Source organism: Pantoea sp. PA1 (genome assembly GCF_056856975.1).
In genome coordinates this window covers 1-57,671 of record NZ_JBXGEE010000007.1, presented here as the reverse complement: position 1 = coordinate 57,671, position 57,671 = coordinate 1, and the positions used below count along the sequence as shown (strand labels likewise).

At 57.1% G+C, this 57,671-nt stretch carries 48 protein-coding genes (1 of these 48 running past the window's edge); 19 read left to right on the top strand and 29 right to left on the bottom strand.

Translation table 11 applies throughout. The features are described 5' to 3' along the window. Both AC1V0D_RS19970 and AC1V0D_RS19965 read left to right on the top strand, forming a co-directional pair. Nucleotides 1-174: the final stretch of a winged helix-turn-helix domain-containing protein gene (locus AC1V0D_RS19970; RefSeq protein ID WP_482907938.1), read on the top strand. 702 nt of this gene lie to the left of the window's left edge; only the last 174 of its 876 coding nucleotides appear in the window; its start codon lies off the left edge, out of view; the stop codon is at nucleotides 172-174. Beyond that, entirely contained in the window at nucleotides 167-640 is a 474-nt protein-coding gene (locus AC1V0D_RS19965; protein ID WP_009093199.1) for a hypothetical protein, read from the top strand. Before AC1V0D_RS19970 ends, AC1V0D_RS19965 begins: the two co-directional genes overlap by 8 nt. Nucleotides 641-735: 95 nt before the next feature. Here AC1V0D_RS19965 and AC1V0D_RS19960 read toward each other — a convergent pair whose 3' ends face one another. Both AC1V0D_RS19960 and AC1V0D_RS19955 read right to left on the bottom strand, forming a co-directional pair. Then, complete coding sequence (locus AC1V0D_RS19960) at nucleotides 736-1,233, bottom strand: FidL-like protein (RefSeq protein ID WP_482907937.1); 498 nt, start codon at nucleotides 1,231-1,233, stop codon at nucleotides 736-738. After that, nucleotides 1,230-2,054 carry a transcriptional regulator gene (locus AC1V0D_RS19955; RefSeq protein ID WP_285064331.1) on the bottom strand — a complete coding sequence of 275 codons (825 nt, stop codon included), beginning with the start codon at nucleotides 2,052-2,054 and terminating at the stop codon, nucleotides 1,230-1,232. The genes AC1V0D_RS19960 and AC1V0D_RS19955 overlap by 4 nt, the downstream gene beginning before the upstream one ends. 316 nt (nucleotides 2,055-2,370) lie before the next feature. Between AC1V0D_RS19955 and AC1V0D_RS19950 the strand changes: the two genes are divergently transcribed. Beyond that, on the top strand, nucleotides 2,371-3,252 hold the full coding sequence (locus tag AC1V0D_RS19950) for an ROK family protein (RefSeq protein WP_482907936.1): 882 nt from the start codon (nucleotides 2,371-2,373) through the stop codon (nucleotides 3,250-3,252). 210 nt (nucleotides 3,253-3,462) lie between these two features. Here AC1V0D_RS19950 and AC1V0D_RS19945 read toward each other — a convergent pair whose 3' ends face one another. Then, the gene (locus AC1V0D_RS19945; protein WP_482907935.1) at nucleotides 3,463-4,251 is read right to left on the bottom strand and encodes a MipA/OmpV family protein; all 789 of its coding nucleotides are present in this window, start codon (nucleotides 4,249-4,251) and stop codon (nucleotides 3,463-3,465) included. 129 nt (nucleotides 4,252-4,380) lie between these two features. Between AC1V0D_RS19945 and AC1V0D_RS19940 the strand changes: the two genes are divergently transcribed. From AC1V0D_RS19940 to AC1V0D_RS19925, 4 genes are all read left to right on the top strand, one after another. Further along, the gene (locus tag AC1V0D_RS19940; protein WP_140923746.1) at nucleotides 4,381-5,076 is read left to right on the top strand and encodes a response regulator; all 696 of its coding nucleotides are present in this window, start codon (nucleotides 4,381-4,383) and stop codon (nucleotides 5,074-5,076) included. Then, entirely contained in the window at nucleotides 5,073-6,242 is a 1,170-nt protein-coding gene (locus tag AC1V0D_RS19935) for a sensor histidine kinase (RefSeq protein WP_482907934.1), read from the top strand. Before AC1V0D_RS19940 ends, AC1V0D_RS19935 begins: the two co-directional genes overlap by 4 nt. Before the next feature lie 93 nt (nucleotides 6,243-6,335). Beyond that, nucleotides 6,336-7,469, top strand: coding sequence for an efflux RND transporter periplasmic adaptor subunit (locus AC1V0D_RS19930; protein ID WP_482907933.1), 1,134 nt, complete (start codon nucleotides 6,336-6,338; stop codon nucleotides 7,467-7,469). Continuing rightward, nucleotides 7,466-10,510: an efflux RND transporter permease subunit gene (locus AC1V0D_RS19925; protein WP_482907932.1), complete on the top strand. Its 3,045-nt coding sequence runs from the start codon at nucleotides 7,466-7,468 to the stop codon at nucleotides 10,508-10,510. Before AC1V0D_RS19930 ends, AC1V0D_RS19925 begins: the two co-directional genes overlap by 4 nt. Before the next feature lie 38 nt (nucleotides 10,511-10,548). On the opposite strand, the gene AC1V0D_RS19920 is transcribed toward AC1V0D_RS19925, so the two are convergent. After that, the gene (locus AC1V0D_RS19920; RefSeq protein ID WP_033736884.1) at nucleotides 10,549-10,794 is read right to left on the bottom strand and encodes a hypothetical protein; all 246 of its coding nucleotides are present in this window, start codon (nucleotides 10,792-10,794) and stop codon (nucleotides 10,549-10,551) included. 71 nt (nucleotides 10,795-10,865) lie between these two features. Next, on the bottom strand, nucleotides 10,866-11,768 hold the full coding sequence (locus AC1V0D_RS19915) for a LysR family transcriptional regulator (RefSeq protein WP_267372748.1): 903 nt from the start codon (nucleotides 11,766-11,768) through the stop codon (nucleotides 10,866-10,868). A 104-nt stretch (nucleotides 11,769-11,872) separates the two neighbouring features. Between AC1V0D_RS19915 and budA the strand changes: the two genes are divergently transcribed. From budA to AC1V0D_RS19885, 6 genes are all read left to right on the top strand, one after another. Further along, complete coding sequence (budA, locus tag AC1V0D_RS19910; RefSeq protein WP_046103043.1) at nucleotides 11,873-12,655, top strand: acetolactate decarboxylase; 783 nt, start codon at nucleotides 11,873-11,875, stop codon at nucleotides 12,653-12,655. A gap of 14 nt (nucleotides 12,656-12,669) precedes the next feature. After that, nucleotides 12,670-14,349, top strand: coding sequence for an acetolactate synthase AlsS (gene alsS, locus AC1V0D_RS19905; protein WP_482907931.1), 1,680 nt, complete (start codon nucleotides 12,670-12,672; stop codon nucleotides 14,347-14,349). A gap of 23 nt (nucleotides 14,350-14,372) precedes the next feature. After that, nucleotides 14,373-15,146, top strand: a complete 774-nt coding sequence (locus AC1V0D_RS19900; RefSeq protein ID WP_009093214.1) for a (S)-acetoin forming diacetyl reductase — start codon at nucleotides 14,373-14,375, stop codon at nucleotides 15,144-15,146. A 203-nt stretch (nucleotides 15,147-15,349) separates the two neighbouring features. Continuing rightward, a complete protein-coding gene (locus AC1V0D_RS19895) occupies nucleotides 15,350-16,801 on the top strand; it encodes a flagellin N-terminal helical domain-containing protein (RefSeq protein ID WP_482907930.1) in 1,452 nt (483 codons plus the stop codon). Nucleotides 16,802-17,132: 331 nt separating this feature from the next. Beyond that, the gene (locus tag AC1V0D_RS19890; RefSeq protein ID WP_009093217.1) at nucleotides 17,133-18,446 is read left to right on the top strand and encodes a CitMHS family transporter; all 1,314 of its coding nucleotides are present in this window, start codon (nucleotides 17,133-17,135) and stop codon (nucleotides 18,444-18,446) included. Between the two features lie 165 nt (nucleotides 18,447-18,611). Then, the gene (locus tag AC1V0D_RS19885; RefSeq protein WP_009093218.1) at nucleotides 18,612-19,472 is read left to right on the top strand and encodes an MBL fold metallo-hydrolase; all 861 of its coding nucleotides are present in this window, start codon (nucleotides 18,612-18,614) and stop codon (nucleotides 19,470-19,472) included. Here AC1V0D_RS19885 and AC1V0D_RS19880 read toward each other — a convergent pair. The 3 genes from AC1V0D_RS19880 to AC1V0D_RS19870 form a co-directional block, all read right to left on the bottom strand. After that, nucleotides 19,469-22,006 carry an excinuclease ABC subunit UvrA gene (locus tag AC1V0D_RS19880; protein WP_482907929.1) on the bottom strand — a complete coding sequence of 846 codons (2,538 nt, stop codon included), beginning with the start codon at nucleotides 22,004-22,006 and terminating at the stop codon, nucleotides 19,469-19,471. The genes AC1V0D_RS19885 and AC1V0D_RS19880 overlap by 4 nt on opposite strands. A 252-nt stretch (nucleotides 22,007-22,258) precedes the next feature. After that, on the bottom strand, nucleotides 22,259-23,713 hold the full coding sequence (locus AC1V0D_RS19875; RefSeq protein ID WP_482907928.1) for a YsnF/AvaK domain-containing protein: 1,455 nt from the start codon (nucleotides 23,711-23,713) through the stop codon (nucleotides 22,259-22,261). 286 nt (nucleotides 23,714-23,999) lie between these two features. Continuing rightward, nucleotides 24,000-24,569, bottom strand: a complete 570-nt coding sequence (locus tag AC1V0D_RS19870; RefSeq protein WP_482907927.1) for a pyridoxamine 5'-phosphate oxidase family protein — start codon at nucleotides 24,567-24,569, stop codon at nucleotides 24,000-24,002. A gap of 245 nt (nucleotides 24,570-24,814) precedes the next feature. Here AC1V0D_RS19870 and AC1V0D_RS19865 point away from each other — a divergent pair, with 245 nt between their 5' ends. Then, nucleotides 24,815-25,351, top strand: coding sequence for a GNAT family N-acetyltransferase (locus AC1V0D_RS19865; protein WP_337022115.1), 537 nt, complete (start codon nucleotides 24,815-24,817; stop codon nucleotides 25,349-25,351). A 48-nt stretch (nucleotides 25,352-25,399) separates the two neighbouring features. Here the strand turns inward: AC1V0D_RS19865 and AC1V0D_RS19860 are convergent, their stop codons facing one another. From AC1V0D_RS19860 to AC1V0D_RS19850, 3 genes are all read right to left on the bottom strand, one after another. Further along, on the bottom strand, nucleotides 25,400-27,535 hold the full coding sequence (locus AC1V0D_RS19860; RefSeq protein ID WP_482907972.1) for a sensor domain-containing phosphodiesterase: 2,136 nt from the start codon (nucleotides 27,533-27,535) through the stop codon (nucleotides 25,400-25,402). A gap of 278 nt (nucleotides 27,536-27,813) precedes the next feature. Further along, nucleotides 27,814-28,053 carry a hypothetical protein gene (locus tag AC1V0D_RS19855; protein ID WP_009093224.1) on the bottom strand — a complete coding sequence of 80 codons (240 nt, stop codon included), beginning with the start codon at nucleotides 28,051-28,053 and terminating at the stop codon, nucleotides 27,814-27,816. A gap of 348 nt (nucleotides 28,054-28,401) precedes the next feature. Further along, nucleotides 28,402-29,835, bottom strand: coding sequence for a methyl-accepting chemotaxis protein (locus AC1V0D_RS19850; RefSeq protein WP_482907926.1), 1,434 nt, complete (start codon nucleotides 29,833-29,835; stop codon nucleotides 28,402-28,404). A 346-nt stretch (nucleotides 29,836-30,181) separates the two neighbouring features. On the opposite strand from AC1V0D_RS19850, the gene AC1V0D_RS19845 reads away from it, so the two are divergent. After that, nucleotides 30,182-31,963: a sensor domain-containing diguanylate cyclase gene (locus AC1V0D_RS19845; RefSeq protein WP_482907925.1), complete on the top strand. Its 1,782-nt coding sequence runs from the start codon at nucleotides 30,182-30,184 to the stop codon at nucleotides 31,961-31,963. A gap of 24 nt (nucleotides 31,964-31,987) precedes the next feature. Here AC1V0D_RS19845 and AC1V0D_RS19840 read toward each other — a convergent pair whose 3' ends face one another. From AC1V0D_RS19840 to AC1V0D_RS19810, 7 genes are all read right to left on the bottom strand, one after another. Next, entirely contained in the window at nucleotides 31,988-33,568 is a 1,581-nt protein-coding gene (locus AC1V0D_RS19840; RefSeq protein ID WP_482907924.1) for a sensor domain-containing diguanylate cyclase, read from the bottom strand. Nucleotides 33,569-33,702: 134 nt separating this feature from the next. Continuing rightward, nucleotides 33,703-35,583, bottom strand: coding sequence for a sigma 54-interacting transcriptional regulator (locus tag AC1V0D_RS19835; protein WP_336794753.1), 1,881 nt, complete (start codon nucleotides 35,581-35,583; stop codon nucleotides 33,703-33,705). A 136-nt stretch (nucleotides 35,584-35,719) separates the two neighbouring features. Continuing rightward, nucleotides 35,720-36,883, bottom strand: coding sequence for a metallo-dependent hydrolase (locus AC1V0D_RS19830; protein ID WP_167429304.1), 1,164 nt, complete (start codon nucleotides 36,881-36,883; stop codon nucleotides 35,720-35,722). A gap of 13 nt (nucleotides 36,884-36,896) precedes the next feature. Then, entirely contained in the window at nucleotides 36,897-38,294 is a 1,398-nt protein-coding gene (locus AC1V0D_RS19825) for a DASS family sodium-coupled anion symporter (protein WP_140923772.1), read from the bottom strand. A gap of 70 nt (nucleotides 38,295-38,364) precedes the next feature. Then, nucleotides 38,365-39,063 carry an RraA family protein gene (locus AC1V0D_RS19820; protein ID WP_482907923.1) on the bottom strand — a complete coding sequence of 233 codons (699 nt, stop codon included), beginning with the start codon at nucleotides 39,061-39,063 and terminating at the stop codon, nucleotides 38,365-38,367. Nucleotides 39,064-39,073: 10 nt separating this feature from the next. After that, nucleotides 39,074-40,027, bottom strand: coding sequence for a hydroxyacid dehydrogenase (locus tag AC1V0D_RS19815; RefSeq protein WP_058958530.1), 954 nt, complete (start codon nucleotides 40,025-40,027; stop codon nucleotides 39,074-39,076). A gap of 586 nt (nucleotides 40,028-40,613) precedes the next feature. Then, the gene (locus AC1V0D_RS19810) at nucleotides 40,614-40,823 is read right to left on the bottom strand and encodes a hypothetical protein (RefSeq protein WP_058958532.1); all 210 of its coding nucleotides are present in this window, start codon (nucleotides 40,821-40,823) and stop codon (nucleotides 40,614-40,616) included. Between the two features lie 415 nt (nucleotides 40,824-41,238). On the opposite strand from AC1V0D_RS19810, the gene AC1V0D_RS19805 reads away from it, so the two are divergent. Further along, nucleotides 41,239-42,150 (top strand): N-acetyltransferase, encoded by a 912-nt coding sequence (locus AC1V0D_RS19805; RefSeq protein ID WP_140923778.1) that lies wholly within the window; start codon nucleotides 41,239-41,241, stop codon nucleotides 42,148-42,150. 2 nt (nucleotides 42,151-42,152) lie between these two features. On the opposite strand, the gene AC1V0D_RS19800 is transcribed toward AC1V0D_RS19805, so the two are convergent. Continuing rightward, nucleotides 42,153-42,392, bottom strand: a complete 240-nt coding sequence (locus AC1V0D_RS19800; protein WP_058958373.1) for a hypothetical protein — start codon at nucleotides 42,390-42,392, stop codon at nucleotides 42,153-42,155. 229 nt (nucleotides 42,393-42,621) lie between these two features. Here AC1V0D_RS19800 and AC1V0D_RS19795 point away from each other — a divergent pair, with 229 nt between their 5' ends. The 3 genes from AC1V0D_RS19795 to AC1V0D_RS19785 all read left to right on the top strand — a co-directional run bounded on the left by AC1V0D_RS19795 (nucleotide 42,622) and on the right by AC1V0D_RS19785 (nucleotide 45,178). Next, nucleotides 42,622-43,155: an SRPBCC family protein gene (locus tag AC1V0D_RS19795; protein WP_058958374.1), complete on the top strand. Its 534-nt coding sequence runs from the start codon at nucleotides 42,622-42,624 to the stop codon at nucleotides 43,153-43,155. Beyond that, nucleotides 43,156-44,322 carry a zinc-dependent alcohol dehydrogenase gene (locus tag AC1V0D_RS19790; protein ID WP_482907922.1) on the top strand — a complete coding sequence of 389 codons (1,167 nt, stop codon included), beginning with the start codon at nucleotides 43,156-43,158 and terminating at the stop codon, nucleotides 44,320-44,322. Between the two features lie 310 nt (nucleotides 44,323-44,632). Next, nucleotides 44,633-45,178 (top strand): chorismate mutase, encoded by a 546-nt coding sequence (locus AC1V0D_RS19785; RefSeq protein ID WP_482907921.1) that lies wholly within the window; start codon nucleotides 44,633-44,635, stop codon nucleotides 45,176-45,178. A gap of 249 nt (nucleotides 45,179-45,427) precedes the next feature. Here AC1V0D_RS19785 and AC1V0D_RS19780 read toward each other — a convergent pair whose 3' ends face one another. From AC1V0D_RS19780 to AC1V0D_RS19735, 10 genes are all read right to left on the bottom strand, one after another. Next, entirely contained in the window at nucleotides 45,428-46,459 is a 1,032-nt protein-coding gene (locus AC1V0D_RS19780) for a hydroxyacid dehydrogenase (protein ID WP_267372769.1), read from the bottom strand. 23 nt (nucleotides 46,460-46,482) lie between these two features. Beyond that, nucleotides 46,483-47,901, bottom strand: a complete 1,419-nt coding sequence (locus AC1V0D_RS19775; RefSeq protein WP_482907920.1) for a DASS family sodium-coupled anion symporter — start codon at nucleotides 47,899-47,901, stop codon at nucleotides 46,483-46,485. A gap of 26 nt (nucleotides 47,902-47,927) precedes the next feature. Then, nucleotides 47,928-48,626: an RraA family protein gene (locus AC1V0D_RS19770; protein WP_009093243.1), complete on the bottom strand. Its 699-nt coding sequence runs from the start codon at nucleotides 48,624-48,626 to the stop codon at nucleotides 47,928-47,930. A gap of 37 nt (nucleotides 48,627-48,663) precedes the next feature. Further along, on the bottom strand, nucleotides 48,664-49,233 hold the full coding sequence (locus tag AC1V0D_RS19765) for an HD domain-containing protein (RefSeq protein WP_058958379.1): 570 nt from the start codon (nucleotides 49,231-49,233) through the stop codon (nucleotides 48,664-48,666). 324 nt (nucleotides 49,234-49,557) lie between these two features. Continuing rightward, complete coding sequence (locus AC1V0D_RS19760; RefSeq protein WP_482907919.1) at nucleotides 49,558-50,505, bottom strand: LysR family transcriptional regulator; 948 nt, start codon at nucleotides 50,503-50,505, stop codon at nucleotides 49,558-49,560. 475 nt (nucleotides 50,506-50,980) lie between these two features. Then, the gene (locus AC1V0D_RS19755; protein WP_009093246.1) at nucleotides 50,981-51,985 is read right to left on the bottom strand and encodes a substrate-binding domain-containing protein; all 1,005 of its coding nucleotides are present in this window, start codon (nucleotides 51,983-51,985) and stop codon (nucleotides 50,981-50,983) included. Between the two features lie 28 nt (nucleotides 51,986-52,013). After that, a complete protein-coding gene (locus AC1V0D_RS19750; RefSeq protein WP_482907918.1) occupies nucleotides 52,014-53,423 on the bottom strand; it encodes a sucrose-6-phosphate hydrolase in 1,410 nt (469 codons plus the stop codon). Then, complete coding sequence (locus AC1V0D_RS19745) at nucleotides 53,423-54,793, bottom strand: sucrose-specific PTS transporter subunit IIBC (protein WP_046103061.1); 1,371 nt, start codon at nucleotides 54,791-54,793, stop codon at nucleotides 53,423-53,425. The genes AC1V0D_RS19750 and AC1V0D_RS19745 overlap by 1 nt, the downstream gene beginning before the upstream one ends. Nucleotides 54,794-54,859: 66 nt before the next feature. Continuing rightward, entirely contained in the window at nucleotides 54,860-56,374 is a 1,515-nt protein-coding gene (locus AC1V0D_RS19740; protein ID WP_482907917.1) for a carbohydrate porin, read from the bottom strand. Between the two features lie 157 nt (nucleotides 56,375-56,531). Further along, entirely contained in the window at nucleotides 56,532-57,458 is a 927-nt protein-coding gene (locus AC1V0D_RS19735) for an aminoimidazole riboside kinase (RefSeq protein WP_482907916.1), read from the bottom strand. Between the last annotated feature and the right edge of the window lie 213 nt (nucleotides 57,459-57,671).

The window sequence follows — 57,671 nt, the reverse complement described above, 5'->3', positions numbered from 1 at the left end:
ACGCTTTCTCTGGTTGAAAAATTGAAAAGCAGCTGCAGCCATTATCCCTGGGTCTATGTGACGCATTATGCGCTCCTGCCCAGAACCTCCGTCATTCGCTGCAATAAACCGATGAGCCAGAAAAATCAGTGCATTTCAGAATATCATTTCAGAGGATTGAATCCGGGTGATTAAAAAAACGCTTATCGTACTAACGGGTATCGTAATTTTAATGGAGGCGTCTTTTCTGGCCTACCCCTATCTGCAGCGCCGTCCCACAGAAAGTTTTAACTGTGTTGCAAACTTAGTAGAACATTACAGTGACGACATTTATCATCTGTCACTCAACTATATGATTCGCGATAACTTTGCGTTAGCCCATATCACCGGCTATTCAGAAATGAATCCTGGAAAGGTGTTTAATCGTAAAGTCTCCTTCAGCCTGCAGCGCAATGGCGATATCTATTATATGTCCGCTGAAAAAAACATCAGGCTACCGGATGACAATCTCAGTGATGACGAGATCAGCCAGTATCTCTCGCGGTTTTTCATCGCCTCTGAGAAGGAAGTTTATATGCGAATCATCAGGCAGAAGAACAAAAACTTTCTTTTTATGGTCAATTTTATCCCGACCTATATCTGCAATTCGATATCAGGTTAACAGCCTCTTAGTCCGATGCAGGGAAGAGCGGATACACTCAAAGCCTAACGTCCGCTTTCAACGCTTAACAGGCCCCTGCAGAGGCCTGCCTTCATTCAGTAACGCTTGCAGGTAAACAGATAGGAGAGCGGCCCGCTAATCAGGTAGGCCTGCTGATCCACCTGGCGCACATCCAGCTGCAGGTAGGTCGGATCCAGCGTGATCTCCGCCAGCAGCAGATTGAATACCGCATCCGGGGTGGTATCGTTGGTTGAGGTGATAATCGATTTAATTTTATAGCGATAAGTATCGCTCTCTATTTTTCCCCCCTCGCTCAGTGCAATACGGCGATTGAGCGTGGTGACCTTATCTCCCAGCGTGACCTGCCCGTTGAGTAACAGATAACCCGAGTGCGCATCAATAAAACGCAAATCCTGCGACACCGCAAACTCGACTTTCTTCCCTTCCTGACGACTGAGATCGTAGCGGCTGAACGCCGAGCATCGGAACGGCAAATCAGTTTCCTGATGATGATAAAAATTGATGGCTGCAAAGGTAACCAGTAGCAATATGGCCAGCGTTGCCGTCAGCGTAAGAGTGGCGCTGCGTTTCAATTCATTCTCCAGTCGAGATAATAAACGTTGTCACAGGAAATGATGTGCCCACGCTCATCAAGATTACAGGCTGACAGCATCGTTCTGCCGTAGTTCGTGGTGGTGAACGCCGTGTTTTTATCGAAATAGATCCGTCGCCCGGCGCTGCAGGATTGATTATTCTCCCGGAGCATCTGCAGTATCTGTTGATCAATAGACTCGCGCTCTACCACATCCAGGCCTTTCAGCAGTACCGCTTCACAGCCGCCCGCCAGTGACACAGTGGTCAGCCCGCTATTCTTCTGCGCAGGATGGATGAAGAGGTAAAAGCTGAAGGCAACGATGAATATCGCCAGAAGAATCAGGGCCACACTCAGTTGTCGGGTCCTGCGCATCGGCTTTGCCACCGGAGCCAGAGAGGGTTCCGGCGCGGTGACGTTATCCGGCGGCACCTCGGTGTCCGTGCCCGCTACCGGCTCCGGCACGATGTCAGACACCGCCACCGGCTGAGCCGTTTGCCGCACAATCCTGATCTCCGGATTCAGTCGGATGCCAATCTTCGGCAGGGTCATTATCAGATTCTGGCAACCATAGGCCGCAAGCGCCCTGCGCAGAATACTCAGATACTGATTCAGATTACTGTTAGAGCCGCGCAGGCCATACCGGTCCCACACCTCTGTCAGTAAGGTGTCACGCGACAGGATTTCTCCACCAGAATTCAGCAGCTGCTCAAACAACCGGCCGGAAGAGATACTCAGGCTCAGCGACTCCTGAGTAGGTATATGGCTCAGCGTACAGTCATCTGAATTATACGTAATCTGGTCATCGATAATGTAAATCATTAAGAAATCACTGAATTTGCGCTCATTGCCGACAGTATAATTCAGCTGAATGGAAGAAGCACCAGGCAGGGTTAATCCGGTAAATTAATACCAAAAACATTCGCTTAACAGAAATATCGCCGCCGGAATGTTCACTATTCTCCGCACCGCTTACTTAATAGCAGCACCTCCCGTTATTAACGCTTCGCTCATGGCGCCCTGTTCCGGCAGCTTTATAAATCTGTACCTTTCCTGACAAAATTAGGGCTGCCCGGCCGCCTGCGGTTTTATTTCAACACTACAATTAATCGCACCAACATCATTTCAGAGAACGTTGATGAATATTGCAGCTTTTGATATTGGCGGTACCTCTTTAAAAATGGGCGTGGTGGACGATCGGGGAAACATTCTGACGCAGGAGAGCGCCGACATTTCCCACAACGCGCGGGACAAAATTCTGGAAGAAATAGTGGGCTGGCTGGAGAAGAATCCCGGCTGTGAAGGTATCGCCGTGAGTACGCCCGGCTATATCGACCCCGATAAAGGCTTTATTGAGATGGGCGGCACCATCCGTGACTTTGACGGGTTTCATCTGAGCCAGTGGCTGACGGAGAAAACCGCCCTGCCTGCCACGGTGGAAAACGACGCGCACTGTGCCCTGCTGGCGGAATACTGGCTGGGCAAAGCGAAAAAACTTAACGACTTCCTGATGCTGACGATCGGAACCGGGCTGGGCGGAGCCGCTTTCTGCAACGGTGCGCTGATTCGCGGTGGCCGGAACCGGGCCGGTGAATTTGGCTGTCTGCTGACCTCACGCCCCACCAGCAGCGACATTGAACGCCACACCATGAGCCAGAGCTGTACCATGACCGCGCTGCGGGAGAATTACAGTCAGCTCACCGATCGGCCTGTCGACGACGTCAGTGGCAAAGATGTGTTTGACGCCTGCGACCGCCAGGAAAAAATGGCGCAGCAGGTGGTGGAAAAATTCTACCAGGATCTCGCGGCCTGTTTATATAACCTCTTCAGCGTCTTTGATCCGCAGATGATATTTATCGGCGGCGGCATTACGGCGCGGGAACCTTTCCTTGAAGAACTCGCTGAGCAGCTGGCAAAGTATCAGATTGATATTCGCATTGATGCGGCCACCTACGGCAACGACTCCGGCATGCTGGGCGCAACGTGGAATTTCCTCCAGCGCCAGCCACAGAAAAATTAGCTGACCGGTCAGGGTCATGCGGCCTGCAGACAGCGTCAGGATAAGGGAGGCGCCCAACCCTCTCTGTCGCCTCTTTGTCGCGCCGGCCCGGCTCCGGCGCATCAAACAGGCTCAGTGCGACACCGGTCAGGGTAAAGACCAGCAGATATAACAGAATGAGCGCGACAAGCAGAGCACGGTGACTGCGCATCCCGCTTATTCCCATGTGGCTCAGAAGGAGTAGCTGAGGGCCAGCGTGACCCCGGCCCCATCGTGCCGTGCGACAATGGGGCTATCGGAGGCAGATTTATCGAGCCAGCTGTAGTCACCCGTGACGCTGGCTGCCCAGGCAGGGGTCAGCTGATGACTCCAGGTCAGGCTGGCGTCCGTTCCATAAAATCCCCCTGAAGCGTTATACCGTGCAAACCCGCTGCGCGCACTCTGCTGGCTGTTCACGCCGTACCAGGTGTTCATGTAGCGTCCATCACCGAACAGACCGGCCACCTGCAGCGCCACGGTATCGTCCGCGGTCTGCCAGGGGATCAGGGTGACCGACGTCCGGTACTGCACGCCCTGACTGTCACTCAATGGCAGCGTCGCTTTCCCCTCCAGCACCAGCCACGGCGTCACAGACCAGCCCAGCGCCAGCGCGGTATTGACCGTCGCGTCGATATTTCCCATTCCCCGCAGCCGGTCATCCCCGTCACGCCAGGAGGAGTTCCGGTCTGAGCGGCCCAGCCCGTAGCCCAGCGTATGCTCAAGGTAAAGTCCGTTATCCGCCTGCAGGTCATAGCCGATACCTTTTTGCGAATCGAGAAAAAACGCTCCGTCGCGCGCCTGAATCACCGGCATCACCTGCCAGTGATTCCTCTTTGCGCCGCTGTAGCGCGGTGCGTTAATGCCCGCAATGCCCAGCGTCATGCTGGGAGGCGGCGTGGGACTCTCTTCGGCCATCGCGGCGGCGGCACTGAAACCCAGCGACAAACAGACCATGTGAAGCGTTATTTTTCCGGTTATCATCACGTTTCCTCATTATCACATCCGGTGCGGAGCTGGGGAGTCAGTACCGCGTCACCGGAGGTGAGTATGCGAGGCGCGTATCAATGAACGGCCAGGGATTTATGAAGAAACAGTCAAGGTGGTCCGGAAATGCAGGAAAAACGTGTACTGATTATTGAAGATGACGCGGATGCAGCGGGCGTCCTTGAGGCTTACCTGAAACGTGAAAACTATGCGGTTACGATAGCCGGTGACGGACCGGGCGGGCTGGAGGCGGCCAGACGCTGGCAGCCCGATCTGATCCTGCTCGATATCATGCTGCCCGGCATGAACGGCACCGAGGTGCTGGCAGCGCTGCGGCGGCGTGACGATACCCCGGTGATCATGGTCACGGCGATGGGTGACGCGCCCGATCGCATCGGTGCGCTGCGCTATGGGGCCGATGACTATGTGGTAAAACCCTACCATCCCGGTGAAGTGGTGGCGCGCGTGCAGGCCGTTCTGCGCCGCAGCCAGCCGGCCGCGGCCGCGGCCGGGGTCCTGCGCTGGGCCGGTTTAACGGTCGATCCCGAGGCGCTCACCGCGGTCGTGGAGGGTGACAGCGCCGCCCCACACCGGCTCGATCTGACGCCCACCGAGTTTTCCCTGCTGGTCACGCTGATGCGCGCTCCGACGCGACCCTTTACCCGCCTGTTTCTGCTGGAGCACTGCCTGCCGGAAAGTGATGCGCTGGAGCGCGTAGTCGATACCCATGTCTACAACCTGCGCCGCAAACTGGAAGCCGCCGGCATCTCTGATGTGCTGCCGGCGGTGCGCAGCGTCGGCTACCGGTTCAGACAGCCATGAAGAACGCAACCCACACCTCACTGTGGCGCTGGATCTGCATCCGGGTCCTGTTGCTGGCGATAGGCAGCGTAGTGCTGATCGCCCTCTGTATGTGGCTGCGATTTGCGGTGCAGGCGGTCTGGGTCTACCACCGGATGCCCCCCGCGCTGGTGGAGGAGTTCACCCGGCTGCGCCAGCATCCCGCCAGCGATCCGGCGCGCTTCCATCAGATAGTCGATCAATACTGGGGCATCAATTTTTCCGATCCGTCGCTGGCCTCCTCTGACTGGCTGACCGTCATCCTTCTGGTCGTGGTCACCATTCCGCTTATGGTGCTGATCGCGCTGCGCTTTGCGCGTCCGCTCTCCGCACAGTTCAGCCAGCTGGCAACGGCGGCGCGTGCGGTGTCGCAGGGGGAGTTTGGCCGCCCGGCGGCGGTCGTTGACGCGGCCCCGCAGGAGCTGGTGCGCTTTACCGAAGACTTTAATCAGATGACGCAGCAGCTGGCGCGTTACGAGCGCGAGCTGCGCGCCTCTCACGTCGCGATGGCGCATGAACTGCGCTCTCCGCTGACGGCGGCGATGGGCCGTCTGCAGGGCATTCTGGATGGCGTTTTTCCGGCCGACTCTCAGCAGCTGGCGATGATCATGAAGCAGCTGACTCAACTGAGCCGGCTGACTGACGAACTGCATCTGCTGTCACTGGCGGATGCGGGGCAGCTTACGCTGAACCCGGAACGCTTTAACCCCGCCGAGCTGCTGCGCGAGCGCACCGGCTGGCTGCTGCCGCAGGCAGAGCAGGCAGGCCTGACCCTCCGCGTGAAAGCGCCTGACAACCTGCTGATCTGCGCCGATGCGTTCCGGCTGGGGCAGGTGGTGACCATCCTCTGCGAAAATGCGCTGCGCTACGCGGCGGACGGCGGTGTGCTGCTCATCTCCGCCAGCCGGGACGCCCGGGCCACGATACTGACCTTCCGCGATTACGGTCAGGGCGTGGATACTGACTTCCTGCCACAGCTGTTTGACCGCTTTACCCGCGCCGACTCCTCACGCGCCCGCCACTCCGGCGGCAGCGGGCTGGGATTATCCATTGCCAAAGCCATTGTCGACGCGCACGGCGGCACGATCACCGCCTCGTTACCCGCCGATGGCGGACTGCTGATTCGGATAACGCTACCGGATCGATAAATTGTTCTGACTTGACCATTTCTTGATGGTTCATGGAACGTTTCTGGACACGGGCCGGGTTCAATGAGCACAACTCATTACAGGAACCCGGCTATGACAGACTTCTTATCTGATGCTGCCCGCCAGATGTGGCGTCACCTCTTCAGTGTTCACCTCGTGGTGCCGTTCGTCTTTGTACTGTCCGGGGTGCTGATCATGACCGGCTGCCGCGATAACAGTGCGGCCCCGCCGCCAGCTCCGCCCCGTCCGGTAAAAACCGTAACCGCGCCGCCGCCCGGCGGCGGTGCCGCTCTGCGGCTGACCGGTGAAATCCGGGCGCATGACGAAGTCACCCTGGCCTTCCGGCTTGACGGGCGGGTCGTCAGCCGCACGGCTGAGCTGGGCGATCGGGTCAGCGCCGGGCAACCGCTGGCGGCGCTGGAAAACGATCAGACGCGTAACCAGCTGAGCAGCGCCCGGGCCGATCTCGACAGCGCCCGGGCGGCGGAGCGGGTCGCCGCGCTGAATCTGCATCGGATGCGGTTGCTGATGCCCGGCGGTGCTATCGCCCGCAGCCAGCTGGATAGTGCACAGGCGGACTGGCAGAGCGCGCAGTCCCGCCGTCTTAGCAGTGAAGCAGCACTAAAAAATGCCCAGGATAGCCTCAGCTGGACCCGGCTGACGGCCCCTGCTGCGGGCCGGATCACCGCCATCACGGTTCAGCCGGGTCAGGTGGTCAGCGCCGGACAAAGCGTGATGACGCTGGCCGCGGGAGATGCTCGCGATGCGGTGTTTGACCTGACCACGACCGAGCGGCTGCAGATCGCTGATCGCACACCGCTGAAGGTGACGCTGCTTGCCGACCCCGGCATCGAGGCCAGCGGCACGGTCCGTGACATCAGTCCGCAGGCTGACCCGCAGACCCGCACCTGGCGGCTGCGTGTCACGCTGAATCAGCCACCCGAGGCGATGGCCCCCGGTGCCACCGTTATGGTTAACCTGCCCGACTCGCAACCGCCGGTCATCGCCCTGCCCGCCAGCGCCCTGACGCGCTTAGCCGACCAGCCGGCGCTGCTGGTTGTGGATGCGGCTTCCCGTCTGCAGCTTCGCCCGGTGGTGCTGGCCCGCTTTGACGCTCAGCAGATCTTCGTCGCATCCGGTATTCAGCCGGGCGAGCGCATCGTTACCGCCGGCGTCGCCACCCTGCAGCCCGGGGAAAAAGTGTTGCCTGCGCAGGAGGAACCATGAAAAAACCGGCTGGCTTTAACCTCTCTGGCTGGGCGCTGGCGCATCAGCAGTTGGTGGTCTTTTTCATGCTGCTGGTGATGGCCGCGGGCGTGATGAGCTATGAACATCTGTCACGCAATGAAGATCCGGCGTTTACCATCAAAACCGCGGTGGTCTCTGCCCAATGGCCGGGCGCCGACGTTAATACCATGGTGCAGCTGGTGACAGACGTGCTGGAGCAGAAGGTGCAGGAACTCCCCTCTCTCGATACGGTGGAGAGTGAAACCCGCGCCGGGCAGACGGTCATTTATGTCAATCTGCGTGACGATACGCCGCCATCTCAGGTCGCGGGCATCTGGTATCAGCTGCGCAAAAAGATGCAGGATGTGAGCACCTCTCTGCCGCAGGGCGTGCAGGGTCCGGCGGTGAACGACGAGTTTGATGACACCTTCGGCACGATTTATGGCTTCACGGCGGAGGGCTTTACCGCCCGTGAGCTGCGCGACCGCGTCGATAACCTGCGGCGCTCTCTGGCGACCCTGCCCGACATCGGCAAAACCCGGCTGCTGGGGGTGCAGGAGCAACAGGTGGTTATCGCCTTTTCTCCGCAAAAGCTCAATGGCATGGGCGTCGATTTGCAGCAGGTCAGCGACGCCATCAACGCGCAGAACGAGGTCGTTCCGGCGGGCAGCCTGCGCACCGACCGCGAGAATATTGCGCTGCGGGTCAGCGGCACCCTGACCTCCGTCGACAGCCTGCAGGCGATGACGCTGCATATCGGCGATCGCTTTATCCCGCTGACCGATCTCGCAACGGTTAGCCTGCAACCCGCCGAACCGCCCGCCCCGACGTTCCGGGTCAATGGCGTGCCCGCTATCGGGCTGGCCGTCTCCATGGCCGCCAGCGGCAACCTGCTCGACTTTGGTCAGCAGCTGAATCAGCGCATGCAGACGCTGGCTGGTCAGTTACCGCACGGCATTACCATGACCCGCGTTGCCGATCAGTCTGCGGTGGTAAAAACGGCGGTCAGCGGTTTTGTGCGAATCCTGGGCGAAGCCGTGGTGATTGTGTTAGCCGTGTCGTTTATCTCGCTGGGGCTGCGCGCCGGACTGGTCGTGGCGGCGGCGATCCCGCTGGTGCTGGCGATGACGTTTACCGGTATGTTGCTGGCCGGTATCGGGCTGCAGCGCATCTCGCTGGGTGCGCTGATTATCGCACTGGGGCTGCTGGTGGATGACGCCATGATCACCGTCGAGGCGATGGTGGCCCGGCTGGAAGCGGGTGACAGTAAGTGGCAGGCCGCTACCTGGGCGTTTAAAACCACCGCCTTTCCGATGCTGACCGGCACGCTGGTAATGATCGCCGGGTTCATTCCGGTCGGGTTCGCCGCCTCCAGCGCCGGCGAGTACTGTTACTCGCTGTTTGTGGTGATCGCGCTGGCGCTGCTCTGCTCGTGGGTCGTCGCGGTGATCTTCTCTCCGCTTACCGGCTGCTGGCTGCTGTCGGCAAAACTGAATCATGCCGACCCGCGACCGGGCGTGCTGATGCGCGGCTATCACTGGCTGCTGGAGGGGATTCTGCGTCATCGGGGCGTGACGGTCAGCGCGGCGCTGGGGGTGCTGCTGGTCAGCCTGTACGCCACCACGTTTATGCAGGGTGAATTTTTCCCGGCCTCCGACCGCCCCGAACTGCTGGTCAGCCTCACGCTTCCCGCCAGTGCGACGCAGGCTGAAACCACGCGCCGGACCGCACAACTGGAAGAGGTGCTGCGCCATGACCGGGATGTTGCCAGCTTCAGCAGCTACGCAGGGTCGGGCGCAATACGTTTCTATCTGCCGATGGATGTGCTGCTGGAGAATGAAAACATCGCGCAACTGGTGGTGGTCGCCAGAAACCTGACGGTGCGCGACCGGCTGCAGCGCAGGCTGGAGAGCAGGCTCGCTGAGAACTTCAGTGATATCACCACACGGGTGTCGCCGCTGGAGCTGGGACCGCCGGTTGGCTGGCCACTGAAATATCGCCTTACCGGACCGGATTATGGTCATGTCCGGCTGGCGGCGTCCCGGCTGGCGGCGCTGATTGCCCGCTCACCGCTGACCCGCGAGGTCAATCTGACCGCCGGAGAACCGGAGCGCGTCATGACGCTGGCCGTCAATCAGACCGAAGCCCGCGCGGCCGGACTCTCCTCCGGGACGATAGCCCGTGCCCTGAATACCCTTATGTCCGGCAGCGTGGTGACGACACTGCGCGACCGCAACCGGCTGATTGATGTGGTGCTACGCGGCAATGACGCCGAGCGGCAGGATACGGCGACGCTGGCGGGTTTGATGATCACCAATGCCAGCGGTCAGAAAATCCCGCTGCGCCAGGTGGCGACCCTGAAGTGGGGCGTGGATGATCCGGTGATCTGGCGGCGTCAGCGGCTGCCCTACATCACGGTGCAGACGGATATCGCTCCCGGCCAGCGGGCGGAAGCGGTCTCCCAACAGCTGGCACCGGCTATCGCCGCCCTGCGAGCTTCCCTGCCTGCCGGGTACACGATTGAGGAAGCGGGCACGGTAGCGGAGTCGGACAAGGGCAACAGTTCGGTCTTTGCCCTGCTGCCGATGACGCTCTGCGCCATGCTGGTCCTGCTGATGATTCAGCTGCAACGCTTTTCCGGCATGCTGCTCGCGCTGAGCATGGCCCCCTTCGGCCTGCCCGGCATCGTTTCCGCCATGCTGCCGACCGGCACCCCGCTGGGATTTGTGGCGCTGCTGGGGATTATTGCACTGGCAGGTATCATCATCCGCAATGCGGTGATCATGATCAGTGAAGTGGATGCGAATGCCCGCGCCGGGCTGGCCGCGGGTGAGGCCATCCGCCAGGCGGCGCATCACCGCGCGCGGCCTATCCTGCTGACCGCCTGCGCCGCGATCCTCGGCATGATCCCTATCGCCCATCAGGTTTTCTGGGGACCGATGGCGCTGGCGATTATCGGGGGGCTGGTCAGCGGAACGCTGGTGACGCTCACCGTGCTGCCCGCCGCGTTAAGCCTGTTGATGCAGCGCCGGTCGCGCTGAAACGGTGTCAGGCGATCCCGCGGGATCGCCTGACATGCTCAGTTCATCACCTCCACCAGAATCAGCGGGCACTTTCTGACTTTACAGGCCTGGGTATAGGCCAGCGAACAGACCGAACAGAGGTCACGCACGTCAGACTGGTACTCATACTCCATGAAATAGCGGAACTGGCCACCCGCCGAATCTGTTCTCCAGAATCGCTGCGGCTCCAGAATTTCATCCAGTTGCCTGAATGTCAGGGCTGACGGGTTGTGAAACCCGACTCTTACGCGGTATGTAGTCATGCACCGATTATTAATATCCCGCTCACCGCTCGCCAGCTGGTTATTGTTTTCAGTTCAATAGCTGGCACTTATCAACCCGCTTCGCCTGAAGCCGACTGTTCCGCCAGCAGCGACAGCAGGTGCAGCACCGCTTTCGAGGGGTGATGCCGCCGCCAGGCAAACGCCACGTCGGTGAACAGCGTGTTGTTTTCGATATCGCTGAAGCTGACGTCCGGGTTATCAACGCAGCGCATCGACTCCGGCACCAGTGCAATCCCGCACCCTGCCGCCACCATACCGAGTGACGTGGTGATCTGCGGCGCCTGCTGGAAAGTGTGGCGCGAAAACCCCGCCCGCAGACAGGCGGTGACAATCAGCTCATACAGGCTGGGCGAAACGTCACGCGGGAAAATCACCAGGGTTTCACTGGCCAGGGCCGATAAGGGCAGGACGGGTGTGCCGCTGAGAGGGTGGCTGCGCGGCAGCGCAATTAGCATCTTTTCGGTAGAGATGACGCGCAGATTAAACGCCTTGCTGCTTTCGCACGGCAGCCGGATAAAGGCGGCATCCAGCAATCCCTCCTGCAAATCCTGCATCAGCAGGGACATGTTCTCTTCGCGCGTCAGCAGCTCCATCGCCGGATAACGCCCGGTAAAGCGGCGGATCAGGGTAAAGATATGAGGATTAAAGGCAACCGAGCTGGCGAATCCCAGTGACAGCTGGCCGCTGATCCCACGGGCGATCCCGCGCGCATTCTCCAGCGCCTGGTCGGCAAGTTGCACAATCTGCACGGCATCCGCCAGAAAAGCCTCGCCGGCCTCGGTGAGTTCCACCCCACGCGTCAGCCGCTTCAGCAGTGGCGTGCCAATCTCCTGCTCCAGCCGCAATATCTGCTGACTCAGCGGTGGCTGCGATATCCCCAGCATTTCGGCGGCGCGGGTGAAGTGAAGCGTCTCGGCAACGGCAACAAAATAACGCAGGTGGCGCAGTTCCATATCAAAAACGTCTCAAAGTTAACAGGTTTCGCTATTGGATCTTACGACTGAATCGGTTCACCCTTAGGTTAACACGGCTTAACGGTTAACTTACGAGGCATCAAATGAGCAATTGTGTAACTGATTGTTCCTGTGAGGATCAACTAAAACGAACTGTCTTAACGCTTTCCCAGGATGCACCAGAAAGTGTTATCTATCAGACCTCTTTAATGAGTGCGCTACTGAGCGGCGTTTACGACGGGAACACGCGGATTGCCGATCTTCTGCGCAAAGGCGATTTTGGCCTGGGCACCTTTAACCGGCTGGATGGCGAGCTGATCGCCTTTGACAGTCAGGTTTACCAGCTGCACGCCGATGGCAGCGCCCATCCGGCCGATCCGGCGCAGAAAACCCCGTTTGCTGTCATGACCTTTTTCAAACCGCAATATCTGTTTGAGTTTGACCGGCCGATGTCGCGTGAGGCCATCCATCAGGTGATCGACAGTGAAATCACCTCCGACAACCAGTTCTGCGCGCTGCGGATCAGTGGCCGCTTCAGCCGGGTCGAGACCCGCACCGTGCCCTGCCAGTGTCGCCCCTATCGCTCCATGCCGGAAGTGCTGGGCGATCAGCCGACCTTTGCGTTCAGCCAGCGTGCGGGGGAACTGATCGGCTTCCGCACGCCCCAGTACATGCAGGGGATTAACGTCGCGGGCTATCACGAACATTTTATTACCGACGATCGCGAAGGCGGTGGACACATTCTGGATTATGCGCTGGAACAGGGAACCCTGACCTTCGGTGCCATCAGCAAACTGGTCGTGGATTTGCCGCAGGACAGTGACTTTCTTAATGCCGACCTGAACCCCGCCAATCTTGACGCTGCCATCCGTGCGGTCGAAAGCTAATCAGAGGAATGACGATGAAAACTCCAACCGATACCACGCTCTGGACCTGTGGCGCTGACCTGGTGGTCGCGCAGCTTGAGGCGCAGGGCGTCCGCCACGTCTTTGGTATTCCCGGCGCCAAGATTGATAAGGTTTTTGACTCCCTGCTGGACTCCTCCATCCAGACGATTCCGGTTCGCCACGAGGCGAACGCGGCATTCATGGCAGCAGCCGTAGGCCGCCTTACCGGCAATGCGGGGGTAGCGCTGGTCACCTCCGGACCGGGTTGTTCTAACCTGATCACCGGCATGGCTACCGCCACCAGCGAAGGGGACCCGGTGGTCGCCCTCGGCGGTCAGGTAAAACGCTCCGACAGCGCCAAACAGGTGCACCAGAGCATGGATACCGTCTCGATGTTCCGCCCGATCACCAAATATGCAGTTGAGGTCACCGATCCCTCCGCGCTCTCCGAGTGCCTGTCGAATGCGTTTCGTCATGCCGAACATGGCCGGGGCGGCGGCGCGTTTGTCAGCCTGCCGCAGGATATTGTCGACCAGCCTGTTACCGGCAAAGCACTGAGCAGCAAAGCGCGTCCCGTCCTGGGCGCAGCACCGGACGCGATGATCGATGCCGTGAGCCAGGCTATCGCCGGGGCTAAAAATCCGGTCATCCTGCTGGGACTGATGGCGAGTCAGCCCGAGAACAGCGAGGCGATTCACGATCTGCTGAGCCGCAGTCACATCCCGGTCACCAGTACCTATCAGGCCGCCGGTGCCATCCGCCAGGAGCACTTTTCACGCTTTGCCGGACGTGTCGGATTATTTAACAACCAGGCGGGCGACCGGCTGCTGCAACAGGCTGATCTGATTATCACCATCGGTTACAGCCCGGTGGAGTATGAACCGGCCATGTGGAACAGCGGCAACGCGACCCTGATTCACATCGACGTGATCCCCGCAGAGACCGACAACCGCTACCTGCCGGACGCCGAGCTGGTGGGCGATATCGCCGCCACGCTGCGTAAACTGGCGGCGCGCATCACCGCGCCGCTGCAGCTGACGCCGGAAGCCGCCACCATCCTCGATGACCGTCAGCAGCAGCGGAAACTGCTGGCGATGCAGGGTGCCAGCCTCAATCAGTTTGCCCTGCATCCGCTGCGCATCGTGCGTGCCATGCAGGACATCATTAACAGCGACGTCAGCCTCACGGTGGACATGGGCAGCTTCCACATCTGGATCGCCCGCTATCTCTACAGCTTCCGCGCCCGCCAGATCATGATCTCCAACGGTCAGCAGACCATGGGCGTCGCCCTGCCGTGGGCAATCGGGGCCTGGCTGGTCGACCCGCAGCGCAAAGTCGTTTCGGTCTCGGGCGATGGTGGCTTCCTGCAGTCCAGCATGGAGCTGGAGACCGCCGTCCGGCTGAAAGCCAACATTCTGCACATCATTTGGGTCGACAACGCCTACAACATGGTGGCGATGCAGGAAGAGAAAAAATATCAGCGCGTCTCGGGCGTTAACTTTGGCCCGGTCGATTTCAAAGCCTATGCCGAAGCGTTTGGCGCAGCAGGCTTTGCGGTGACCAGCGCGGCAGAACTGGAGCCGACGCTGCGTAAAGCGATGGATGTTCAGGGACCTGCGGTAGTGGCTGTCCCGGTGGATTACGCCGATAACCCGCTGCTGATGGGCCAGCTGCATCTGAGCCAGCTTCTTTAATTTCATGCAAAAAGGAAATCACGATGAAAAACAGAGTGGCATTTGTAACCGGCGCAGGCCAGGGCATTGGTGAAGCGATCGCCCTGCGTCTGGCGAAAGATGGACTGGCGGTCGCGGTGGCGGACTTTAATCAGGAAACCGCCCGTCAGGTGGCGGAGAAGATTACTCAGCAGGGCGGTAAAGCGATCGCGCTGAAAGTGGATGTGTCGCAGCGCGATCAGGTGATGGCGGCAGTTGAGGAGGCGCGTCGTGCGCTGGGAGGCTTCGACGTCATCGTCAACAACGCCGGTATTGCCCCCTCGACGCCGATTGCGGAGATCACCGAAGAGGTGGTCGACAAGGTTTACAACGTCAACGTCAAAGGCGTGATCTGGGGTATGCAGGCGGCGATAAAGGCTTTTGCGGCTGAAGGGCACGGCGGCAAAATTATCAACGCCTGCTCTCAGGCCGGACACGTCGGCAACCCGGAGCTGGCCGTCTACAGTTCCAGTAAATTTGCCGTGCGGGGCCTGACACAAACCGCCGCGCGCGACCTGGCCGCGGCCGGCATCACGGTCAACGCCTTCTGTCCCGGCATCGTCAGGACGCCAATGTGGGAAGCGATCGATCGGCAGATCTCGGAAGCGGCCGGAAAACCGGCCGGTTACGGCACGGAAGCGTTCGCCAGACGCATTACGCTGGGACGTCTCTCTGAGCCGGAAGATGTGGCGGCCTGCGTGGCCTATCTCGCCAGCCCCGACTCCGACTACATGACCGGCCAGTCTCTGCTGATCGACGGCGGCATGGTCTTTAACTGATCCCCCTGCCTGCTGCGCCAGCGCGCAGCAGGTGTTTTTCCTGCCCGGCTTCACCCTTAAATATTTTTTATCTGAAAAGCGGTTAACCATCAGCAGGTTGCCCGCCTGGCCGCGCCCCTGCTGGTTTTTTGTCACTGCAGAGGTTAAAGCTGCTTATCACCCTGCCGATAAATCAAAGACTCCTCTCCCTGTTCGAAGCGACCATGTTAACAATCAACCATAACGACACCGCCGCGATAGCGAACAAAACGCGGTACGGCACTGACTCTGTTCTGGGACGAACGGTTGAACGACTTTCATCAGGGATGCGGATTAACAGTGCTAAAGATGACGCGGCGGGCCAGGCCATTGCCAACCGCATGACGGCCAATGTGAATGCCGATGCGGTTGTTGCGCGCGGCCTCAATGACGCGATCAGCTACTCCCAGACGGCAGGCGGCGGCCTGGACACCATCGCCAATCTGCTCATTCAGGCCCGCACGCTCTCCGTGCAGGCGGCGAACGGCACGCTCTCTGATGCGGATCGGCAGAGCGTTAATGCCCAGTATCAGCAGATTCTGGCCGGGATTGATGAAGTGGCCGATCATACCAAGATTTTTGGCCGCTATCCGCTGGCGACCGATAAACCCGATCTTCCACCCGCGAAGCTGGGCAACGTTGATCCCATCAACACCAAATTTCCGGTTTCGGGCAGGAATTACTCTTTCAGCTCCGGGGTGATCCCGCTGGCCTATATTCCGGCAGGCGCGACGTCGATTACCATCACCATCGACTCGCTGGGTCAGGATGATGACCTTCAGCTGTTTACCCGCGACGGTAAGCATCTGGTCGGCACGCCGCTGGAAGGCAGCGCGCCCGACTACACCTGGACCAGCAAGGGGATAACCGATGCGGCGACCGCGAAATCGCGCCTGCTGACCAGCAGTAACGGCTTTGACAGCAACGCGGCCTATGACAGCTCCTCGCTGCTGGAAGGGGGATCGAGCTGGGCGCTGGCGGGCAGTAACAGCGGCAGCTACAACGGCATGAACATCACCTACAGCGGTGACGGCGATCGCTATGAAGATGCCACCAGCGGCGATTTCAACAACGGCACCATTACCGGCAACCGGCTGGAGCGCATCACGCTGGATACCGTCAGCGAAGATCTGATTGTGGTGGTGGTCGGCAACGGTTCTTTCACCAGCAATCTGACCTGGGGGATCCTGCCTGAGCCGAAAGGGATGCCCGCCATACCGCCACATAAGAGTCAGCCGATGGAGGTGATTACCAGTGCGGATTATGGTCAGCCGGTGCAGTCGGACTCGATTCCGGCCACGCCTTCGGACACCAAAACGCTGAAGCTGAATAACACCACGCTGCTGACCAGCGGTGACATCTCCGTCACCATGAAGGCGCTGGATTCAGCCCTGGAGAAGATCAGCAGCTATCAGTCGCTCTATGGCGCGAAGATTAACCGCTACGAGTCGAACCGGAATGTGCTGTCGCAGCAGGGTGTGGATACCGCCACCGCCCGCAGCCGTATTCAGGATGCTGACTACGCGGAAGAAGCGAGCCAGCTGGCACGCAGTCAGATTATTCAGCAGGGGCAGACCGCCGTCAGCAAAATGGCCAACAAAACGCCTGAGATGATTATTCAGTTGCTGAATAATTAAAGCCCATTAGGCTGAGCGCTCGCGCTCAGCCGCTTCCCCTTGACGGATTTTCGCCGCTGCATCAGCCCCCGTCTGGCCCGCAATTCCCTCTTACGCCCCCCTATCGTTTGATCTCAGTCACACAATCTCGTTTAACATTCGTTTAAAGATGATCCCGATCACCCTTCCCTGTTAAAGAAATGCTAAAACCTGATAACAATTTAATATCATCTTTCTGATCAGGGTTAATTAAAACAACAGGTTAATCGTTACCACGCTAAGCAATTTCCTGAATTTTCCTGACTGAACGCCACCTTTTCATTACTTTTACGCCATTGTGAGGGCTGTTATTTTGCTGACGATACTGGGTTTTTCCATGGTTGTTTGCTTCATGTATCTCATCATGACCAAACGCATGTCAGCCTTAATTGCGCTGATCCTGATACCAACCATTTTTGCGCTGATTGGCGGTTTTTATGCGGGACTGGGCGAAATGATGCTGGATGGCGTCAAAAAGCTGGCCCCCACCGGTGTCATGCTGACCTTCTCTATTCTCTATTTTGGTCTGATGATCGACGCCGGCCTGTTTGACCCGCTGGTCCGTTTTATTCTCCGGCTGGTGCGCGGCGATCCGCTTAAAGTGCTGGTCGGCACCGCCGTGCTGACGCTGCTGGTTTCACTGGATGGTGACAGCTCCACCACCTACATGATCGCCATCGCGGCTTTCCTGCCCCTCTATCACCGGCTGGGGATGAACGTGCTGATGATGACCTGCCTGGTCAACCTCGCCAGCGGCATCATGAACCTCTCGCCCTGGGGTGGCCCGACCGCCCGCGCCGCCGCCGCCCTGCGCATTGACGCCCTCGACATCTTTATCCCGATGCTGCCCGCCATGCTGCTGGCCTGCGTCAGCCTGGTCGCGATGGCTATGCTATTTGGCCTGCGTGAGCGCAAGCGTTTAGGCGTCATGACGCTGAAAGATCACCATCTCGACAACATCGAGCTGGGGCTGGGCGATGCCGATGAGTGCGCCGCCAACCGCCGTCCGAAGATGTTCTGGCCCAACTTCATCCTGACCACCGTGCTGCTGGTGCTGCTGGTGGTCGGGTTAATGCCGATTCAGATCCTGTTTATGCTGGCGTTTGCGATTGCCGTGATGCTCAACTATCCGAGCCTGGAGGAGCAGAAAGCACGCATCAGCTCTCATGCCGGTAACGTGCTGGCTGTGACCGCACTGATTTTTGCCGCCGGTATCTTCACCGGTATTCTCTCCGGCACCGGCATGGTGGATGCCATGGCGAAGAGCCTGCTGGCGGTGATCCCGCACAGCTTCGGACCTTACCTGGCCGTCTTCACCGCGCTGGTCAGTCTGCCGTTCACCTTCTTTATGTCGAATGATGCTTTTTACTTCGGCATTCTGCCGGTCATCGCACAGACGGCGGCCAGCTACGGCATTACCGCAGAGGAGATCGCCCGCGCCTCTATCGTCGGTCAGCCTTTCCATCTGCTGAGTCCGCTGGTGCCGTCAGTCTATCTGCTGGTGGGGCTGGCAAAAGTCGATATCGGCGACCACCAGCGCTTTGCGATTAAATGGGGGATTCTGGTCAGTCTGGTGCTGATGGCGGGCGGTCTGCTCACCGGCGCTTTCCCGTTCTTCCATCGTTAACTCTGCTTTCTGGCGGATAACCGGCAAATTTGCCCGGTTATCCGCTTCACCGCTCCGCCTACTGTTACAACCCTCTCTACACTCTAAAGCCAGGCTGATCTGCTGCGTGCCGGAGACGAGCCGAAGCACCTCAGCCATTCTGCCGATGATTGCGATGGAGGCCCGATGAAAATTCACCACCTGAACTGTGGCTGTATGTGCCCGCTGGGCGGGGCATTTTATGATGGATTCAGCAAAGGCATCAAAGCGCATCTGGTCTGTCACTGCCTGCTGATTGAGACGGACCGCGACGGGCTGGTGCTGGTCGACACCGGCTTTGGCCGCCAGGATATCCACGCGCCGGGCAGCCGCCTGTCCGGCTTTTTCCGCGCGCTGAACAATATTCAGCGTCGCGATGAACTGACCGCCCTGTCACAGGTCAGGGCGCTGGGCTTCCGGGCTGAGGATGTACGGCATATTATTCTGACCCACCTCGATTTTGATCATGCGGGCGGACTGACCGATTTTCCGCAGGCGCGTATCCACCTGCTACAACAGGAGGTGGACACGGCCCATCAGCGTCATAGCTGGCTGTCGCGGGAGCGTTACCGTCCCGGACAATGGGGTGGGATCAGCCACTGGGAGACCTATCAGCCGCAGGGCGAAACGTGGTTTGGTTTTGAGGCGGTAAATCGCCTGCGGGATTTACCGCCAGAGATTCTGCTGGTGCCGCTGGCGGGTCACACGCCGGGTCACGCGGGCATCGCCATTCAGCAGCCTGACGGCTGGCTGCTGCACGGCGGCGATGCGTGGTTCTATCGGGGCGAAATGCGCCAGCAGACGCGCCACTGCACGCCTGGACTGCGTTTTTACCAGTGGATGATGGCGATGGATAACGGTGCCAGACGACACAACCAGCAACGCCTGCGGGAGCTCTCCTGTCAGCGCGGCAGCGAGATCACCTTTTTCTGCAGTCACGACGCACGTGAGCTGGAGGCCCTGCAGGTTAATGCGCCGCGGTTCAGCCAGAGTGCCCGGCCCGATTAATCCGGATCGCCCGCTCGCTTTTGCAGCTGGGCTGACAGCCACGGAGCGGTCAGACTCTCTGATGACTGACTGACCGCATCCGGTGAGCCGGATGAAACAATCCGGCCACCCTTATCGCCCGAACCCGGCCCCAGATCGATCACCCAGTCCGACTCCGCCACGATACGCATATTATGTTCTGCCATGATGACCGTGTGGCCGCGTTTAACCAGCTCATCCAGCACCCGCAGCAGCTTATCCATATCCGCCGGATGCAATCCGGTCGAAGGTTCATCGAGCAGATAGAGCGTGGCGGTGCGCTGGACCCGCTGCTGCTCCCAGGCGAGCTTGATACGCTGACACTCTCCGCCGGAAAGTTCCGTGGCGGGCTGCCCCAGCCGGAGGTATCCCAGCCCCAGCGCCGTCAGTGCCGACAGCGAACGCTGAATTCCTTCGTTGCCGCTAAAGACCGCCGTTGCCTCGTCCACCGTGAGATCGAGCACATCCGCAATCGTCAGGTTGTTCCACCTTACCTCCAGCGTCCCGGGGTTGTAGCGGCTGCCCGCGCAGACGGAGCAGGTGGCCGTGGCGCTGGGCATGAACAGCAGCTCAATGGAGATCTGCCCCTGCCCCTCACACGCAGGACAGCGCCCGGCAGGCAGATTGAATGAGAACCGCCCGGCGTCGAAGCCTTTTGCCTTCGCCTCGGGGGTATCGGCAAACAGTCGGCGAATGACGTCGAAAAAGCCGGTATAGGTGGCCAGGTTGGAGCGCGGCGTCCGTCCGATAGGACGCTGATCGATTCTGATGAGTCGGCCGAAGGCGTCGCTTCCGCTGACCACGCGTCCCTTCACGTCGGGCACCAGATCCTCGTCTCCCCCCTCCTCGCTGTCGGACTCTTTATCCGCATGACCGAGCATTTCCGGCAGCACGCGATTCAGCAGCGTCGATTTGCCTGAGCCTGACACCCCAGTGATGGCCGTCATTCTCGCCAGCGGAAGGGCGATATCCATCCCGGCAATATTGTTGCAGTCGATCGCTTCCAGCCTGAGCCACTCTTCCGGCGACTGCCGCTGGCGCAGTCCGGTGTAGCGTCGGGAGAAGAGATAGCCTGAGGTGGGCGATTCGACCTCTTTCACCCCCGCCGGGGCGCCGTTGTAGACGATCGCCCCGCCGTAACCGCCCGGACCGGGTCCGATCTCTACCAGCCAGTCCGCTTCCGCGATGAGGTCAGTGTTATGTTCCACGACTATCAGCGAGTTGCCTGCGCGGACCAGCCTTTTCAGGGAGGCAAGCAGCGCTTTCACATCTTCCGGATGCAATCCGGCGGACGGCTCATCCAGCACGTACAGCACGCCAAACAGGCGTGAAATCATCTGGGTTGCCAGACGGACGCGCTGCAGCTCGCCGGAGGAGAGCAGCGTGGTGCGACGCCCCGGCGTGAGATGCCCCAGGCCCAGCGCGTCAAGCTGCTCAAGCCGCATACAGATGTCTGCCGCCATCCGGATGACCGCCTCACGCAGCGCCGGCTCTTCAGGCAGATCGGGAGATTCGCCACGGGCATAGGGACGAAAGCGTTCCGCCAGCGCGGAAACCGTCAGCTCGCTCAGACTGGCTATGTCATACCCGGCAAACGTCACGGAGAGCGCATCGCGGTTGAGTCTTTTACCGTGGCACTCAGAACAGGGCGTGACCGTCACAAAGCGCGCCAGCCGTTTTCTGACCGATTCGCTGCCACCCGAATAGCTCTGCAACACGATTTTTGCGGCGCTGGTGTAAGTGCCGGTGTACCCCGGTTCCTCGCCTGCCGCTATGGCCTTTTCGCGCTGCTTAGCGTTGAGACCTTCGTAGATGGGCACCGACGGCTGCTCCTCGGTCAGCAGTATCCACTGCCGGTCACGCTCAGACAGAGTGTGCCACGGCGCATCGATATCGTAGCCGAGCGTATCAAGGATGCTGCGCAGATTCTTGTTGTGCCAGCCCCTGGGCCAGGCGGCGATAGCCCCCTGCCGGATGCTCAGTGAGCTATCGGGCACCAGCGCCTCAGTTCTGACGGTGTGAACCTTTCCCAGCCCCTGACAGTGGGGACAGGCACCCTTCGGGTTGTTCGGTGAAAAATAGTCGGCCGTCATAAAAGGAACACCGTCCGGTCTGCTGCCCGCACGGGAATAGAGCAGACGCAGCGTGACGGCGATCCGGGTGAGGCTGCCGACCGTCGATCGCTCCTGCGCGCCCGCCCGGCTCTGCTGCAGGGCCACCGCAGGCGGAAGTCCGTCAATGTTATCGACATCCGGCGCCGCGGCCTGATCGATCAGGCGGCGGGCGTGAGGTGAAACCGACTCGATAAACCGGCGCTGCGCTTCCGCATAGATCGTATCAAAGGCGAGGGACGATTTACCGGAGCCGGAAACCCCGGTGAACACCACCATGGCGTTACGGGGAAAACGCAGCGACACCTCTTTAAGGTTATGGGTGCGCGCGCCCTGCACGGAGATACAGGGATCGATCTCCCCCTCTTCAGCGCGGTATGTCTCGGTAAAGCGGTGTTCTGTCATGATGTCCCTGCCTGGTGAAATGCGGCCGACTGATGAGCGCCTGCGATGAATGGCCGAAAACTGCAGCGGCTAATCTGGCGGACGCACTGGCCCGCTTCTGAAAAACATCAGCAAGGGTAGTCAGGGAACCGGGATTTAACAATTTATGGGGTGGAGTAACGCCTTGAATCGGCAAGGGGGGCCGGAGGTACATGACCTTCTGTAGTCAGCCGGGAAAGGGGCAGAGACGCCCCCCTTCCGGCCCTCACAGCATCACGGTTTTTTAAACTTGTCTTCGACCTTCTCTTTCGCTTCCGCAATTTTGTCCCCGGCCTTGTCCATCAGCCCCTCTTTGTGATCGGGATGGTCTGGCATCAGCGAGCGGTGATCCTGCTCCGCGCGGGCCTGTCGCGTGCCTTCAAGCAGGGGATCGGTCGCTGTGCCCTGGCCGCTGACCGGTGCGGCGCGGGTGTGATCGGCCCGGGCATGGTCGATGTCGACTTCCTGACGGCGCACCGAGTCATTGATGGTCTCCACCCGGTCGCTCTCCTCTTTACGCAGCACCACCTCTTCGATGATTTGCGCGGTCTTGTTGACCACCGGCTGTTCGTGCGACTCCTCCACTTCCACCGTTTTTTCTGACCAGTCGACATTATCGGGCGAACCCGCTTCGTTCACCGGGCGGCGGAAGATTTCGGCGTGCTGCTCATGCAGCGAGACATTTTCAGACACCCGATCGGTGACCGTATAACGACGGACGCGGGTCGAGCCTTCGCTGACCAGTCGCTTGCCCACTTCCAGTCGCTCTTCAGCCAGACGCAGCACATCCTCATCACTCTCATCACCGGTCAGCGCGGTGCGGGTCGTGCCGTGCTCACTGCTCAGCGGATTGACCGTCTCGTTACCCGGTAACGTTCCGCTGGCTGGCGGCGTCAGGCCATTGTCAACCGCAGCGTCACCGGGAACGGCGGCGGTACGCTCCGTCAGCTCTTCATGGGCATCAAGAATGCCCAGCGCGCGCGGCAGCTCATCTTCATCAGCGCGCAGCGACAGCACCACCCCACCGGTACGCATCGCATCTTCATACACTTCAGCCTGATCTTCCTCCAGCGTGTTGCCGAACAGGCGTTGCCAGAAGCCAGGATGGCGGGCCTCATGACCTTCTGTCCGCAGTCGTTCGCCGGAGATGATATCGATATCATCATCCAGGAAGCCTGCTTTGATCAGGTTACGTTTTGCCCCCTCTGCCAGTGAGATATTGCTGAACATTGTTACGATTGTTTCACGCGCCATATTGTGTTCCTCGCTGATGGATTCGGATGACTCTGGATGAGGGGATCGGGTCAGGTGAGCGTGCTGTCTGCGCAGGGTCACGACCTGTTCTGTCGCCGCCTCGCTGACGACCGTGCGGACGTGCCACTCCTCTTTCAGCACCAGATGACGAACGATCTCGACTTCCTCTTCCACAATCGGGATGATCAGAACGCCATTTTCCTCCCGGATCGCCGGCATCGCCGCCAGCCTTTCCGATTTGGGAATGCGCTCTATCGCCGCCGTCTGCTGCCGGAGCATCAGCGCCATCGTCTGCTGATGCTCAGTGACCTGCCGGGTTACCCTGACAACGCCGTCACTAATCCGCTGTGTTGACACCTCTGCCGTTTCTTCAGCAAGGCTTATCACCTGCTCGTTATCCGCTGACCCTGATTTTTCAGGAGGCTGATTGTTCATGGTTAACCTGCCTGTCATACAGAGCGATCATTTGTACTTCTCCTGGCCTTGAGCATAAGTCACTGCTTTTCGGTTAGTTAAAGCCTGGCACAAAGATGGGCAAAAGAAAGGAAAATGCAGACAAACGCAGCCATATGAGGATAATGTGGTGCTAAAATCGCATAACCGAGGCGGCAGATAAAAAAAGGTTCTTACTGTGTCAGACAGTCAGATTGCTGTTTTAGCCCGCTCAAAAAAAGGGCCAGCCCTTTTTTCAGGCCGGCCCGGGAAACAGAGACGTCTGCGTTCAGGGATTGAGCCACTGACACGCCTTCAGTTCGCCGTCGGGCGCATAGCGAAACAGGGCGCGCTGATTGTCGTTACGCTGTAACTGGTAGCCCTCCAGTGTGGTCACCTGCAGGATCACCACGCCAAAGTGCGGCTCGCCAGACTCTGCGGCGTGCACAGCGGGCATCTTATTCGCCGGTATCGGTATCTCGCCCGGCGGCCCGCCCTGATAGGTCTGCCGGGTGTGCTGAGGTAATGCCTGCCAGGCCTGCCGGGCGATATCACTCCCCGACGCATAACAGCTGACCCGGCCCGCCAGTCGCAGCTGCAGGCGGCGCTGCAGACAATATCCGAGTACGGTGACCGCCGGATTGGCCGCCATCTCCTGCCACTTCGGGCTGCGGACATCAGTGTGAAAAGTCAGCATCCGACGGGGACTGCGACTCTGGCGCAGGACCAGCGTGCGCGCCTGGGGGCGCTGCTCAGCGTCAACGGTACAGAGTGCCAGATAACGAAATGCGTCCTGTGGATCGGCGGCGGCCGCCTCCAGCGCTGCCCAGGCGGTTGCTTCAAACTGTGTCAAATCCATCGGGTTTCTCTTGTCAGGGTTGGGGGGCAAGCCAGACGGCTCTGCTCAAGCGTAGCAACGAAGTGACCAGATGGCCTGCCATCGCAGGAGGTAAACCGCGGGATCGGGCTCCTTTCGCCGACCCGGCCGTCACTGAACGGGTCAGGAAGGGAGAAAATGCGTGCCGCATGTTCTGTTTCTGCGTCTCTGTGTTATTTTTGCGCTATCCCTGAGATCGCGAAAAGCGTTACGCCATGGAGGCGGCTATGTTGTCTGAAATGCGTTCGCCACGTCTGACCTACCGGCCGCTCACCCCTGAGGACTGGCCCTTCTATCTGGCAGTCAGTCAGGACAGATCGGTGATGAAATATATCTGTGACCCGCGCAGCGCCGAAGAGATAAAAACCCGCTCTTTTGAGGTTCGCCTGCCTGAATGGGAAAAGGGCTGCCAGCACTGGCTCTGCCTGGTGATGGAGGAAAAAGCCAGCGGGCTGCCCGCAGGTTTCTGCGGGTTTATCGATCGCGGAGACGGCATTGCCGAGTTCGGTTTTATAGTTGCCGCCCATGCGCAGGGAAAAGGCTACGGCCGTGAGTCACTGCATGCCACCATCAGGCTCTGCTTTGAGCAAATGGATTACCGTCGTCTGGTCGCCACGGTGACGGCGGGTAATGCAGCCTCACGCCGCACCCTGCTCTCGGCGGGTTTCGTTCAGGAGGGAACACTGCGACAGAATTTCTTTCTGGACGGCGCGTGGCAGGATGACTGGATCTTCGGCCTGCTGAAACAGGAGTACCGGCCCTGAGGCCGGGAGAGGCCACAGATGACTCTCCCCGGCCTCAGTGACGCGCGATCAGCGCAGAGCGGCCCCTGAACCGGCGGCGATGGCCGCGGCAGGCAGAGACGGCGTTTCTGCGCAGAGCATCGCTTCAAAATCGGCCGGACTCAGCGGCTGGCACAACCCGTTCCCCTGCATAATGTCGCATCCTGCCGTCGTCACGAACGCGATCTGCTCTTTTTCCTCGACCCCTTCGGCGGCGACCCGGATACCCAGACTTTTACCCAGCCCGGCGATAGCCCGGAACATCATACGCACCCGCATACTGGAGCCCAGCTCGCGCGTCAGGGACTTGTCGATTTTAAAGCCCGACACAAAGCTGTAACGCAGCAGGTTGATCGCGCCCAGCGTCCGTCCGAAATGGTCGATAATGAATGAAGCACCGGTCTGGCGAATAGCTTCAACCTGCACCGGCATATCCTGCACCAGCACCGTCAGCAGGGGCTCATCCACTTCCAGCTCGACAAAACCGGCATCGCCACCGGCACTCTCCCGGAGCACTTTCTCCAGGCTGTTGCCCACCAGCTGGCGCGGAAACAGATTGATGCTGACGCGAAGATGAGGCGCGCGCACCTGCCACTGCCGGACCTGATCCAGCGCCGTCCGGATAATCCACTCCCCCAGCGTGACGGAAAGCGGGCTCTTCACCAGCATGGCGATGAAATCAGCCGGCAACAGCAGGCCGCGCGTCGGATGCTGCCAGCGCACCAGCGTCTCACAGCCGGTGAGCTTGCCGCTTTCGACGTCGTAGCGGGGCTGATAGTAGAGCGTGAACTGCTGCTGCCGCACCGCGGACTCCAGTTCGCGTTCAAAGCGACGGCGCTGCTGCTCCGCTTCACGAAAGGCGGGTCTGAACAGGATGCTGCAGCCTTTGCCCGACGCTTTGGCACGATAGAGCGCCAGGTCGGCGGCGGACATGACCGCAGAGGGATCCCGGCCGTGCTCCGGGTAGGAGGCGATACCGGTGCTGGCGCCGACCACAACCGGTGAGTCGTGATAGCTGAACGGCGTCTGAACGGCGGCAATCAGCTTCTCTGCCGTCAGCGCCGCCTCCGCGCAGCCCCCCGTCAGCAGAATGACAAATTCATCACCGCCCAGGCGCGCCGCCGTCACCGCACCGGTGCACACGGTACGAATCTGTTCGGCAACGTGACACAGCAGCGCATCCCCGGCCGCATGGCCCAGGGTATCGTTCACTTCCTTAAAGCCATCAAGATCGGTCATCAGTAACGTATAGGGGATCTCCGCTTTAGTGAGCTGAGCGACCTGATCCATAAACGCGCTGCGGCTGGCGAGGCGCGTCAGCATATCGAGAGAGGCCAGCTCACAAAGCCGTGCCTCACTTTCATAACGGGCGGTAACGTCGCGGATAATCATGCCCACCAGCCGCTCTCCCCCTTCACGCCAGCCGGAGAAAGAGACCTCGGCCGGAAATTCGCGTCCGTTACGCGTCAGCCCCCAGATCTGCAGAGAGCGCGGACGCGAGATCGCCGATTCATCGGAGGTAATCCGGGCCAGCTCATTACGGTAGTCGATCTGGCAGCGCGCCGGGATCAGCTCACTGACGAACTGACCGCGCATCTCCTCCGCGCTGTAGCCGAACAGAGCGGTAGCCGCAGGGTTCCAGAAGGTGATGCCGCGCTGCAGATCCGTGCAGATAATGGCGTCAGGCGAGGTAGAGGAGATCGCCTCCAGCCGCTGCTGACTGGTATAGCGCAGTAATTTAAGCCGGTGCATCTCCATGCGATCCATCACCAGCGCGGCAATATCGCTGAGATGCTGCCGATCTTCTGGGGTCAGCGGCGCGCGGGGACGGGTATCGGTCAGGCAGACCGTGCCGATGTGATGACCATCCGGCGTTGAGAGCGGAATACCGGCATAAAAGCGGATATAGGGATAGCCATGCACCAGCGGGCTGTCGCAGAAGCGCGGATCCTGCAGGGTATCCGGGACACAGAGTATCCTGCCCTGCGTCAAGGTGTGATGGCAGAACGCGACGTTGCGTGATGTGCCCGTAATGTTCAGTCCGTAACGGGAAGCAAAGAACTGCCGCTTTTCATCAATAAGGGAAACAAACGCGACGGGCACCTGAAACAGTCTGGCGGCAAGCGTAGTCAGACGATCCAGCGCATCGTTTGGCGGTGAATCCATCATCTGGTACTGCCTGAGTGCATCGAGGCGCGCCGCCTCGGCATCATGATAAACGGGACGTTTCAGGATCACTTCCTCTGCGGATCGGTACTGTGGACGGCATGACACAGCATAAAGAGGACACGTTCAATCAGACAGGCCAGGCAGTATATGCTGCTGACCCGCTGCCGTAAGAAAGGCCCGTCAGTAAAATCTGGTGCAGCCGATGGCTGCGCTTCGCTTAATCTGTTTATCGGCCTGCCATATTCTAACTTCAGAGAAAACAGCGGCTGAAAACCCTATTTTTTCTGTTTTGCTACCAGCTCAAAGTGCGGATGCTCCCCGGCCAGCAGCATCAGCAATTCGTATTCCCCCTGACTGAGCCGCGCAGGATTTTTTGACGCCTCTTTGGTCTGCCAGACACGCTGGCTGAGGTCGAAACGCTCTGCGGCGATCTCCTGAGAAAACCCGGCGGCAAGGCGGAGTTCACGTACGTTGCACTGCACGGCGACAGGCCGCTGTAAAATCTGATTTCCCATATGAAACTCCCGGCTTAGGGTGGCCGTAAAGAGGGCCGGACGCCATCACACGCCTGACCAAAGCATAAATGCTGGTTATGTTTTAATCGCCCGGCACAGCAGGCCGTCCTGTGAAATCCGTTAATGCAGGGTGCGATGATTAAATAAGGCAAATTATCTTTCTGACGATGCCTGAATAATAAGCACATCGATAAAAGATTAATCGACAGGATGAGTTGCAAAATCATCCCGCGATTATTGCCGCACGCTCTGCCCTTAAAAAATAAGGTGTCAGAGCGCGATGTAATAATCATTCGCGAACGTGCACGCGGTTTTCATACAGGCCCATTCCTCGTCGGGCGTCTGATGTCAGGCCTGACTAAAGGCAGCCCATCCGCCAGGCTGTTCCGTGGCTTCGCGTCTGTTCGCCACGGCAACCGCCTGATGCGGGAGGGTAAAGCGGGTGATGACGCTGCCCAGCGTTTGCGTCTGACCGCTGAGACTGCCTGCGGTGGCTGACACCTGCTGCACCAGCGTCGCATTCTGCTGCGTCACGCGGTCGAGCTCAGCAACGGCGACGGTGACCTGAGCGATGCCTTTACTCTGTTCATCTGACGCCAGCGCAATCTGCCCGATAAGCTCATTGACGCCGCCAACGCCGCGCAGGACGGCTTCCATCGTGGTGCCAGCGCTCTCCGCCGCCCGGCGGCCATCGTCAACCCGCGCCACGGTATCTGAAATCAGCTCTTCAATTTCTTTGGACGCCGCCGCACTGCGCTGCGCCAGCGAGCGCACTTCGCTGGCCACGACGGCAAAGCCGCGACCCTGCTCACCAGCGCGCGCTGCCTCAACGGCCGCATTCAGCGCCAGAATATTGGTCTGAAACGCGATGCCGTTAATGGTGGCGGTAAACTGACGAATTTTTTCTGACCCTTCCGCGATGCTGGTAATGGCCGCTGTCACCGTCTGCACCAGCTTCGCGCCCTGCTGCGTGGTATCGGTTGTACTGACGGCCAGCTCCCGCGCTTCACGGGCGTTCTGCGCGTTGTGGCGCACGGTGACGGTAATCTCTTCCATGCTGGCGGCGGTCTGCTCCAGTGCAGCAGCCTGGGTGGAGGTCCGATCGGAGAGGTCTGCGTTACCTGCGGCAATATCCGCGGCTTCACGATGAAGAATGGCGGCGTTATCGCGGATAGCGCTGACCATATGCAACAGGCTGTGCTGCATCTCTTTCACCAGCGGAACCAGCTGTCCGACACAGTTACGGCCCAGGTCTTCCGGCTCCTGCGTCAGATCGCCATCCGCAATGATTTTCAGGTGACCGCGAATTTTTGCCACCGGACGCACCAGATGCACCACCAGATAGCGATCGCAGAACAGCAGTAACGCGAACGCCGCCAGCAGCGCCGCCAGCAGTACACCCTGCAGCTGATGCCGGTCAGCCCTGAGCGGCGCCTGATGCTGCGCCAGCTGCTGCGTGATGCTGTTCAGTTGCGCCCGTGCCGCAGAGGCATAGTCTGCAGGTGTGGTGGTGAGTGCCGTACGCAGACGCTCCCAGTCAGCGCCTTCCGGCATGGCAGCCATCACCGCACTTTTGTCGGCGGCGCTTCCGCTCTGCATGGCAATAGCGCTTTGCGTCAGAAAGCTGAGCTGCTGAGTGAGAACGGCGCTACGATCGGTCTGACGATAGATGTCGCGCAGCACATGGCTACTGTAGCCGCCAGCCAGTGCAACCACGCCCAGTGAAATGATCATCATCCACAGCACGACGCGCCGGATGGTGAAATGCCGGAGTGAGTTCATAAGGTTTCCCTGATGTTGTTATTGGTGTGTGTAAAAGTCGGGCAATAATAAGTTCTGTCATCTGCTTTAGTGCGTTATTATATAGTGCACTATTTTTGTTCTTTCTATCCTGGCAGGATATTTCAGAAATACAAATTTTTTGACGACAAAATAAAAGAATCGCCGTTCTGAAAATATTTTATTGAAGAAAGCCGATCCGGTAACCGTTTGCCGCTCTCTGCATTCCGTTACGTAATAAATTTGTCAGGACACTTTATTATTACGGAAATTGCCTGTACTCATTACACACTACTCTGCAATTTTTCTGCTTAATTTCGCTCCGTAACCAGCCGGGGCGGAGGAATTCATGTTCATAAGTCTCAGCGGCGGCGATGATGGTCGCACGCGAACCCTGCGCGCGTTGCGCAATCCCGACGAAAGTCGTGATGAAGTGCTGCGTCAGTTTGTCCGACTGGCCAGTCAGGCGCTCAGCATTCCTGGCAGTTTTATCTCCGTGCTGGATGATGAGCAGCAGCATGTCATGGCCGCGCATAATTTTACCCTTACCCGGTCCAGCCGCGAAGATTCGCTCTGCCGGTATGCGGTCGACAGCGACAGCACCGTGGTGATCCCGGATACCCTGCTGGATGAACGGTTTGCGACGCACCCCTTGATCATCGGCGCACCCTTTATCCGCTTCTATGCCGGTACGCCGCTCAAAAACAGCACGGGCATGATTCTGGGCACCCTGTGTGTCACCGACACTACGCCCCACCCTTTCAGTCCGGCTCAGGTCACCATGCTCACGATGCTGGCCACCCTGGTCATGTCATTCCTGGAAGCCTGGTATTCGGCAGGTTTTGCCGATCCCGTCACCGGATTGCCTAACCGTCAGCGGCTTATCCGTGACCTCCAGTTTCTGGCCGCCTCGGGTGATCGGACGCCACGGCGACTGGTCCTGATTGACTGCATTGATATGCCGCGCGCTTACGAGCTGGCGCGTTCAATGGGGATGGGGCCGGTTGAAAGCCTGCTGAAAGATGTCGCCACGCTGCTGCCTCTGCGCCTGCGCCCGGCGCCGGGCGAGATACTCTATACCGTGGCCACCGGGCGTTTTGCCCTGTTAACCCGCCAGGAGAGCCGGCTGAGTGCCGGATGGGTGGCGAAGCAGCTGACGGGCATCAGCGCGGATCTGGGCGACGGGCTGTCTGTCGCGCTGATGACGCATACCGGTGAGGCCAGTTTCATCACCGGTGAAATGCCCGCGCAGGAGATCCTGCGCCGCGCCGTCAGCGCCCTTCATGAAGCGATCGCCCGGGATGTCGCGTCAATGTGTTTCAGTGAAGCCACCGACACACGGCATACTCAGGATTTCACGCTGATGCACGATCTGGCCCTGGCGATACGGGAAAACAAAGGATTGTGGCTCGCGTATCAGCCGAAAATCTGTCTGCATAGCGGAAAGCCGATTGGGCTGGAAGCGCTCATCCGCTGGCGGCATCCGCAGCGCGGCGAGCTTTCTCCGGCAGAGTTTCTGCCTTTTGCCGGACAGACTGAACTGCTCAGCGAGCTGACCCGCTGGGTGACCGAGCAGGCCATCACCCGCCTTTCCCGGCTGCGTGACAGCTATATTCAGCTGCCCGTCACTATCAACGTCAGCAGCAGCGATTTCTCCCGCAGCGGGTTTGCCGACGAGCTTGCGGAGCAGATGATCAAGGCAAAGCTGCCGGTTTCACTGCTGGGCATCGAGTGTCTGGAGACAGAGCGGATTCTGGAGAGCCCGTCAGCGATGCAGGGGCTTGAGATGCTGAAACTGCGCGGATTTGGGATCTCTCTGGATGACTTTGGTACCGGCTACAGCAACATCAGCTACCTGCGACGTATGCCACTGGACGTGATCAAGCTGGACCGTTCCCTGATTAGCGAAATCGCCAGTGATACCGGCTCGCGGGTTATTGCCCGCAGTATTATTGCGATGCTGAAAGATCTCGATTATACGGTGCTGGCCGAAGGCGTGGAGAATGCGGAAACGGTCAACACGCTGACCGAATTTGGCTGCGATCAGGCGCAGGGATTTTTCTACTCCCGGCCACTGGCGGAAGCGGCGCTGGATGAGTGGCTCGGCTGGCGACTCCGCAGCAAATGCTGAGCCGGTTGCGCCAGCCTCAGCCCTCTACCGGGCCGGATCAAACACGCTGAATCCCGCCGATCCGGCAATCACAACGGTATTGCGTCCGGCGCCTTTTGCCTCATAGAGCGCTTCATCCGCACGCCGCAACAGCGCTTCGCGTTCGCTGTTGTGATCCCGCGACGCGACGCCTGCGGATATCGTCATCGTCCCGACAAACGGAAACAGGGTGGCGCTGACGGTCTCACGGATACGTTCCGCCGTGCGGGCGGCGTCCGGTAGCGACGTGTCCGGCAGCAGCAGAATAAACTCTTCTCCCCCAAACCGGCTGACAATATCCCCCGTGCGGCTGGCCTGACGCAGTAGCGCCGCCAGACTCACCAGCACCGCATCGCCCGCATCGTGTCCGTACCAGTCATTGATCTTTTTGAAATGGTCGATATCGATGGCGATCACGCACTGTTCATGGTCGTTGTCACTCTGCGCCGCCAGCGCCGAGAATCCGCGCCGGTTGCAGAGTCCGGTCAGGGGGTCAGTCATCGCTTCATCGTTCAGTGCCGCCAGATGTCCGGCGACGGCGTGACGATGCTCCTGCACCGCTTCCCGGAGCCGGTCGGCTTCGTAATACCAGGTTTTGACCGAGGAGAGAGATTCCGCCTGCGCTTCGCTGCCGCCGTTGCGGACTCTGTCCGCCAGCTTCTCAAGCGGAGAGGCGATGCGTCCCGCCAGAAAAGCAATAATCGCCGCGGTCAGGACGATAATGCCCAGCGTGAACCAGATAGCGTTTTCCGCCGTGCGCATCAGCAGGTGCCTGACCGTTTCTGAGGTGCCGGTAATAAACACGTTCCAGCCGGTTTTGTGCAGTGTGCCATAGCCGATCAGATAGTGACGACCGTCGTTTTCCAGCGTGAAGTGCCCGCTCTCCGTATCCTCAAGACGCTTCTGCAGCGCCGGGCTCAGCTGCATTTTCGTGCCGACCTGCGCCGGGTCGTGACTGAAGACGATCAGACCGTCATTGCTGACCACGCTCACCGTAGAGCCTTTGGTATAAAAATGCTGGCTCAGGATGTCGCTCAGCATGCTCTGTTTTTTGAGATAGATCGTGCCGCCTATGTAGCCCAGGTAGCGGCCATCGGCGCTGAACAGCGGCTGGGATAAAAACAGCACATAGTTACCGGCGGCAGAGGTGAACGGCGCGGAGATAAAGGGCTTTTTGGTGGAAATCGCCTGCAGGCTGGCCGCCGAGTGGAGTTTTACGCCAACCAGTTTCAGACTTTCCGGTGAAGTTGCGGCAATGATAGCGTCATGATTCACCACCACGACCGAATTGAAAAAGCCCGACTGCATCCGCAGGCGATCGGTTTCGCTTTTCAGCTGCGTCAGATTGCCGAGGTCCCTGATCTGCGACGCACTCCACGCCAGTTCGCGCTGCGCTGTCGCCAGATAACGATCGGTGGTATCCGCCAGTTTGCGGGCATAGGCAATGTTCCCCTCAAGCAGGCTGTCTTCAATATTGGCCTTCTGAAACAGCAGCAGCGCACCCAGCAGCAGACCGGAGGTCAGGATGACGCCGCCAATGGAAAGTAGCGTCAGCAGGGAGCGAAGACGTATTTTTTCGTGGGGCATTGCAGTCGGAATCCGGAGTAAGTATCCCTTTAGTGTAACCGTTGATGGCACGGCTGAAGGGGAGAAAAGAAGAAGATTTACCTCTCCTTCCGGATGATTACCGTTCCGGCGCTGCCCGACAGCGCGCACGCCGGTCAGTCAGAGTTCAGTCCATATCGCTTCATCTTTCGCCACAGGGTGGTGGGACTGATGCCCAGCATCACGGCGGCCCGGGCGCGATCGCCACCGGTTCTGTTGATCACCGACGCGATCAGTTTCCTCTCCTGCTTCTCCAGTAAATTCACCTCGTCACTGAGCGTGCAGGGTGGCGCTTCACGTTCATCCGCAGCTGAAGAAAGGTGGCAGAGTGACTGCAATGCATCGGCATCGACTGTGCTGCTCTTATGCAGCACCACCAGCCGCAGGATAGCGGCTTTCAGCTCACGGATATTGCCCGGCCACGCCGCATTATTGAGCAGGGCAACCGCTTCGTCGCTAAACGTCAGTGTCCGGTTCTGGCTGGCCAGCAGCGCGTCGACAATCAGCATAATGTCGCCCCGGCGCGCTCTCAGCGCCGGCAGCCGCAGCTCCAGAATATTGATGCGGTAAAAGAGATCCTGGCGGAACTGACCTGCGGCCACCATCTGACCCAGGTCTTTGTTACTGGCGGTGATCAGGCGGAAACTGGCGGTGATGAGCCCCTCGCCCCCTACCCGGCTGAACCGTTTTTCCTGCAGAATACGCAGCAATTTGATCTGCACGGCGGGCGGGGCTTCGCTGATTTCGTCGATAAACACCGTGCCGTTCATCGCCATTTCGAAAATACCGGGTTTGCCGCCCCGCCGGGCACTGGTAAACGCCCCTTCAGCGTAGCCGAACAGTTCACTTTCCAGCAGGGACTCCGGGATTGCCGCGCAGTTAAGCGCAATAAAAGGCCCTGCGCTGCGCGCACTGGCGTGATGAATACTCTGGGCAAACAGCTCTTTGCCCGTGCCCGTCTCCCCGAGAATATTCACCGGCAGATCGTGAGCCGCATAAAGTCTGGCCTGCTCAATCACAGACACCATCTCAGGCGAGCGGCCCACGATGTCCGAAAAGGTGTAAACCGTGGTGAAGCTGCTGCCTGCAGGCTTTCTCGCCGGGACCGGAGCGCATCCCTCATGCTGTCCCGCTCTGACGGCGGTGATGAGGGTATAAAAATTTTGCTGACCGGGGATATGTTTCACCGTCAGCCGGAGGGCGTCGCCCTTGATCTCATGTACCTCGTCGGTGATATCCCGCTCATTGATGATGCAGCTGAACAGCGTTTTAAACGCGTCGTTTTTCAAAATCTTATCCCCGATCCGGCAGGGAAACAGCGACAAGCCCCGGGCGTTGATATTGATGACTTCCCCGGACTGATCCAGCCACAGGATCCCTTCCCGCGACTGATTGAGGGCTGACCAGGCCATCGCCAGCTTCGTGCTCTCCCTGTTGATATATTTCAGCGTGCTCGCCGCGACATCGAGAGCCTGCTCGATAGCGATATTATCGGTGTCCCCCATGATGACCTTCAGATCGTACTTTCTGGCCATTTCCGCGACGGTCAGGCCGCCAATCACCAGATCATAATCATTATCTGCCAGATTTTTGACGACGTTATCAATGTCATAGTGGTTATAGACCTGACAGATTTTGAACTCTTCATGCGTCATGTTCTGGTAATGACGAAGAACATGGCAGAACTGCGGAAACCCGACTGCGGCGATTTTTTGTGACTTCTTGCGCGCTTCCATCAGGATACGAAATATGCCGTGCAGGTCGTGGGCGATTTCAATGACCGGAACCGCCACGTTATTCCGAAGCAGTGCCGCGGTGCCACCCCGGCTGATGAGGATGCGGGTTCCTCCCTGAATCAGCTGCTGCGCTTTTTCAACCACGTCAAAATAGCGATATTCGTAAACCGGAATATCGATTTTTTTCTCAAGCAGGACATTCGAGATGCGTTGCGTGATGGTTTGTGACACCGAGAGGATCGCAATTTCGTTGTTTTTCATAGGCCATTCTGCGCCATCGTTTTACCGGAAAAGCGGCAACTTTCGTCACGCTGACAGCAACCGATGCCGCGTGACGAAACGAACAACGCCTGCGGAGGATCATACGCAGGCAGATTTTTATGGGCGGGATTCTCAATCAGAAACGCTGGCGACGATAGACAATCTGTCCATTGCTGATGGTCGCACAGTTGTCGAGATAGTGATCGCCCGTTAAGCGTTCACCCCGGGTGTCTTCAAACACCACCTTCTCCTGCCGCAGTTTCACGATAGCGATATCGGCAAAGGCGCCGGAAGCCAGCGTGCCTGCCTCGCCCTGCATTTTCATCAGGCGTGCAGGCGTGGTGGTGACGGCGCGAACCACATCGAACAGTGACATTCCCATGTTCAGGTACTTGGACATGATAAAGGGCAGACTGAAGACCTTATCGGTGCGCAGGCTATTTCGCAGGGTGAGATCGGTGCTGATGATGTCCGGATTAAACCCCTGCTCCATTGCCTTCCGCGCCACGGCAAAGTCGAAGTGCGCCACACCATTCGAACAGTCGAAAATGACGCCGCGATCCCTGGCTGCTTTGATGTCCGGAAAGAGGTCGCCGTTGTCCTGCAGGATGGCATGGCCGGTGCCGTGGAAACAGTGCGCGAAGATATCATCAGCCTGGAAATGCGTAATCAGTTCATCGGCGGGCAGACGCGAATCTGTCACATGCACGCACAGCCCGGTGTTCAGCTGACGGGCCAGTTCCACGGTGGCGAAGAAGGGATCGCCACTGAAGTGACGTCCCCTGGCGATATCCTGGCTGTAACGCAGCTTCAGACCGAGAATATTGTCGCGATGTTCATTCACCGTCCGGGCAATCTTTTCCACGTTGAAGTTGGCCGGGTTGGTATTTTCCAGATACCCGGTCGGCCCACCGCCCAGCGTGGAGAGGCCGACATTGACGACGTTCAGATAGCTTTTTATCCGCGTCTGCGCCGTGTTGATGACGCTGTTACGGAACAGCCCGTAGTTCACCCAGCCGCTGCTGCCCGCATCCACCACCCCGGTCACGCCATTGGGCAGGCCGATCACATCGGGATTAACGCTGATAGCTGTGCCCCCATGAAAAACGTGGGCATGAAAGTCAATCAGGCCCGGCAGCACCAGGCAGCCCGCCGCGTCGATGACGGTCTCCGCCTCCGGGTTGTCAACCGACTGCAGATCGACGATACGGTTGCCTGCCACCCCAACGCTCTGGTCAAGGAAGATGGCGCGTTCCGGGTCCACTACCCGGCCATTTTTAATCAGAATATCCAGTTTCATTTTGCTTTTTCCTTTATCCAATACCGATCATTTTCCAGTAGGGGATCCCTATCAGGAAAAAGACCAGCACGTTGACCAGCACCATGGCGCTACCCAGTAACCAGAAGGTTTTTTGCGGGACATACCCACTTGAGAAGGTGAAGACACCCGCGCCGTTGCCGTAATGGGTCAGGAGTGCGCCATACCCGGCAGAGAAGGCCAGTGACAGTGCGATGTACATCGGGTGGGCCTGCGTGGTCATGCCCAGCGTGAATAACACCGGATAGAAAGAGACCACAAAGGCACTGTTTGAAACGAAGAAGTAACGCACCGCGAGGCTGATAAAAACCAGTACGCCAAGGGCACTGATTTCGCTGAGTTGCGACAGGTCCAGATAGTTTTTGATCACGTCGACCAGAAAGACATAGAAACCGCCTTTAGAGAGCGCGACCGCACAACCGTAAAACGCACCGTACCAGACAAAGGTCTGCCAGGCCGATTTTTCACTGGCTACATCGTTCCAGTTCAGTACGCCGAACAGCAGCAGACAGGCCAGGAATGCCAGCCCCACCGGAATGAAGGGGATCCCCGTTAAAGAGCCGGTCATCCAGCCGAGAATACCCAGCACAAAGAAGACCATCAGCAGTTTCTCTTCACGCTTTACCGGGCCCAGCTCGTGCAATCCCTGAACGGCAATGTCATTGACGTTATCGATGCTCTTCAGTTCAGGCGCATAGAGTTTATAGAGGAGCCAGGGGGCGGCCAGCAGCACCAGGCCCGCCGGCAGGATGGCAGCCTTAAACCAGACCATCCAGCTGAGATTCACATTCATGATCTCATTCGCCAGCGAGACGGTAATCGAGTTGGTTGCCATCCCGGTCAGGAACAGGCTGGAGGTGCCCATCGAGACGACATACATCAGAATCGTGAGATAAGCGCCAATCCTGCGACTGCCCTTATCGGGCGTTGATCCCAGCGCTTCGGCGATGTTGCGGAAAATAGGATAGGTGATGCCGCCGGAACGCGACATGTTTGAGCCTGTGGCCGGTGCCAGCACCGTGTCGGTTACCATCATCAGGTAACCCAGTGTCAGCGTATTTTTGCCATAGCGCTGAAGCAGCAGGTAAGCGATACGTTTACCTAAGCCGGTGATCACGAAGGCTTTGCAGATGATAAAGGCACTGATGATAAACCAGACCATCGGGCTGCCAAATCCGGCAAACAGCGGGCCAGGCGCAATGAACAGTGACGCGAAGCCCAGAATAATCAGCATAATCACGGCGTCGGTGAACGGACGCAGAACCAGACCGCATAGCATCGCCAGATAGATACCGACTAAGTGCCAGGTCTGGGCGGAGAGGCTTTCCGGGGGCGGGATCATCCAGAACAGAACGGGGAAAAAAAGGATGGGTAAGAGCTTCAGATAAAGCATGATGATATTACCTCTGCTTAGCAGCCGCGTGCCGGGACGCCGGGACGCGGCTTTTCATTATTTTTAAGAATTAGCGGTAAACGTCGTCGATGAACTCAACGCCTTTTTCATCTAATGCTTTTCTGACCCATGCCCGGTTCGCGGTGCCACGCTTCGCTGCGGCAACTTTACCGGCGTCAAAACTGGCGTATTCCGTCGCTTTTTCGAGCAGCGCCGCGGCATCGTTCAGCGGGACGACAATCACTCCGTCCGCATCGCCCACGATCAAATCCCCCGGACACACCGCAACACCGCCGACGGCGATGGGGGTATTGACCTCTCCCGGTCCCTCTTTAAACGGACCGGCGGGGTTTGAACCGGTGGCGAAGATGGGGAAATCGAGCACCGAGAGGGCATCAATATCCCGGACAGGCCCATCCAGCACGATGCCGGCAATTTTGCGATTGTAGTGAGCGTAAGCGATCATGATCTCTCCCATCAGCGCACGGGACCGATCGCCTTCGTTAGAGACCACGATGACATCATTTTCTGTTGCCATATCCAGCGCCGCATGCAGCATCAGATTGTCACCGGCGCGCGCCTTCACGGTAATGGCATAGCCCGCCATGACAGGTCTGGCCGGTGAAGAGATGCGCCTGATGCCGTTACCGAGTACAGCAATCCGGTTCATGGTGTCAGCAATGTTGGCCACAGGCAGCTGCTGATAGGCTTCGAGTAACGCCACGTCAAAAGCGGGACGCTGTGTGAAAATACGGTTACCAATAGACATACGCTTCTCCTTAAAAGCCCGGCACCGGCCAGGATGGTTTTTTGCCCGATAACACTTCATCAATGCCGATGGCGGAATGCAGCGAGGCACGGTCCGTGGCTTCTTTCGTGGCGGCACCAATATGGGGGGCAATTACGACGTTACTCAGTGCAAAAATGGGATCGGCGGGGTCGAACGGCTCTTTCTTCAGGACATCCAGCCCGGCTCCGGCAATCTGAAAGGTCGACAGCGCGTGATACAGCGCTTTTTCATCGACCAGCTTGCCGCGTGCGGTATTGATGAAGTAAGCCTCTGGCTTCATCAGTGAAAACTGCTTTTCACCGACAAAGTCAAAGGTCTCTTCTGTCGCCGGGCAGTGCAGCGAAACAAAATCACTCTCCCGGAAAATCCGGTCAAAATCCTGAGTTAACTCAACACCGTCCGGCACCTGAGCAGCTGTTTTGTAGGGGTCAAAAGCAATGACTTTCATGTTGAAGCCATGCAGAGCCTTCATGGCTACGCGTGAACCAATATTGCCGACGCCGATAAGGCCGAGGGTTTTCCCGTCCAGCTCAACTTTTGGCGTGCGCAGTTTTGCCCGGTAATAATCTTCCAGCATCTTCTCTTCGACGAGACGGAAGTTACGTGAGCAGTGCAGCATGAAAAAAAGCGCCAGTTCAGCCACGGACATACTGTTGGCGACAGGCGCATTAAGCACCGTGACGCCGTGGCGTTTTGCCGCCTCTAAGTCAACGGTGTCATAGCCTGCGCCATGGCGTGCAACCACTTTTAATTTTTTTGCTGCGGCAAATACGCGCTCAGACATTTTTGAAAGTCGAACAATAATTCCGTCACAGTCAGGGATATCGCGAATGATATCCTCCTCTTCCATGCCGGAACCGGTAATGAGTTCGTAGCCACGACTCTCCAGATAGTCCCGCCCTTCCTTCATGATCTCCTGCGGAAGCAGAATTTTATAGCTCATTTAAGGTACTCCCTTGTGGTTTCTTTCCCCGGCTGTTGCAGAGGTCATGCCAGAATGAAAAAGACAGACAAACTAAAATAATTAAGAGCATGAAAAATAATAATTTTTTATTTTAATGTTAGCTGACAAGCCGCTTTAAAAGAGTGACAACAGTCTCACCCTGCGCAATGGAAAAATAAGCACATTTCAGAGTGAAAAGAAAAAATTTCAATATGAAATAACCACTACGTTAATAGCTGGTTAATTAAGTTTTCTTATTTTTTCTGACTGGTTAAAGGAAGGTAGATCAGATTAATGAAGGGATAAATTATAACGCTGTTAATGTTATTTCCAGACCACCGACAACAGGAAAGAAATAAAGATCTCTTTTTCCTTGAATAATGAAAAAGGAAAGGTTTTTCGTTCAGGGCTGCGCTCAGAGGTGACAGATAAAAATTTTCACTCCGTTCAACTTTTTTGAGCACTGATGACAGGCGCTTCATTGAAAAATTGGATGGAGCTATTTCTGCCCCAACCATCATTTTTTCAGATACAGATGAACGGTACTGGCTGGCGAGAGCGTGATAACGTCATCAATCAGGTTACGTTAACGCCAGAATGACTTAATATAAGAACGGCTGCTGAGTCTTTTAATAAAATGGTAGGGACAGGTAAAACGCTGCCCGTCCCACTCAAGATTAAACCACTGAAACTCATCATCTTTTATTTTCTCTACCAGGCTCATCGCCTGCATGGGCGTCTGAAAAGCATAAGCTTTCATCACGCCCTCTTTGGTGCATAAATCAATATGAACCATGGAACCCCCTGCTGTGTAAAAAAGGCACGCTTTATAATTATGGAATAGCCTTTAAAGCATAATGCAGGATCCGCCCGCCGATTATCTGAATCTGTAATATTTACGTAAAAGATAAAACAAAGTATTTTTTTGGGCAAACCCGCCTTATTGCATCAATTAATTTGACGATGCAGACATAACAGGGCCGGATGTGAATAGACGCCCCTTGTCGCGATTGACGACAGCACAGATAACACGCTCATCCGCGCATTTTTTTGGCCTGCCGTTCCGGCTTCAGATGCGCGCCCGCTCGGGCAGAGCGTCACCGATGCTGTCGGGATGGTCAAAAACAGAGCATATCGTTACACTCTCAGCAGCCTTCTCTGCGAACCGGCACGGCTCAGACGTTCCCTTACGGCAGGCAATAAGGACTCTTATGCTGGATTATATGGTGTCGCTCTACCGTACTGTTCCTGTCTCGTCGGACTGTCTCAGCGCCTGGCTTGCCCGCTGGCTGGCCCGGGAGCAGAGTCGCTGCCACGATCATCACTTTTCCGCCGCGTTTCCCTGGCGTGAAACCGGCCTGCCCCAGCACACCTTTTTGCAGCGGGAACTGACGATAAACGGCCAGCGCTATCTCACCGGGCCGCGCTATCTGGGAGGAGACCTGGCTCAGCCCTTCATTGATGTCATCGCACGTGATGGCGCGCTGGATTTTGCGGCGGCTGACGCCATCATGCGGGCGTGGCAGGTGCTGAATCCGCTCAGGCTGCGGGTCCTGTTGCCTGTGACTCACGCTGAAATCGGCTTTACTGACCAGCTGCTTTTTCTCAGCGATCCCGCTTCGCTGCCGGAACCTGTCACAGGCGAACTGTCTCTGGTCACCGCCAGCCGGCGCGATTTTCCCGCCTGTCTCGCGGCGATCCATCATGCCTATCGCGTCAGCAGGCAGACCCTGCCGCATCTCCGCGATCAGTTACAGGCTACCAGCAGGCAGGAGTTGCGTGATGATATCGCTGACGGGCACGTCCGTCTGATTGTCTGGCAGGAGAGGATGGCTGGACTGATTATTTGTGTGCCACGGCAAACGGCGTTTATTGAAGGCTTCCAGATTATGGATGAAGTCATTATCCCTGCCTGTCAGGGCCGGGGGCTTGCCGCGAGCGCGCAGCGGCTTTTGCTGCGGCAGCTTCATCTGCACCATGGCGAGCGCGCGCTGCTGACCGGCACGATTCTGCCAGGCAACCTTCCTTCTTTACGAACGGCCTTCAATGCCGGACGACGCTGCGTGCTGAAGTATCAGTTTTTTACCCCCGCCGATTTACGCACAGGCGGTCTGATCGGCTGAGGTCACCACAAGGCGAGCGCAATCAGCTTATCCTGCACCCGGTAAACCCGCTGCTTCAGACTCAGGCTCTCTTCAGCACCGATCAGGTTAGCCTCATAAGCCGCATTGATTTTTTCCAGCGCGCTTTTGGTGCTAATTTTCAGTCCTTCATGCCAGTTCGCTTCTGAGCGGCTGGCTGCCTGCTTCTCCAGCTTTCTCACATATTCCGCGACGTTTTTGTTCGCGGAAAACAGGTTACTCAAGGCCCTATCTCCCTCTTTTTGCTGCTGTAAATGTCCGTCCCGGCGGCGCCAGGTCTCTGTTCCGGAATGCCAGAGTGCGTCTCTGCACTGGCTATCCGGCAGGCATCCTGACCTCTTTCTGAGATTGCAGCTTTGATCTGACTGACGCGGCTTCGCTCGCATAATCCCCCGCACTGTCCTTAACTCAAATCTTGTAATCCCGTTCCACTGAGAACTCCCGGAGGACGTTTTGACAACCACATCTGAGACAACGACCAGTGACAATACCCTCACGCTCCGGCGCTGGATAACGATCGGCCTGCCCGCAACCGAGCTTTTTGCCCTGTGGCTTGAGCCGGATACCCTGCCCCGGATTATGAGCCACTTCGCCAGCGTAACACCGGTGAATAAAAGCGATGCGCACTGGCAGGTTGAAGGGCCTCTCGGCAGGCATTACCGCTGGGAAAGCCGGATTGTTGAAGCGCAGCCGGGCGAAGTCATTGCCTGGCGTTCGCTGGACGGCGCGGACATTCCTAACGAAGGTGAACTGCGTTTTCGCCCCGCGCCGGGTGAATGGGGGACCGAACTGGCCCTGACGCTGCAGTTCACCCCACCGGGCGGGGCACTGGGGAAAAAGGTGACCACGTTATTCGATCTGCTGCCGAAAGAGGTGGCCAGCAAAGCGTTACATCGCTTCAAGAGCCTGGCTGAAACCGGTGAAATTCCCACGCTGGAGGGGCAGCCTGCGGGCCGCCATGCCAGCCGTAAGGATAAGGAGAAATAGATGCGCGCACTCTGCTGGAATGGCGTCAACGATCTCAGCGTTGAAACGGTGGCCGATCCTGGTCTGATTAACCCTCATGATGCCATCATACGGGTCAGGCTTACCACGACCTGCGGCTCCGATCTCCACGTCATTGACGGTCTGATCCCGACGATGCGCGAGGGAGATATCCTGGGCCATGAATTTATGGGCGAGGTCGTCGAGGTCGGCAGCGCGGTGAAAAATATCCGCCGCGGTGACCGGGTGGTCGTCCCCTCCTTCATCTCCTGCGGCTCCTGCTGGTATTGCCAGCAACAACTCCCCTCCTGCTGTGACAACACACATCCGCAGTGGGAAAAAGGGGAGACGGCGCTGGGCCATCCGACCGGCGGAATTTACGCTTACAGCCATGCCTTTGGCGGCTATGCGGGCTCGCATGCGGAGTATGTCCGCATCCCCTTTGCCGACAATGACTGCTTTGTCGTTCCCGACGGTGTCACCGATGAGCAGGCGCTGTTCCTCTCCGATGCGACACCCACCGGCTACATGGGTGCCGATTTCTGCAACATCCATCCGGGTGACACGGTGGTGGTCTGGGGCTGTGGCGGCGTCGGCCTGATGGCTCAGCAGAGTGCCTGGCTGATGGGAGCACATCAGGTCATCGGTATCGATCGCTATCCTGAGCGGCTGGCGATGGCGCGGGACTTTGCAGGCAGCATCGCGCTGGATTACACCTCGGTCGATATCCACGAAGCCCTGCTGGAACTGACCGGCGGCCGTGGCCCGGACAGCTGTATCGATGCGGTCGGCATGGAGGCCAGGGGGGAAGGCTTAAGTCAGGTCTACGACAAGACGAAACAGATGCTGCATCTTGAAACGGATGTGGGTGCCGCCCTGCGTCAGGCACTCTACAGCTGCCGCAAAGGCGGCAACATCGCTATCCTGGGCGTGTATGGCGTGATGGATAAGTTTCCGCTGGGGCTGATGATCAACAAGAGTCTGACCATCCGCACCGCCCAGCAGCACGGGCAACGCTATATGCACAGGCTGCTGGAGCATGTTGCGCAGAATGAACTCAACCCGGCGTTTATGGCGACGCATCGCTTCCCGCTGGAAGAAGCGCCGCGCGGCTATGAGATGTTTAAGCATAAAGAAGATGGCTGTGTTCGTGCCGTCTTTGTTCCCTGAGAACAGGATGCCCCTGACCGATTCGGGCGGCTGAGCCGCCCTTTTCTCTTTATCCCCCGCGCTTAACTCAACGTCAGATTATCCTTTTATCGCAGCCCGTTCCCAATGACCAGAGCGGAAGCTGACCGATCAGGATGGCAGGATCATATGAATTTTTTATGAACCTGAAAGCCAAAAAACGATGTTAAATGAATAACCTGCCTGAATGTTGCCGGTACCGCCATCGTTCACATTTTGTAAAAATATTAATCACACTACGTTATCGTTTCATGCATAAATTAGTGCCACCTTTCACTCATGGAGCAGGCAAATGACGCAGTTTGTAGCGATTTTTTTCTCTTCACTCTTTATGTGCAGCAACGTTTTCGCCGGGTCTGTCTCTTCCGTCTCACTCGGGGCCATTTCAACCGCCCTGAATGAACGTATGCAGGTCATGAAAGCCGTGGCAGGTTATAAAGCGCAGCATCATTTACCCGTGGAGGATCTGCCCCGGGAGCAGGTGGTACTGGAGAACATGCTGCACAATGCGCAGCAGGAAGGACTTGAGCCGGAATCGGTGGAACCTTTTATTCACGCCCTGATGAATGCCAGTAAAGCTATTCAGTATCGCTATCGGGCTGACTGGCTTTCCACGCCGGATAGCCTGCAGGCTGTTCCGGATCTGGCAGAGACCCGGCAGCAGATACAACGGCTGGATACACAGTTACTGACGGCGATCAGTCAGCGGCTGATGGCAGGCACCCTGGCTGACGCCGACAAGGACTGCCTGCTCTCGCAGCTCGCAGCCCCCCACCTCAGTGAGGCGGACAAAAACAGCCTCGTGACCTCCCTTTCCCGCATTCAGCGCAGGCATTAGGCGGAGGGCGTCACGCAGACCCTGCAGAACGTTCTGCCCCCAAGGGGGAATCTCAGGATGCGTCACCGGTCATAAGTGAGAACGTTACAGGCATCAGCCCTGTTGCGACTTTTCACTCTGAAGGATAGCGGCAAATGCTGTTCGCGAAAGGATGCGTTTACGTTAATACAGGCATAAGAGCCTGTTGCGCGACAGGCTCTTATGCAGAGTGTTATCAATGCCAGGATCGATTATCAGTGCAGGAGTGAATTAATAATCAAACATCCCGGCGGGGATTTTATGACTCTCTTTTGTATCAGCGTAAGTCCGCGCAGTCTGGTAATCAATCACTGGAATGGGCCAGGTGGGGGCCTTACCTTCATACATCTCGGCAACCCCCATAGCAGCCATGTAAGAAGCCCGGATGGCGGCTTCAGCCGTATTGCCTCCCACGTGCGGGGTGATGAGCACATTATCCAGTGCCGCCAGAGGGTTATCCGGGTGCATCGGCTCATGAGCAATGACATCCAGTCCTGCGCCAGCGATGATGCCATTTTTACAGGCTTCAACCAGATCGTCTTCATTGACCAACCCACCGCGCGCGGTATTGATCAGAAAAGCACCCGGTTTCATCATGGCTAACTTTTCTTTGTTAATCATATTGTGCGTCACTGACGTATCGGGGGCGTGCAGTGAGACGTAATCACTCTCCGTAAAAATTCTCTCCAGGTCTCTTACGACCTCAACCCCATCAGGAAAATCTTTAGCAGGCTTGTAAGGGTCGTAACAAAGCACGTTCATTTCCATCGCCAGACAACGTTTAGCGGTCCGGCTGCCTATGTTTCCGCACCCGATGATCCCCACGGTTTTGCCGTTTAAGGTTGTCATCGGCGTTTTTAATTTTGCCGCATAGTAGTCGACCGGCAGCATGGCACGAAGACGGCTGACATTGCGGCTCATATAAAGCATGAGTAACAACGCCGTCTCCGCAACGGATGTACTGTTCGCAACAGGCGCATAGAGGCATTTGACACCAAAGTCATCAGCAGCCTTCAAATCAACCGCATCAAACCCGGCACCATGCCGGACGAGGACTTTTAAATTCGGTGCTGCCGCCTCAAACACTTTGCGAGACATTTTGGTCACACGAACAATGATGGCATCCGGCTGGTGTAACTGCATGTCTGCAATCACGTCGTCGGTTTCAAAGCCACGCCCGTCAATTAACGTATGCCCCTGCCGTTCAAGCAGAAGTCGTCCATCCTGTTTCAATTCCTGTGGCAAAAGCACTTTCCAGCCCATAATAAAACCTCGTTATTTATAGATTACAGTATGCCTATCAATTTCCAGTAGGGAAGACCGACAGTAAAGAGCACTAAAGAAATAAGGATGAGTATTATCGTGCCTTTTGTATACCAGTCCTTTTGGCTGACATAGCCGTTCCCGTATAAATAAATACTTGCCCCGTTTCCGTAATTACAAAGCAGAGCACCGTATGCGCCAAAGAAGACCAGCATCAACGACAGGGCCATCATATTGACCTGGGTCGCTTTGGCTAAGGTCAGCACCACTGGATATATGGAAACGATATAAGCGGAGTTCGAAACAAAAAAATACTTCACGACCAGACTGAGTAATACCAGAATCACCAGAACCAGAGAGCCGCTAATCGCGTTAAGATTCAGATACAGCTGAAGCTGTGACGCAATCCAGGTATAGAATCCGCCATCATTTAACGCCACGGTCAGACTGTAAAAAGCACCAAACCAGGTAAACATGTTCCAGGCGCCTTTTTCAGCCATCAGGTCATCCCAGTTTAACAATCCAAACACCAGCTCCAGCGCTAACCAGATAAAGGCAACAATATAGAGTCCCATGCCAATCTTATAGCCAATACTCCATCCCAGAATGGCACAGATAAAAAGCACAAACATGATCTTTTCATCCCGCTTCATGGGGCCCATTTCCGCAATCTTTTGCATAACGATGGGTTTTATATTTCCCAGGTCACGCATTTCGGGAGGGAATAACTTGTAGACCACAATGGGGCTGAGAAAAAGAATCAGTAAACCGGGGACCAGAGCGGCTTTGAACCACAGCGCCCACGTTAACTCAATCCCAACGACATTGTTTATCGTCGATGCAATCACGGCATTGGATGCCATTCCGGTTAAAAACAGCGCCGCTGTTGACATGGTAACGACGTGCTGTAAGAGCTCAAGATATGCGCCCAGTTTTCGGGGATTTTTGTCGGGATGGGAATCCAGCGCTTCCGATAAGCCCCTGAAAATCGGGAAGACAATCGCAGACCGTGATGTATTAGATCCCGTTGCCGGGCTCAATATCAGATCGCATATCAGCATGACATAACCCAGGCCAAGCGACGAACGGCCAAAGGAGGTGTTGCCGAATTTAGAAAGTAAAATGTATGCCATACGTTTACCCAGCCCATTTTTCCTGAATGCGCTGCAAGCCAGTAACACGGCCAGGATAAACCAGACGTTCTGTTGTCCCCATCCGTAAAAAAGCGCGTTGGGATCTTTCACGAAAAAAGCCCCAAGCCCTACGATAATCAGGCTGATAATGGGCTCGGAAAACGGTTTCAGAATGAGTCCACACATCAGCGCAAGGCATAAGCCCGCCATATGCCATGTATTAATATCCAGTCCGTCAGGACAGGGTAGCGTCCAGAATAACGCAGGGAAAATAACGACCGGAATAAGCTTTGCTATCTTGCTTTTCATTTTTCGTTCTTCCTGGTTTTATTTTATTACTCATAGTGATTATCAATAATCTCTACATTCTTTCTTTCCATTAAATCGTCTACCCATTGACGATTAACCGTACCGGCTGCGGAATTGACGGCTTTTTCTTTATCTTTCTCAGATAATATTTTTGATTTTTCCAGAACAGAGTAAGCGTCGTCTTTCGGAATGACGATGACGCCATCCCTGTCACCCAGGATGATATCACCAGGATTGACCATGATACCGCCACAGGAAATCGGGACATTAACTTCTCCGGGGCCCTCTTTGTAAGGTCCCGAGGGGGTGGTTCCGGTTGCATAGAGAGGTAATGTTCCCTGAGAGAGAATATCAATGTCTCTGACCGGGCCATCGATAACAATCCCCTCTATTTTTTTGAAGCCCTGTAAATAATTAAACATGATTTCACCCATGATAGCCCGGCTCCGTTCCCCCTCATTGGAAACCACAATCACATCGCCAGGTTGTGAAATATTCATCGCTTTATGGAGCATCATGTTGTCACCCGCTCGGGCTTTGACCGTCAATGCAACCCCGCACATAATTCTGCCGGAGGGGTTCGACATCAGTCTGATTTGCGGGTTCATTCCGCATAATCTCCCCATGCAATCCGCCACATTTGCGGCTGCAATTTTACTGAAAGCTTTAACCAGTTCAGGATCCGGCAATTTTCTCCTGGTGAAAACGCGATTACCCACTGACATGAGCGACTCCTTATTAATATTTTCTGTTTCTGACGTTTTATTTTTCAGTAAGACAAATATCTGTTCCGGCATGAACAAAATGGACATCAGCATCCATCATGTCTGCATAGAATAAAATCATCCCCTCAATGCCCTGAGGGATAACTTTGGATTGTCCTGAATGCGCGACGACCAATGCCGTAATTGCTTCCGGAAGTCGGTATTTATGGGTGTAATACCCACTTAAAAAGCCATGCTGATAAAGCTTACCCGTTTGACTTTTTTTACTGGTGCCCGGCCCACCCGCCCCCATCTCCATCTCTTCCAGCTTGCATACGTCATGCAGTACAGCGGAAACAATCAGAATATCGGTGTCAACTTCATACCCGAATTTTTTCTGGATATTCCGGGCAATAAGCAGGACATTGTCCGTGACATTCTCGGTGTGCTTAACCAAAGAAACATCCGGTGCTCTGATCGCAAACTGTGCATCTTCAATGTTCTCCCATGCACTGTTCCGAAATGCCTCAACCCAGATTTCACATGCAGCATCCGCAAGCCTTCTGTTTTTGACTGCTGCTAACTGAGGGAAAAACTCTTTTATCTTTTCAATAGTGATTTCGCACATTTCCTGCCTCACAAAGTCCTGTCAGATAATAAGGAAGAACCTTCACCCTATCGGAAACCGGGCGAATATATGATCTTGCGGGCATTCTATTTTTTAATACGCACCAACAGAAACAATATTTTATTTATTTCCGACAAAGAAATGTTGTTTATGCATTATTTAAAATTAATTTAACTATTCTGCAATAAGGCCTTCGTTAATCACGCTTACGCCGTCAATATAAAACGGTGAGATTTGCAATTAACCTCACAGAAATTCCGGAGTCTGGTTCATAATAAAACCGTCAACTCCGTTACTGGAAGGCTTATCACCACGCGGGTTGCGTCAGCGATGCCGTGAAAAAGGTCCGGGCGTATCAAATAGCGCCGTTGTTCGGGAGATGAAGTCACGCGCGTAGCGGGATAGATAGCGGTTTTTGTGGTAAATAATGCTCAGCGGACTGAAAACATAGTCATTCTGAAGAAGAACGGGCAGAAACACACCTTCCGGATAGCGTTCCTGTAAGGAGGGTATTCTTATTTCAGTCAGAAAAAAGACACCAAATTCAAACAGGGCAAGCATGACATCGATGGAGTCAACCTCAAATATTCTCCGCGGTTCAAATCCCGCCTCCTCAAAGCATGCGTTAACAATTTTGTGCAGCCGGTAATCCGATTTAAAACAGATAAAGGGAAAGTCTTTGAATTTATCAAGCGTCGTACCCTGCTGGCATCCTGCGATAAAATTATCCGTGTCACTGCCAAAATGCTCAATCAGCAGATTTTTATTAACGGCAAGATAGAGCCTGTCGTTCATCAATGGGATGGTTTTTAACAGGGGATCATCCCCTTGTTTTATCCCGACAAAAAAATCCAGCTCTCCGGACATCAGCATCTGTTCCATCCTGGCTGATTTTTCGTTTGTCAGGTTTATCGTAATGTTGGGCCATTTTTTAATATAGTCCGGCAGAACCATAGGAAGCCAGTAACTTCCTCTGTAGGGCGTCGCCCCGATATATAACGTGCCAATATGATGATGCTTAATATCGCTTAATCGTGATGAGATATTGTCACTCTCCATCAGTATCTTTATCGCAGAATCATACAGCGCGCTACCGGCCTGAGTGAGTTTAATCTGGGGTTTTCTGTGGAAGAGAATCGTATCATAATAATCCTCTAATTTTTTAATGTGTACACTGAGATTTTGCTGAGAGGTTGAAAGATTTTGTGCAGCCCTGGTGAAATTTAAATTTTCAGCCAGCTCAACAAAGTATCGCATGCTGATTAAGTTCATTATGCCCCCCTGTAAGCCTGTAACCAGCGCGTTTTACTCGCCTGATTTACGGCAGTCTGCGTGCATTGAAATGCTGAAGATAATGATTAAAAATTCAAAGTTGATAAAAGAGATGATGATTCTATATTTGCAAGTAAATGAGGTTAAACGTCGTTAACTTTTTTGCATCATCATCTTTGAATTATCGATTGCCATTATATTTTTTCTCACGCGCTGTGTCCCCCGACAACCTGAGCTGAAGCGATGGTTTTTTTAATACGTGTGAGCGATGGCTCTTTATGCATTGCCCGATACCGGCTGTACCCTTATCCGGTGCCGCAGTCTCAGGGTGGATGCACAGTGCATTACGCACCTTAAGAGGTCGCCGTATCGTTATAACGATACGGCGAAAATGATCAGGCGGGGGTAAATGACGTTGTATGCCTCAGTGATACAGAGAACAGCGAACTCAGGCGCTGGATCTGACCCGCATCCGTTAACCGCGCAGCCGCAGTGTGGCCGGCAAGACCAGCTGGCTCTCGGTGGGATCGTCTCCCCGGATCAGGGTGGTCAGCATGGAGAAACAGGCCTGCGCCAGCGCCGGGACATTCTGCTCTACCGTATCGATCGGAATGGAGAGCGAATCATACAGATAGTGATCGTCAAAACTGGCGATGCGGATATCGCGGGTCAGCAGGTGATGCTCGCTCATGTAGCGCAGCACCCCTTCCAGCAGACCACAGGCGGCGGTGAACATCGCTTTAGGAGGACGTCCCAGCCGGTCACACAAGGCCGAAAACATCTCATAGCCGCTGCCGGGATGGTAGTTACCCTGAATAATCCACTCCGGTTGCAGGGTCACCCCCGCGCGCGCCAGCCCCTGCCGGAATCCCGACAGACGATCCTGGGTGGGCGACAGCGCAGACTGTCCGCCAAGGAAGTAGATCTCTTCCGGACAGGCGCGCGCCAGTTTTTCAACGAGATCGGCGGTAGGGGTGACCGAGTCGGTGATCACCCAGGGAAGCGCGGTGTTGTTCATATGGCGATCAAACAGCAGTACCGGTAACTGTTCGCTGAGGCTGACATAGTCACTGTCATCCAGCATGCTTGAGGCGACAATCAGCCCATCGACCTGACGGGCAACCAGGTTATTCACGACCACCCTCTCCTGAGCACCATTTTCATCGGTACAGGAGATCAGCAGCTGGAGACCGGCTGCCCGGCAGAGATTTTCCAGCGCATGCGAAAAGGCCGCGAAACCGTGGTTAGTGATCTCCGGCACCACCAGCCCCAGCGTGTGGCTGCGGGCATCATGCAGCATCCGGGCGTGGATGCTGGGCTGATAATGGTGTTCACGGGCCAGCGTCAGAACCCGCTCACGCGTCTCCTTTGCCACCCGTAACTCTTCGCCACGGCCATTAAGCACCAGGCTGGCAGTGGCTTTTGAAACGCCAGCCAGCCCGGCAATGTCACTGATAGTAACGCGTTTGGTTTTTCTCACGGCAGGGCACGGTTGATGGGACAGGCCGTTATTCTACCATGCAGCGACGCAACGACCAGTAGCGGGCCGTCAGTTCTGCGCCTCCGCGCAGGGTGAGCTTCGCCGGTGCGTCCGGAAAATAGCGGCTGCTCATCACGCCCTCCCCGTCATTGATGAAAATCTCCACGCTGGAGTGGTCGCAGAGGATCTGCAACCGACGGGCTGCCCCTGTCCAGTAGCGGAAGATCCACTCGCCCGAAACCAGACTGCGACGGGCAAGCCGCAGTTCATCCTGCTGCCACGACAGGATCAGCGTATCGGCAAAATTGAGTTCGATATCCCCCTGACTCTCCAGAATCAGCTCCAGTCGCGTGGCGGCGATCGGAGGCATGTCATCAGCGCGACCCTGATAGTGCTGCTCCGCTTCGCGCAGCGCCTGCAGTTCGGCAACCGGCTGCTGACAGAGCCGCCCGTTGCGTGAGCTCAGTTCACGCAGGCAGGTCATCTGGTGGATCCAGCGATGCGCGACCGTCGGCTGGGCCATCTCTTCGCCATCCGGCGTGCCCATCCAGCCCACCAGCAGACGCCGTCCGTCCGCAGTAAGCGTGGTCTGCGGCGCATAAAATTCAAACCCGGCATCCATTTCATTCAGCGGGCCGTGTGTATATTCAGCCCGCTCATAATTCAGAGAGCCGCTCAGCCAGGCGCAGGCGTGGCTGTTCAGGTAGCGTTTTTCTTCCGGCGCCACGCCCTGCGGACAGCAGATCAGATAGGTGCTGTCGCCCAGCGTGAACATATCCGGGCATTCCCACATGTAGCCCGCAGCACCCAGTCCCCCCCGCTCGCTGCCCGCTATTTCGCCGAGAGAGTGCCACGCGCGCAGATCGTCAGAACGCAGTAACAACACCCTGCCCTGCCGCTGCGTGGTCTGCGCCGCCAGAACCATGTACCAGTGGTTTTCGTGCCGCCACACTTTTGGATCGCGGACGTGGCCGGTGTAGCCCTCCGGCACGGCAATGACCGGGCCGAGTTTGTCGAATCCCCCTGCGCTGTTCTGCTGCGCCAGGCATTGCCACGCGGTGCGCGAGCCATCCTCAAATTTGACGTTACCGGTGTAGATCAGCGTCAGCACGCCGTTCTCCTCCACTGCGCTGCCGGAGTAACAACCGCTGCGGTCATACTCCTCATCAGGCATCAGGGCAATGGGCTGATGCTGCCAGTGCAGCAGATCCGCTGAGCGCCAGTGACCCCAGCACTTATGCTGATGTGCACACCCCAGCGGGTTCCACTGGTAAAAGAGATGATAGTGTCCGTCAAAATGGATAAAGCCGTTAGGATCGTTGAGCAGCCCGGTCACCGGTGCCAGATGCCAGCCGGGATAGTGGCGGTCGCTGAGCGCCGCGGGCATACCCTGCATGACCGCCTGCAGGATAGCGGCCAGACGTGTTGATGCGCTCATTATTCCGCGTCCGTTTTATATTTGAGCAGGTAAGAGATCACAAACGCCGAAATGAAGGCGATGGCGATACCGATAATATAGTTCAGCAGCGATCCGGCCTGCACGATGGCCATGCCCGGCAGACCGGTCAGGCCGACGGCGGTCATGTAGACGTGCACCGAAACCACCCAGGCTCCCCCCAGCGCGCCCCCGACCAGGCCGGCAATGAAAGGCTTCATAAAGCGCAGGTTAATACCAAAGATCGCGGCTTCCGTGATCCCCAGCAGCGCAGAGAAAGCGGAGGGCAGCGAAATCGCTTTGATTTTTGCATCGCGGGTTTTAAACCACACCGCCAGGCAGGCACCGCCCTGAGCGACATTCGCCATCGCCCAGACAGGCAGCAGGAAGTTTACCCCGATGGAGGGGTTACCCAGCAGCCCCGCCTCGATAGCGTGAAAGCTGTGATGCACACCGGTAATGACGATCACGGAATAGAGTCCGCCGAACACCAGGCCTGCCAGCCAGCCTGCGTGTGCGATCAGGGTGCTGAGCACAAAGGAGATGCCATCACCCAGCATACGGCCGGCCGGACCGATGATCAGCAGCGCAATGAAGCCGGACAGAATCACCGTCAGAAACGGGGTCAGGATCAGATCGAGGGCATCCGGAATAACCCGGCGCAGCTGCTTTTCCAGCATACTCATAAACCACACTGCCAGCAGCACCGGGAATACCGTCCCCTGATAGCCGATCATCGCCACTTCAAAACCAAAGAAGTTCATGGTGTGGAAACCCGACGCGACCCCCCAGGCGTTAGTCAGGGCCGGATGCGTCAGGATGCCGCCGAGGGTCGCGCCGAGAAAGGGGTTACCGCCAAACTCGCGCGCCGCCGTAAAGCCAATCAGGATCGGCAGGATAATAAAGGCCGCCGAGCTGCACATATCGAGCATGATATAGAGCGCATTCTCCGGGTTAACCCAGCCGTAGGTTTTGACCATCCCCAGCAGGCCCATCAGCAGCCCCGACGCCACAATGGCCGGAATGATCGGCACAAAGATGTTCGACAACAGACGCGCGATTCGCTGGAAAGGGTTGAGCTTACGGGCCGCAATATCCGCCGCCTCCGACTTGCTCGATTCGCTGATGCCCGCCTCGGCGATGAACGCCGCATACACCTTGTTCACCACGCCGGTGCCAAAGATCACCTGAAGCTGTCCCGCATTGCGGAAGCACCCCTTTACTCCCTCAATCCGGCCAATGGCAGCTGTGTCCGCCAGCGCATCATCGGCCAGCACCAGCCTCAGCCGGGTAGCGCAGTGTGCGGCACTGGCGATGTTCGCTTTGCCACCCAGCAGGGGCAGGAGTGCCCGGGAAATCTTCACATAGTCCATACATACCTCTGTCTTGTTATGTTTTTATCCGCGTGACTATCCGGCCCCGGATGCGGGGCCAGCCGGTCAGAACCAGGTTTCCATCTGAACGCCGAAGTTCCATTCGCCACCGGCATCAAACCCTTTACTGCCGAAGGCGTCGTCACTGGCATAGTTATCCAGCCGGTGATCCCAGTCCATCCAGGTAGCAAAGAGCCGGATTTCCGGGCGCTTGAGGAAGTCACCGACATCACCGGCTTTCAGCGTGGGCGCCACGGTGAGCTTGGTGAAGCTGCCGCTGACCGCGTTGCGATTGTTATACCCCTGCGGACGCAGATCCATGTACTGATAGGAGCCCTCATACTGCATCTCAAAGTTCTGCGTGATCTCCTGAATCAGCCGCAGGTTGGCCGTCGCCCAGTCGTAGCTGTCCCCTCTGACGTAACGGTCGTCACTGCGCTGCGCCAGTAAAGCAGGCGCAATGTGCCAGCCTCCGCCCAGCGGCGTGATGCCGTAACTTGCCAGACGCCAGGTGCTGGCCTCCGGCAGCAGTGCGCCGTCAGAGCCAATGGATTTCACCTCCGCTCCCAGTCCGTGACCGTAAAGCAGTGCAGTTTTCGACGAACCGTCTGTCAGCCCATAGAAGCTGTCGTTATGCAGGCCCAGCAGCGCGTGGACGCCGGTATTGGCTGCATCGCTTTTGACTTTGTTACCCTCAATATCCCGGCGGTCATCGTTATCTTTTGCCCGCAGGCCGCTGACCATCATCTGCACCGGACCGACAAAGTTGTTCAGTGACAGGATGTAGTTCTGCGCGGTGTTTTCGTTGTTTTCAATGTCGCCGAAAGTACGGCCATAGAGAGAGAGGTTGCTGCGCGCCTGATCGCTCCATTTCATGTCGTAGATACCGGCACCGGTTCCGGCAAGGAACACCACATCGGAGTCGATCCAGTGGATATCAAAGTTATCACGGTCAAAACGCTTACCGGCCCAGACGGTGGCGTTGTCGAAGGCACCGGTAAAAGTAGGCAGCTGGCCCAGTTCGACAAACGCCTGACGCAGATTGAGGTCGCTGCTGGTGGCCGTCCAGTCGTTATAGGTCCGCTGCCCGTCGGCCAGCATCGCTTTAAAACGGGTTGTGGCCCCGCTGGCCAGCGTCTGCTTATGCTCCAGATTCAGCTCAACGTAGGTGTCCGGTTCATTACCCAGACGACCAACGTGACCGCCGGTCTCCCCGGCGGGGGTTACGGTCGGACCGCCCTGGGTTTTCGCGGCTGAACTGTTCATCAGCAGGCCGGATCGGGCATAGCCGTGAAATTCAAAGCCGCCTTCATCGGCCGAATGCTGCTCCAGCTTCGCGGTGCGCTGTTCGACCTGAGCGGCAGAGGCCTGATTCTGCTGCTGAACCGCCGCGAGCTGCTGAGCCTGCTTCTCAGCAGCTCGCGCGCGGGTTTCGGCGGCATCCGCCCGCTGCTCGGCCGCCTGAAGCCGCTGCTCCATGGCTGCCAGACGGGCTTCGATACTGCTCATGCTGGAATCGGCCCAGACGGGAGAGGAAAGCAACAGGGTAGAAAGGGTCACTGCAATGGTGCTTTTTTTCATTTTTTTATGTCCCTGAGAGGAGGCTATCATCACCGGCTTTTTGCTAAACCGGTTTAGGCCAAATCATAGCCACGGGTAATTTCCCTTCGCAACGAAAATAGCTAAACCGGTTTAGTGATTGTGAGATAGTTCGCAAAACAGGGGTAAAAAGCAGGGATTACTCCGTCAGTTCGTGAAGCTGGTGGAGCCAGGGGAGTGCAGTCATGGCACCTTTAGCCGTGGTAGCGAGTGCACCGCAGCGCTGGGCACTCGCCAGCGCGCGGGCCAGCTGCGATTCATTTGCGGGCAGACCCGACTTTGCGAGTTCCCACAATAACCCCGCTACGAAGGCATCGCCTGCGCCCGTCGTATCGACACTGACCACAGGGGAGGTGCTGTAGTGCGCAACCCGGCCCTGATAACAGGCCAGCACCCCTTCCCTGCCCCGCGTCACCAGCAACAAATTGATCTGATAACGCGACGCCAGTTGCAGCATGCGCCCGGCCGCTTCACCCTCCGGACAGAGAAAATCGAGCTCTTCATCTGACAGTTTAACGACGTCGGCGTGGCTGAGCGCCTCGCTCACCACCGCCTGCAGCAGTGCCGGATCGGGCCAGAGGTCATGGCGCAGATTCAAATCAAAACTGACATGCCCGCCTGCGGCCCGGATCTGTTCCATCGCCTTCAGCGTGGTGGTACGCGAAGGCTCTGCCGCTAAGGCGATGGAACAGCAGTGCAGCCACTCCCCGCGGCCGAACGCAGGCAGGTCGCCCGGTTCAAGAAACAGGTCGGCGCTTGGCCTCACCATAAAGGTAAAGGAGCGTTCGCCCTGTTCATCCAGCCCGACCACCACCGTCGAGGTGCGGTGCCGGGGATCGGTTATCATGGCCCCGGTGTCGACCTGCTCTTCCTGCAGCGTCTGCCGCATGAATTCACCAAAGGGATCCGAGCCAACCCGACCGATAAACGCGCTGTTTCCCCCCAGACGCGCGACGCCCACTGCGACATTGGCGGGCGCCCCGCCCGGACACTGCATTAACCGACCCGGCATTTCGGGAAGTAAATCCACCACGGCATCGCCGAGGCACCACACGCGAACTGACATACATACTCCTTTAATCAGACCTGAACGCTAAACCGTTTTAGCTATAGCGGGAAACGATGCCGACTTCAAGTGTTCTTCTGCTGGAGTGATACCTCGCTGACAGCCGCGAGCAGGTCATTGAGGTAAAGAAGCGATATAAAAAAACCGGCCTGAGCCGGTTTCGTTTTCGCTGAAGCGAGGAGGGTTACTTCATGGTGGCGAGAATCTGCCGGA

What these genes read in the sequence shown, in the direction of transcription:
- AC1V0D_RS19745 (WP_046103061.1), bottom strand. Translation starts at nt 54,793, where the DNA reads ATGGACTATGTGAAGATTTCCCGGGCACTCCTGCCCCTGCTGGGTGGC.
- AC1V0D_RS19920 (WP_033736884.1), bottom strand. Translation starts at nt 10,794, where the DNA reads ATGACTACATACCGCGTAAGAGTCGGGTTTCACAACCCGTCAGCCCTG.
- AC1V0D_RS19930 (WP_482907933.1), top strand. Translation starts at nt 6,336, where the DNA reads ATGACAGACTTCTTATCTGATGCTGCCCGCCAGATGTGGCGTCACCTC.
- AC1V0D_RS19865 (WP_337022115.1), top strand. Translation starts at nt 24,815, where the DNA reads ATGTTGTCTGAAATGCGTTCGCCACGTCTGACCTACCGGCCGCTCACC.
- AC1V0D_RS19830 (WP_167429304.1), bottom strand. Translation starts at nt 36,883, where the DNA reads ATGAAACTGGATATTCTGATTAAAAATGGCCGGGTAGTGGACCCGGAA.
- AC1V0D_RS19770 (WP_009093243.1), bottom strand. Translation starts at nt 48,626, where the DNA reads ATGTCAGTGGGTAATCGCGTTTTCACCAGGAGAAAATTGCCGGATCCT.
- AC1V0D_RS19935 (WP_482907934.1), top strand. Translation starts at nt 5,073, where the DNA reads ATGAAGAACGCAACCCACACCTCACTGTGGCGCTGGATCTGCATCCGG.
- AC1V0D_RS19750 (WP_482907918.1), bottom strand. Translation starts at nt 53,423, where the DNA reads ATGAGCGCATCAACACGTCTGGCCGCTATCCTGCAGGCGGTCATGCAG.
- AC1V0D_RS19895 (WP_482907930.1), top strand. Translation starts at nt 15,350, where the DNA reads ATGTTAACAATCAACCATAACGACACCGCCGCGATAGCGAACAAAACG.
- AC1V0D_RS19805 (WP_140923778.1), top strand. Translation starts at nt 41,239, where the DNA reads ATGCTGGATTATATGGTGTCGCTCTACCGTACTGTTCCTGTCTCGTCG.
- AC1V0D_RS19835 (WP_336794753.1), bottom strand. Translation starts at nt 35,583, where the DNA reads ATGAAAAACAACGAAATTGCGATCCTCTCGGTGTCACAAACCATCACG.
- AC1V0D_RS19880 (WP_482907929.1), bottom strand. Translation starts at nt 22,006, where the DNA reads ATGACAGAACACCGCTTTACCGAGACATACCGCGCTGAAGAGGGGGAG.
- alsS (WP_482907931.1), top strand. Translation starts at nt 12,670, where the DNA reads ATGAAAACTCCAACCGATACCACGCTCTGGACCTGTGGCGCTGACCTG.
- AC1V0D_RS19940 (WP_140923746.1), top strand. Translation starts at nt 4,381, where the DNA reads ATGCAGGAAAAACGTGTACTGATTATTGAAGATGACGCGGATGCAGCG.
- AC1V0D_RS19785 (WP_482907921.1), top strand. Translation starts at nt 44,633, where the DNA reads ATGACGCAGTTTGTAGCGATTTTTTTCTCTTCACTCTTTATGTGCAGC.
- AC1V0D_RS19820 (WP_482907923.1), bottom strand. Translation starts at nt 39,063, where the DNA reads ATGTCTATTGGTAACCGTATTTTCACACAGCGTCCCGCTTTTGACGTG.
- AC1V0D_RS19845 (WP_482907925.1), top strand. Translation starts at nt 30,182, where the DNA reads ATGTTCATAAGTCTCAGCGGCGGCGATGATGGTCGCACGCGAACCCTG.
- AC1V0D_RS19760 (WP_482907919.1), bottom strand. Translation starts at nt 50,505, where the DNA reads ATGAACTTAATCAGCATGCGATACTTTGTTGAGCTGGCTGAAAATTTA.
- AC1V0D_RS19840 (WP_482907924.1), bottom strand. Translation starts at nt 33,568, where the DNA reads ATGCCCCACGAAAAAATACGTCTTCGCTCCCTGCTGACGCTACTTTCC.
- AC1V0D_RS19810 (WP_058958532.1), bottom strand. Translation starts at nt 40,823, where the DNA reads ATGGTTCATATTGATTTATGCACCAAAGAGGGCGTGATGAAAGCTTAT.
- AC1V0D_RS19915 (WP_267372748.1), bottom strand. Translation starts at nt 11,768, where the DNA reads ATGGAACTGCGCCACCTGCGTTATTTTGTTGCCGTTGCCGAGACGCTT.
- AC1V0D_RS19780 (WP_267372769.1), bottom strand. Translation starts at nt 46,459, where the DNA reads ATGGGCTGGAAAGTGCTTTTGCCACAGGAATTGAAACAGGATGGACGA.
- AC1V0D_RS19735 (WP_482907916.1), bottom strand. Translation starts at nt 57,458, where the DNA reads ATGTCAGTTCGCGTGTGGTGCCTCGGCGATGCCGTGGTGGATTTACTT.
- AC1V0D_RS19945 (WP_482907935.1), bottom strand. Translation starts at nt 4,251, where the DNA reads ATGATAACCGGAAAAATAACGCTTCACATGGTCTGTTTGTCGCTGGGT.
- AC1V0D_RS19775 (WP_482907920.1), bottom strand. Translation starts at nt 47,901, where the DNA reads ATGAAAAGCAAGATAGCAAAGCTTATTCCGGTCGTTATTTTCCCTGCG.
- AC1V0D_RS19885 (WP_009093218.1), top strand. Translation starts at nt 18,612, where the DNA reads ATGAAAATTCACCACCTGAACTGTGGCTGTATGTGCCCGCTGGGCGGG.
- AC1V0D_RS19815 (WP_058958530.1), bottom strand. Translation starts at nt 40,027, where the DNA reads ATGAGCTATAAAATTCTGCTTCCGCAGGAGATCATGAAGGAAGGGCGG.
- AC1V0D_RS19740 (WP_482907917.1), bottom strand. Translation starts at nt 56,374, where the DNA reads ATGAAAAAAAGCACCATTGCAGTGACCCTTTCTACCCTGTTGCTTTCC.
- AC1V0D_RS19860 (WP_482907972.1), bottom strand. Translation starts at nt 27,535, where the DNA reads ATGGATTCACCGCCAAACGATGCGCTGGATCGTCTGACTACGCTTGCC.
- AC1V0D_RS19850 (WP_482907926.1), bottom strand. Translation starts at nt 29,835, where the DNA reads ATGAACTCACTCCGGCATTTCACCATCCGGCGCGTCGTGCTGTGGATG.
- AC1V0D_RS19870 (WP_482907927.1), bottom strand. Translation starts at nt 24,569, where the DNA reads ATGGATTTGACACAGTTTGAAGCAACCGCCTGGGCAGCGCTGGAGGCG.
- AC1V0D_RS19900 (WP_009093214.1), top strand. Translation starts at nt 14,373, where the DNA reads ATGAAAAACAGAGTGGCATTTGTAACCGGCGCAGGCCAGGGCATTGGT.
- AC1V0D_RS19955 (WP_285064331.1), bottom strand. Translation starts at nt 2,054, where the DNA reads ATGATTTACATTATCGATGACCAGATTACGTATAATTCAGATGACTGT.
- AC1V0D_RS19855 (WP_009093224.1), bottom strand. Translation starts at nt 28,053, where the DNA reads ATGGGAAATCAGATTTTACAGCGGCCTGTCGCCGTGCAGTGCAACGTA.
- AC1V0D_RS19825 (WP_140923772.1), bottom strand. Translation starts at nt 38,294, where the DNA reads ATGCTTTATCTGAAGCTCTTACCCATCCTTTTTTTCCCCGTTCTGTTC.
- AC1V0D_RS19790 (WP_482907922.1), top strand. Translation starts at nt 43,156, where the DNA reads ATGCGCGCACTCTGCTGGAATGGCGTCAACGATCTCAGCGTTGAAACG.
- AC1V0D_RS19765 (WP_058958379.1), bottom strand. Translation starts at nt 49,233, where the DNA reads ATGTGCGAAATCACTATTGAAAAGATAAAAGAGTTTTTCCCTCAGTTA.
- AC1V0D_RS19950 (WP_482907936.1), top strand. Translation starts at nt 2,371, where the DNA reads ATGAATATTGCAGCTTTTGATATTGGCGGTACCTCTTTAAAAATGGGC.
- AC1V0D_RS19925 (WP_482907932.1), top strand. Translation starts at nt 7,466, where the DNA reads ATGAAAAAACCGGCTGGCTTTAACCTCTCTGGCTGGGCGCTGGCGCAT.
- budA (WP_046103043.1), top strand. Translation starts at nt 11,873, where the DNA reads ATGAGCAATTGTGTAACTGATTGTTCCTGTGAGGATCAACTAAAACGA.
- AC1V0D_RS19875 (WP_482907928.1), bottom strand. Translation starts at nt 23,713, where the DNA reads ATGAACAATCAGCCTCCTGAAAAATCAGGGTCAGCGGATAACGAGCAG.